Source organism: Rhodococcus sp. 06-462-5, from assembly GCF_002258315.1.
Classification (GTDB): Bacteria; Actinomycetota; Actinomycetes; order Mycobacteriales; family Mycobacteriaceae; genus Rhodococcoides.
Genome location: NZ_NOYD01000012.1, coordinates 57344 through 113156, shown reverse-complemented (window position 1 = coordinate 113156; position 55813 = coordinate 57344). Strand labels below are relative to the sequence as shown.

Below are 55813 nucleotides of genomic sequence, written 5' to 3'. Positions count from 1 at the left end.
CGCAGGGCAACGCGTCGAGGGCCGAGTTGGAAGCCGTGGCACTACCAGCGGGATCGGTTGTAGCGGAGCAGGGTTCGAGGGTTCTGCTGGTGGTTCCGGCTCGTGAGTCCGCTGCCGTTCGTCGCATGATCGTCACCCGGGCCACCGTCGGAATCTCCGAACCCGCGCGAGGGGCCGACGCTCTCGCGACGGCGTTCCGAGAGGCGCAACAGACTGCTGACGTGCTGACGACTCTCGGCAGAGACGGAGAAGTATCCTCGGCGCGCGGCCTGGGGATCTATCGAATTCTGCTTAGTCACATGGCCCGTGAGCACTTGGACGAACTCACCGAGGACAAGCTCGGGCCGTTGCTCGCCGAGCAGGACAAGCGCGGGGTCCCGCTGATGGAGACGTTGTCGACGTATCTGGCTCACGGTCGCCACCATTCGGCCACCGCGTCGAGCTTGGGGGTGCACGTCAACACGCTCTACCAACGGCTCGAAGCCATCGACCGGCTGATCGGTACGCAGTGGCGTGACCCCGACGACGCTCTCGATCTTCAGGTACTGATGCGCCTGCGCAGATCGGCCGATCTACTCGGTCTGTGAGCCACCGGCCGCGGGTTCGGTCTCGATCCCCGTCGCCTCGACCACGCTCGCCCACAGTGCATCTCGCACGCGAGGTGAATCTCCGCGCCACGAAGGGTAATGAGTCGGACGCGGGGCTCGGTCGTGCCAGAACGTGCCGGTACTGGTCAAGGCCTGGTCGGACGCGACGAGCCAGACGATCGTGTCGGCCCCGTCGTGTGCGTTGCGCAGAATCGGCTTCATCACCGAACCGAACAGGGGCATCGATCCGGTGACGCCGGGCGTCGCTGCCCAACCGGGGTGCATGCTGTGGACGACCGGATCGTCTTCGAGCGAAAAGCGTTCGGCCAGTTGCTCTGTCACCACCACCTGCATGCGCTTGGTGCGGGCGTATGCGGTCATGCCGGAGTACTTACCGTTCTCGTACTCGAAGTCCGAGTTCTGCAGCGGAACCGCATACATGCCGCCACTCGAGACGAAGACGACCCGCGATCCGGCGTCGAACAGCTCTCGCAGTCCCACCGTCAATGCGACCGGCCCGAGTACATGGGTGGCGAAAGCGGATTCGTGACCCTGCGCCGAGAGCTGCCGCTCGTCCGGCATGACCCCGGCGCAGTGCACCAATGCGTGCACCGACGTGAGTTCGGATGCCAGCGCCGCGATCAAGGCCGCCACGGAATCGAGATCGCTGATGTCGCACTCACGGACCACGAGGGAGGCGTCGGGCACCTCGGTTCGGATGGCGGCGGCGGCGGATTCCAGCCGGTCGGCAGACCTGCCGACCAGGTGCACCCGTGCTCCCAACCTGGCCAGTTCCTTCGCGGTGGCTGCGCCCAATCCGGACGACGCGCCGGTCACCACCATGTCGATGGGGGAGGGGAACGGCGTCGGGTCCGCGGCCCAGAATCGTCGACGCACCGTGGCACCGATGCGGGAGTATCCGGGAACGACTGCTCTGTCGAGGATCGTGTCCAGCGTGCGGGTCAGGAGTGACATGCCGCCGTGATACCCCGCGGTAACCGGATGTATGCGCGTCCCCACGCCGGGGTCGATGCCAGAATGAGCCCATGGTTCACCCCGCCGTCTCCGACGTCACCCGAGAGATCCTCGCCGAGCTTCCCGCCCACCGACGTGAGACATTCGAGTTGCGTCTCGAGCAGTGGTTTCCCGATCTGCACGATGCGGTCACGGCCGTCTACCCCGATCCCGACGCCGTGGCGGCCACCCTGGTGGAGATCGCTGCGCGCGCCTACGCGGCCCGCCCCGAGGATCTGCACCGGCTCGATCAGCGTCGTTTGCTCGAACCGGATTGGTTCCAGCAGCCGGACATGTTCGGCTACGCCTGCTACGTCGATCGGTACGGACAGACGCTGCGTGGGGTCGGCGAGCGGCTCGACCACCTGACCGACCTCGGTGTCACCTACCTGCATCTGATGCCGCTGCTGCAGCCGCGGCCCGGTGACAACGACGGCGGATACGCGGTGGTGGATTACCGTGCGGTTCGCGAGGATCTCGGCACCAACGAGGACCTGCGGGCGCTCGCGGAAACGCTGCGCGGACGCGGCATCAGTCTGGTGGTCGATCTGGTGCTCAATCACGTTGCGCGCGAGCACGAATGGGCAGAGAAGGCGCGCTCGGGTGATCCGACGTATCGAGACTACTTCCTGATCTATCCCGATCGCACCACCCCGGACTCGTACGAACGCACTCTCCCCGAGGTGTTTCCCGACTTCGCGCCCGGCAGCTTCACCTTCGACGACACACTCGGCGAGTGGGTGTGGACGACGTTCAACGAATGGCAGTGGGATCTTAACTGGGCCAATCCTGCTGTGCTGCAGGAGTTCGCGAGCATCGTGCTGCACCTGGCCAATCTCGGGGTCGAAGTGCTGCGCCTCGACGCGATTGCATTTCTGTGGAAGCGGCTGGGAACGAACTGCCAGAACCAACCCGAGGTGCATGCGGTCACACAGGCCCTGCGAGCCACCGCCCGACTGGCGGCTCCGGCCACGCTGTTCAAGGCCGAGGCGATCGTCGGACCCCGCGATCTGCTGCCGTACCTGGGTCAGGGGCGGCACACCGGACGGGTCTCGGACATTGCTTACCACAACTCGCTGATGGTGCAGGTGTGGTCGATGTTGGCAACGGGCAGTACATCATTGGCGCGGCATGCCCTTGCATCGTTGCCGCCCACGCCACCCAGCGGCACCTGGGTGACCTACGTTCGCTGCCACGACGACATCGGCTGGGCCATCGACGACGGCGACGCGTCGTCCCTCGGGCTGTCGGGCGCAGGTCATCGACACTTTCTGGCCGACTGGTACTCGGGCGAATTCGACGGCTCCTGGGCCGAAGGCCTGGTGTTCCAGTACAACCCGGACACCGGCGACCGCCGGATCAGCGGCACTGCAGCCGCGCTGACCGGACTCGGCCCGTCACGGCTCGATCCCGACGGCGCGTTCGGTCGAATCTTTTTGGCACACGCCATCATTGCCGGCTGGGGCGGAATTCCGGTCGTGTGGAGCGGCGACGAGCTCGGTTCCCAGGGAGACCCGAACTGGGCCGACGAACCAGCTCATGCCGAGGACAACAGATGGGTGCATCGGCCACGCGTGACCGATGCCGACCGCGCCCGCCGATTCCAGCCGGGGAGCGACGCGCAACGAGTGTTCGACGGTATCGCTCGGATCGCGAAGGTGCGCGCCGGACTACCGATGTTGCACGCCGAGGCACCGGTGGACGTGCAGAGCGAGTCGGACGACGGTCTGCTCGTGGTGCGCAGGCGGCATCCGAGCGGCACCCTCGTCGCCCTCTACAACGTCACCGCCGAACACCGCTCGTTCCCGCACGCGCAGCTGATCGAACTCGGAATTCCGGCCCCGGTGGAGGTTCTCTCGCAGCACGATCTGCAGGTCGACGGCACCGGCTCGGTGTGGTTGCCGCCGTACGCGGCGTGGTGGATCGTCGACAACCCACTGCGCTAGAAGAGGCGCAGCCGTGACCGGGCTGTTACCCTCCCCGAGACGGTCGGCTGGATACGAACAAGGGGACAATGTCTATGCTGCATGCTCGGATACGAAGTCTGGTGCTCGCTGTGGTGGCGGTCTTGGTCGCCACGATGGCAACGGTGCTGATGGGGACCGGTGTGGCGAAGGCCGACTCCGAGCTCGTTTACGTCTACTCGCCGTCGATGGACAAGAACATTCCGATCAAGGTGCTCAAAGCCGCCGGTGGGGGACCCGCGCCGACGCTCTATCTGCTCGACGGGCTGCGCGCACCCGAGGACAACAGCGGCTGGCTCATCGAGACCGACGTCGAGAGCTTCTTCGCCGACAAGCACGTCAATGTCGTCATCCCGTTCGGCGGCGGCGGCACCTTCTACTCCGACTGGCAGCGCGACGATCCCAAGCTCGGACGCGTGAAGTGGGAAACCTTCCTCACCCAGGAGCTGCCGCCGTTCATGGCGGATCGGTTCGGCAGCGACAACGTCAACAACGCGGTGGCCGGACTGTCGATGAGCGGAACCTCGGCGCTGAACCTGGCCGCGCACCACCCCGACTTCTACAAGGCGGTCGCGTCGTTCAGCGGCTACCCGACGGCCAGCAGTCCCGGATTCGCCCAGGGCATCGCCGTCGCTGTCGGCGAGATGGGCGGCAACGCGCGCAACATGTGGGGTACCTGGCCGTCCGCGGAGTGGATCCGCAACGACCCGTCCCTCAACGTCGGTGCTCTGCGCAACACGGCAGTCTTCGTCTCGTCGGGTAGTGGTTCGCCGGCCACGGACCCGGTGTTCAACCCGGCCAGCAGCAGCTTCGACCCCGTCAGGTTCGCGCAGATGGTGCCGCTCGAGACGGCTGCAGGCATGAGCAGCCGGGCATTCGTTCCGTTGTTGCAGGCCGCAGGCGGGCGACCCAACGTCAAGATCACCGGTACCGGTGTGCACTGGTGGAACCACTGGGAGCAGCACCTGCACGAGGCATGGTTCGAGACTATTGCCCCTGCTGTCGGCGGCTGACCGCTAGTCTGACCGCCATGACCCGACCGACCATCACCGTCGACTACACCGTCCTCGACTGCCCGGACCCGGCTGCGCTCGGCCGGTTCTACAGCACCATCCTCGGATGGGAGCCGGTTCGGGACGACGGGGACTGGGTGGTGGTGCACGGTCCGGGCGAACTGCGGCTCGCCTTTCAGAAGGCACCGGACTTCACCCCCATCGACTGGCCGAGCGAGGGCATCAAGATCCACCTCGATCTGGTGGTCGACGACATGGAACAGGCCAGGGATTTCGTCGTCGACGCCGGGGCCGAACTCATCGACCACGCGCAACCCTCGTTCTGGGTGTTCCGCGATCCGGCCGGGCACATCTTCTGCCTGTGCAAGAGAGACTGATTCCACAATGGCCGGAGAAACCGCACCCGTCCTGGTCGAACGCTCGGCCGTGGTTCGGGCCGACGCCGCAACCGTGCACGCTCTGATCGACGACTTTCACCAGTGGGTGAAATGGTCGCCCTACGAGGGAGTCGACCCCGATCTGAAGCGCACCTACACCGGTCCCGACGCCGGAGTCGGTGCCTCGTACTCGTGGTCGGGCAACCGCAAGGCCGGCGCGGGAACGATGACCATCACCGAGTCGATTCCCGAAGAAAGAATCGTGCTCGACCTCGCATTCACCAAGCCGTTCAAGAATCGGAACGTCACGGCATTCCTGCTCGAGCCTGTCGCCGACGGAACCCGAGTGACCTGGCGAATGTCGGGGAAGCAGAACAAGCTGTTCGCGCTGATCGGAAAAGTGTTCTCGATGGACAAGCTCGTCGGGCCGGATTTCGAGAAGGGGCTCAGGCAGCTCGCCGCTGTGGCAGAGAAGGCCTGAGCAGTTCCTCGCGGCGATCCGCTTGCCCGCCCAACCAGCGCGCGAGAACCTGACATCCTGTCGAGTCGTCCTCGTACGGCTCGCGCGCGTACGCGATGTGTCGCCCACCGCCGGGATTGGCCCATTCGAATCGGTGCCAGCGCAACGACTGCGGTAGATAACCGGCCACCTCGACGGCCGCGGTGCGGAGGCGTCGAACATCCTTCGCCCACTGCGACGGTCGAAGACGGGTTCGGGTCGCGTTCTGAAAGCTGTTGCTGCGCAGTAGAATCCACAGCTCGCGCAGCCAAATCTTCGGGGTCCGAAAGGACATCCACCGGGTGAGGTCCGCGATGTCACGAATCAGGCTGTCGTCGCTGGCGTTGCAGATCATGTCGGATTTCAGACCGATCCACTTGACCGGAATCGACTCGGGCACAGCCGGTCCCGTACCTGCGACGCCACGTCCGGTGCATCCGTCGATGGCGCCTACCGGCTGCTGAGGATCCGATATCAGACCAGCGGCAACGATGCGGCTGCCGTCGATCGTTCCGTTGTGCACCGAACCGAGAACCTCGCGTACGACGGTCGCGCCCTGGGAGTACCCGATCAGGGCGATCGGACCACTGGTGCCCTCGATGGCGCGGCGCAGGCGTCTGACGCCGATCTCTGCGCTGTGTCGAAAGCACAGTCCGCCGAATGCGACCGGACCGTACGACGCCGGATAGCCGACCCATCGGCCGGCGAAGCGGTCGTCGAGCTCGCCGACGACGCAGGCCAGCAGGCCCGTCACCCGCGTTCGGTGGTCGGACGGATGTGATTCTCCGGTACCTCCGACGGCGAGTACGGTGACCTTCTGCTGGCTCATGACTGTCAGTCTGGTGGGAGAACCTGAGCCCGACGCCCGACAAATGCTGAGAACTGTCTGGCAGTTCGGTTCCGGTCAGGCCAGAGCTTTGCGGACGTCGTCGAGGGCGTCGCGAAGGAGTGCCTCGTAGAGATCCGGGGAGGGTACGGCCGCACTGTTGGAGGTGATGCCGACGGTGACGGTATCGCCGATGCCGTGCACTCCGTGGGTCAGGCTCATGGCGGGGGACAGGGCCGGGAAACCTGCGGTGAATCGGACGGAGCCGCCGCCGAACGTGAGGTCTGCGGCACCGCGCGAGACGCTGGAGACGACGGTGTTCCCGGTGACGGACGGAGGGACTGCGGTCGGATCGAACTGCGCGACGCCCCATTCGGCCAGAAATGCAGGCACGTGTGCTTCGACGGCGTCCTGTGACGCGCGGGCGGCCTCCGACAGCGGATGGTTCGCGCGAGTCCGACGCGCGGCCAGATCGGCCGATACGAGTCGACTGCGAGTGCGGATGTCCGGTTCGTCGGTGAACAGTCCGACACCGACGTTGCCGAAATTGTTTCGTGCGTCGGCTCGGGCGTCCCTCGCCAGCGTGACCTCGGCGGCCAGATCCGGACCGTCGCCGAGAAGCCGTTGCAGTGCAACCGATACTGCGGTCAGCACGAAGGTGGTGATGGTGGTACCGGCGGACTGCAGGTCGGATTTCGGAAGCACGATGGTCCGTACCGACGTCCGGCCGGTGGGCGGCACGTCGAGGGCGGTCCGAGCGCGCGAGTGTGCGGGCGGGGGAATCGCACCCTCGTCGGTACCTCGTCCGAGGCTCAGCGCGTCGCGTCGGGCACGGACGCCGCCGCGAACCATCCGTGCCAGTCGCAGCGGGACGGTCGCAGCGGCAACGATCGTGGATGCGTGCGCGAACAATGCGGGAGGCTCCGTCCGGACCGACGCCGGTGGAAGTGGATGCGTGCCGAACAGGTCGCGGGCTGTGCGAGCAGCAAGTGTTCCGTCGGCCGCCGCGTGCGAAAGCTGGAGCACGGCAACGACAGCCGCGCCGCCGGGAGCGTCGGTGACGTTCGGATACAGGTGCAGGTGCCACACGGACACTCGGGGATCGACCTGACGGGTGAACGATGCAGCGATCGCGTCGAGGCACTCCGGCCAGGTGCTCGTCGTCCGGTGGACGGAGATCGCGTCGGAGCGCGGGCCCGCCTCGGTCCAGAGGGGATAGTCGAGTCCGAATGCGACGTCGGTGATGCGTCCGCGTAGAACCTCGATGCGGCCGCTGCGCTCGTGGAGTCGTGCCACCTCGGAGTCGAAGCCCTCGGATCCGCTGTCGAAGCAGTACAGCAGAAACTGGTCGCTCGGAATCTTCGATGCCATCCAGTACGCGCGTGCGTCGGCGGGGTGCAGGCGCGTCGATCCGGGGCGACTGTGGTCGGCTCGGGCGCGGGGCACACGATGAGCCTATGCGTCCCAATGCGAATCGGGAGTTTACGTACTGACCGGTCCCGTTCTGTGATCTGTCACCAGGACGGGCCGAGGACTTCTTCGGTTGCCTGGAGGTCTACCGGTGCCATCGGCGCTAGCCTGGTCCAATGCATCGACCAGCACTGTGGCCGCGACGCCGTGGCACCCCATGGCGGGTGTCGTGACGCCCAGAGTTGCCTCGGGTTATCGGGCGGGACTGCGTTCCTCGACCAACGCGGCCGCATCGGCCGACTTCGTCACCGACATCTCCTACACCGAGTACGGCTCTGCGGCCTGCACCCTCGGGGTGGCGGCGGACAACACCGTCTTCGTCGCGCCCGCGTTCACCGTCGACGGTGTCGGTGTACTGCGCTCGTCCGACTTCGGAAAGTCATGGCGCGCATCGGTTCCCGAGGGGGTGCAGCAGGGTCGGAATCGACCCTATCTGTACTTCGACGACGTCGACGAGCGACTGTTTCTGCACGCCGGCCGTTTCGACGCGGTGCCGCCCCACCCGCTGCGAACGGGCTTCACCCTCGGAGTCAGTGACGACCGGGGCGAAACCTGGCGCACCCGGAAAGTGGCATCGAAAGCGAGGATGGACGCCAAAGTATTTGCCGGACCAAGCAATTCACGGTCGGGGAGAGTTACGTACCTCTCCGCGCCCACGCCGTTCGCGGTACGGGTGCGGCCACTGATCAACGTCACCCGGCAGGTCATCTGGCGGTCCTTCGACGGCGGGGTGAAGTGGGAGGTGGCCGGTGGTTTCGACATCGATTCGAAGAACATCCCCGGATTGCCGAGTCGGGAGTACGTCGCGTTCGGCAAGGGCGTCGTCGGTCCGGACGGCACGGTCTACATCGGTGGGCGTTATGGTCGACGGTTCGCTGTTGCGGTCAGTCGCGACGAAGGCCTGACGTGGGACGTTCGGATGGTCCCGGGTTCGGCGCTGGCGAAGTACCACAATGCACTGCACTTTCTGCTGCTCGGTTCGCGATACCTGCTGCCGGAGTCGATGGCCGTCGACGACGACGGAAACGTGTACGCGGTGTGGCCGGACCGCGACGGGTTGCTGCATGCCGCCTGGTCCTCGGACGGTGCGGTGAGTTGGTCGAGGCCGGTGGTTGTGTCTGCACCAGGGGTGCGCGACGCCCGCTTCGGCGCGATCACCGCCACCGGGTCCGGACGGGTGGGTATCGCCTACTACGGCCGTGAGAAGGGTCGTGCGTTCCACGGCTTCATCGCGCAGTGCCGCGACTTCCGCACCGGCGGACCGGTGTTCGTCGGCGGTAAGTACAACGAGCCGGATGCACCGCTGTTTCCGTACGGGTTCTGCGGTGTCGTACCGGGTTTCGGTTCGAGACGCTCACTCAACGAGATAGTTCGTGTGCATTTCGCCCCCAACGGTGACCTCGTGACCGGGGCTGCGATGCAGATGCGGGGGAGGAACAGGCAACGGCCGTGGGCGGCGCGCTCGGAACACACCGAGATGCAGGCCGTCCTGGGGCGGCTGGGCCGAATCGTCAGAGCGTAGCAGCCGAAAGGCCCTGCAGCAGTGCGCTGCAGGGCCTTTCGTGATCGTGGGTAACCTCTAGGCGACGTTGATCATGCCGACAGTGGGGAAGAAGAAACAGCTCTTGTCCGAACCGTCGAGGGCCTTGTGGTTCACGGTGCCGAACACCGCGGCGAGCACGGTTCCCGATCCGGTTTCGACGGGTACGGCGCGGGCACCGGCGGCAGGCAATGAGTCGATCGCTCCGATGACGAACGGCCGGACGATGTCCTTCGCGGCGTCGGGCACGCCGGAGTTGGCGAGGATCGAGTCGGCGAGAGTGGTTGCCAAGCCGCCGAAGTCGGCGAATCCGCCCTGCAGGGTGTTGACGTTGAACCAGGCGACCTGCATCCCGGTCTTGTCTGCGGAATCGTTCACGATTCCGGCCGGGACGAACGCGAACATGGTTTCGCCCTTGTCGACGGCATTGAGCTCGGGGATCTGTATGGACGGCAGGAACGGCAAGGTGGGGATGGCCGGCGCGGTCAGCCGAGGCCACGGTCCGGCCGCTCCGCCTGCGACACCCGGAACGATGCCGAGGGGCGAGCCCGCCGCAGCGGCGCAGTTGATCGCTGCCGTGGGGTAGAAGAACGGCGTGATGCCGAAGTCGGTGAGGGCCTTGTTGGCCGCGTTCAGTGCGGCGAACGGATCGACGCTCGCGTCCTCGGCGACCGGGGTACGTGAGTCGGCGATCGCGGTCGCGGCGTCGAGTGAGGCACCACCCTGTCCCTGCAGTGCGGCGATCGCCTGCGCCAGTGGATCGGCCGGTGCCGGATCCGCTGCGGCAGTGGCGGGGACAGCGAGCAATGCCGCGCAGGAGAGCGCGAGCGCGCCCGCCAAACGGCTGAGGCGACGAGACATGTGTGACTCCTGTGACTGATGTGGCTTATGTTGCGTGTGCGCTGATACCACCACACATCATCTGGGCGTCACAAGCTCAGCCGGAATCCGTTGTCCAATCGAGACGGTCCGAGCGAGTCGGTTCGCGGACAGCTCAGCCCACGTCGATGCCGAAGTCGCGCACGATTCCCTCCAGGCCCGAGGCGTAGCCCTGGCCGATGGCGCGGAACTTCCATTCGGCCCCGCGGCGGTACAGCTCGCCGAACACCATTGCGGTTTCGGTGGAGGCGTCTTCGCTGAGGTCGAAGCGGGCGAGTTCGCGACCGTCGGACTTGTCCACCACGCGGATGAAGGCGTTGACGACCTGGCCGAAGTTCTGGCCCAGGGCATCGGCGTTGTGAATGGACACCGGGAAGACGATGGAGTCGACTTCCGGGGTCAGGGCTGCCAGGTCGACATCGATGCTCTCGTCGTCGCCTTCGCCTTCGCCGGTCCGGTTGTCGCCGGTGTGCTCGATGGCACCGTCGGGGGAGCGCAGGTTGTTGTAGAAGACGAAGTAGCTGTCGCTCAGTGCCTTCTTCGTGGTGCGAAGTCCGATGGCGCTGGCGTCGAGATCGAAGTCACCGCCGGTGGTGGCGCGGACATCCCAACCGAGTCCCACGCTGACCACGGTCAGGTTCGGTGCTTCTTTGGTCAGCGAGACATTTCCACCCTTGGCGAGCGATACGCCCATGTCCATCCACTCCTCAGCGCATTCGTGCGTGCATCGTCCTCCCCACCATATTCATGTTCGTGACGTCGATGCTCGAGGTGCTCGTGTGAAGCCGGAGGGATACGTGGTGGTGTGAGCAGTGGGGCTGGCGATGCCGGTGTGATTGTGGTGGGATACGACAAACGACGGAAAATAGCAGTGGTTGTGCGATTACTCGGGTAGGCGCGCCGCAGCGATCGAACGACGATGGAGATTTCTGTGCAGGTTTCGCGACGTGAGTTGTTCAAGTACGCCGCCGCGGGGTCCGCGGCCGCCGTCGGATTGGTTGCGTTGGGAACGGCGACCGCGCACGCCGACGCCGGACTCGGCACCCTCGTCGACTACTCGGGTGGGGTGCCGTCGGCGGCGGCCATCAAGGCGGCCGGTCACCTCGGGGCCGTTCGGTACGTCTCCGATCGGCGACCGGATGCGAACTGGATGATCGGCAAGCCGATGCGCAAGTCCGAGGCCGACTCGCTGACGTCCGCAGGGCTGGAAGTGGTCTCGAACTATCAGTTCGGCAAGGGTGCCACGTCCGATTGGCGTGGCGGGTACGCGGCGGGTGTCGAGCATGCAGAGCGGGGACTCGAACTCCACCTCGCCGCCGGTGGTCCGACGGACCGCCCGATCTACGCGTCGATCGACGACAACCCCACCGCCGTGGAGTTCGCAACTCTGATCGCGCCGTACATCCTGGGCTGGCAATCGGTGATCGGAGCCGAGAACACGGGGATCTACGCCAACTCACCGACCATCGAATTGGCCTCGGTCGCCGGACTCGGCCAGTGGTATTGGCAGCACAATTGGGGAACCCCCAAGGGCTTCGTTCACCCCGACGCACACATTCATCAGATCCGAATCGACAAGGATTTCGTGGGCGGCGTCAAGGTCGACATCAACAACATTCTGAAAGCCGACTACGGGCAGTGGTCGAAATCCGAGGCGAACATTCTCTGAAATAACATCGATGTAATTCATTCCGACAATTCTCGAATTCAACGCATAGATGTTTTCGGAATTCGCCTGAATCGACAGTTTCGCCCCCGGCTTGCGAGGAAGCCGGGGGCGAAACTGTCGGTAGAGCAGATACGAGCTACGGAACGTAGACCGTGCCGATGGTGGGCAGGAAGGTGCAGCTGCGCGGAGCTGCGGCCGGATCTTCCTTCGACTGCGTGGTGATCGAACCGGAGATCACCGAAAGGACGCGTCCGGGGCCGGTGTCGGCGATCGCGGACAGCGTTGCCGGACCGTCGGTGTTGATCATGGCCGCGCCGGTCAGGTCCTGCGTTCCCGAGCGACGGTTGTCGATGTTGAGCCACGTCACCGTCAGGGGAGCTGCCTGCTGCGCAGCGACGGGCGCAGTGCCGAGGGCGGTGAAGACGAAGCCGGCCTGTCCTGCACCGGGTCCGGGAGGCGGCAGGGTGGCCGGTCCCGGTACGGCGAGGGCTGTTCCGACGGAATCGGCGGTGTCGGAAATGCAGCCCTTGCCGAGCGTCGGGTACAGGAACTGGGCGATGACGGGTCCATCGGCCGGCAGTTCGGGTCCGCCGCCGCCGGAGCCGTCCAGGAAGGTGATGACCCGTTCGAGCAGTGCCTTGACCTGGTCCGGGAGCTGCGCGGTTTCCAGCAGGGTGCGGGCCTGACCGAGCAGGTCCGCCGCCGGAGCAGCTCCCACGTCGGCAGGTCCGGCTGCGGCACCGAGAATGGCCGGTGCGAACGAGGCGAGTGCTTCGACGTCGGCCAGGTTCGGCAACGGCTCACCGGGGGCGGGGAGGAACTGAGCGATCAGAGCAGCGGGATCGGCCGGTGCTGCGGGCAGATCTGCCGGTGCCATCGGCACCAACGGCTGTGCGGATGCGCTGGTCGGCACGACTAGTGCGGCGGCTGCGGCTACGGCAAAGGCTGTAACTACGCGACGCGTTCCGCGGGTACGAAGCACGGTGATATTCCCCATTCTGATCATGACGCGGGCCCACGGCGACAGCCGGTGCTCGAGGGGTCACTCTATGTAGCGCAATCCCCGATGTACAGCTGTTGTCGGTCGAGCCCTCCCCCGTCGCATCTTTGCCAGGGCAGTCTATTGGTCACACGCTGCGAATTCTCCGCAGACGCACACGATAACCTGTTACTGAAGTTATCAGTGTGAAAGGTGATGCAAATGTTACTCCGGTGCGCAGGCGGTTGGGGCGCGTGAGCGGAGCCCTATAAGCTCGACGACCGATACACCGCATCGATACCGAACGGAACCGCACGCACAGTGAACCGACTTGTTCGGCTGGCCCCCGTTCTGCTCGCAGTCTCGGTGATCAGCCGATTCGTCTGGGCTTTCGCCACGCCCAACGGAATGAACCTCGTGGACCTACACGTCTACGTCGACGGCTCGGCGGCACTGCTCGGCGGCAATCTGTACGACTACACGTATTCGGTACAGACCCCCGACTTCCCACTCCCGTTCACGTACCCGCCGTTCGCCGCGCTCGTGTTCTTCCCGCTGCACTATCTGCCGTTCACGGTGGTCGGCGTCCTGTGGCAGGCCGCGACCATGATCGCGCTGTTCGCCGTGGTGAGGCTGGCGCTGTCGATGGTGCTCGGCGACGAGCGCGCCGCCGAGCCGCGCTGGGTACGCATCGCAATGCTGTGGACCGCGCTGGGACTGTGGTCCGAACCCGTGCGGACGACGCTGGACTACGGCCAGGTCAACGTGTTTCTGGTGCTGGTGGCAATTCTCGCGGTGCGCAGCAGCAGGTGGTGGGTGGCAGGCGGACTGGTCGGCCTCGCCGCCGGAATCAAGCTGACCCCGGCCATCACCGGTCTGTACTTCCTGGCCACCCGGCGATGGAAGGCCGCAGTGTTCTCGGCAGTGGCCTTCGCCCTCACCGTCGCGGTCAGCTACGCGGCGCTCGGACAGCAGGCGGCCACGTACTTCACCACGTTGCTCGGCGATGCCGACCGCATCGGACCCGTCGGCTCGGTCTGGAATCAGTCTCTGCGTGGTGCGCTCAGCCGGATCGCGGGGGAGGACGTCGGGCAGGGGCCGCTGTGGATCGTCGCCGCCGTCTTCGCGACAGGGCTGGCGATCGCGGCATGGCGTGCGATCGGACGCGAAGACCATCTGGGCACGCTGGTGATCGTGCAACTTCTCGGCCTGCTGATCTCACCGATCTCGTGGTCGCATCACTGGATCTGGGTCATCCCGATGGTGATCTGGCTGGTACACGGCCCGCTGCGCGACGTAGCCGGGGCGAAGATCGTCGCAGGATACTGGTTGGTGACGGTTACGGTGGGGGTGCCGTGGCTGCTCAGCTTCTTCCAGGAATCGATCTGGACCATCCCCCGTCCCGGACTCGAAGCGTGGGCCGGTGCCGTGGACGTTGTCGGAGCAGCGTTGTTCCTCGGCTGGGTGGTCTATGCCGGGCGAGTCAGGAAGGCGCGGTCAGTGCATCGATCCGACGTGCCAGATCCACATCCTTCTGTGTGAGCCCGCCGGCACTGTGCGTCGAGAGGGTGAACGTGAGCGTCCGCCATCTGATGTCGATGTCGGGGTGATGGTCCGCTTCCTCCGCGGCCTCGGCCACGCGGTTCACCGCCTCGATGGCAGCCGGAAACGACGCCAGTTCGACGGTGCGAGTCAGAGATTTCCCGACCACGGTCCATTCGGCGAGCCGGGCGTCCTCGATGTCGCGATCGGTCAGCAGTTCGGTCATAGAAAGATGGTGGCATGTCCGGTACCCCCACCGCTGTGGTTGTCGCAGCCGCGTTGACGCACGACGGCAGGCTGCTGCTGGCGCAACGAACCCGTCCACCCGAACTGGCGGGTCTCTGGGAACTGCCCGGCGGCAAGGTCGAGCCGGGGGAGTCCGAGGACGCCGCGCTGGTGCGTGAGCTGCGCGAGGAACTGGGAGTCGAGTGCTCGATCGGAGCGGCGCTCACCGGAGATGTCGACCTTGCCGGTGGCCTGGTGATGCGTGCCTACCGGGCTTCGCTCGTCTCGGGAATGCCTGCAGCGCTGGAACATTCGGCCCTGCGCTGGGTGGATGCCGAGACGCTGGTGACGATGGATCTGGTCGACGCGGATCGGCTCTGGCTGCCCGAACTGCTGGAAATCCTGCTCACTTCGCCCGAGCGGTCTTGAGGCCCTTCTTCAGGTCCTTCTTGGTTGCGCCTGCCGATTCGAGTTTCTTCATTCGCATGATTACCACGGGACATTTGATGCACCGAACCTTCTTGCGGCAGCATTTTTTCTTGGGCTTCATCCCCGAGACATCTACTGCCTTTATCTTGCCCATGAGCACCAAGACTAATGGGTGGCGCAGGTCACAGACCTGAGGGTGGCGCGGGGTACCGTCGGACTACGGGTAAACTCGATCAGTCGCGAGAACCTCGCGGTGCAGCGCGCTTCTCTAGCGACATAAGCCCGCTAGCGAACAAGAGCCCGCATTCGACTCCAGGAGAATTTTTCGCGTGAGCGCCCCAAGCAGTGCAGACAACATCGACAGCACCACCACTTTTCGCAACGTAGCCATCGTTGCACACGTCGACCATGGCAAGACCACCCTGGTCGACGCCATGCTCCGGCAGTCAGGCGCGTTCGAGGAACGTGCCGAAGCGATCGACCGCGTCATGGACTCGGGTGACCTCGAAAAAGAAAAAGGCATCACGATCCTGGCCAAGAACACGGCCGTTCACAAGCGCAATGCCGACGGCACGATCACCGTCATCAACGTGATCGACACCCCCGGCCACGCCGACTTCGGCGGCGAGGTCGAGCGCGGCCTGTCCATGGTCGACGGCGTCGTCCTTCTCGTCGACGCTTCCGAGGGCCCGCTTCCGCAGACCCGCTTCGTCCTGCGCAAGGCGCTCGCCGCCTCGCTCCCGGTGATCCTGGTCGTGAACAAGACCGACCGTCCCGACGCGCGCATCGAAGAGGTCGTCTCGGAGAGCCACGATCTGCTCCTCGACCTCGCATCCGACCTCGACGACGAAGCGTCCGAGGCAGCCGAGCTCGCACTCGATCTTCCCGTTCTCTACGCCTCCGGCCGTGAGGGCAAGGCGTCGCGGGTTCAGCCCGAGAACGGCAACGCGCCCGACGCCGAGAACCTCGACGAGCTGTTCGAGGTGCTGCTCAACTACGTCCCCGCGCCCAAGGGCAACGTCGACGCACCGCTGCAGGCCCACGTCACCAACCTCGACGCGTCGGCCTTCCTCGGCCGCCTCGCCCTGGTGCGTATCCACAACGGCCAGCTCTCCAAGGGCCAGACCGTGAGCTGGATGCGCGAGGTCGACGGCGAGCCCGTCGTCCAGAAGGCCAAGATCACCGAGCTGCTCAACACCATCGGCGTCGAGCGCGTTCCCGGCGAGCGCGGCGTCGCAGGCGACATCGTCGCCGTCGCGGGCTTCCCGGACATCATGATCGGCGACACCCTCGCCGATCTGGAGAACCCGGTCGCACTGCCCCGCATCACCGTCGACCAGCCGGCCATCTCGGTCACCATCGGCACCAACACGAGCCCGCTCGTCGGACGCGTCAGCGGCCACAAGCTCACCTCGCGCATGGTCAAGAGCCGTCTGGACCAGGAGCTCATCGGTAACGTCTCGCTCAAGGTCCTCGACATCGGTCGCCCCGATGCCTGGGAGGTCCAGGGTCGTGGCGAGCTGGCGCTGGCCATCCTCGTCGAGCAGATGCGTCGCGAAGGCTTCGAGCTCACCGTCGGCAAGCCACAGGTGGTCACCAAGCAGGTCGACGGCAAGCTGCACGAGCCCTTCGAAGAGCTCACCGTCGACACACCGGAGGAGTACCTCGGTGCGGTCACTCAGCTGCTCGCAGCGCGCAAGGGCAAGATGGTGCAGATGACGAACCACGGCGCAGGCTGGGTTCGCATGGAGTTCATCGTTCCCTCGCGTGGCCTGATCGGTTTCCGCACCGATTTCCTCACCGAAACCCGCGGCACCGGTATCGCCAACGCCGTCTTCCACGGTTACGCACCGTGGGCCGGCGAGATCCGCGCCCGCCACACCGGCTCGCTCGTCTCGGACCGTAACGGCACCGTCACTCCGTTCGCGATGATCCAGCTGGCCGACCGCGGCACGTTCTTCGTCGAGCCGGGTGCAGACACCTACGAGGGCATGGTCGTGGGCATCAACCCGCGTCAGGAAGACCTCGACATCAACGTCACCCGAGAGAAGAAGCTGACCAACATGCGTCAGTCCTCCGCAGACGTCATGGAGACCCTGGCCAAGCCCAAGAAGCTCGACCTGGAAATGGCCATGGAGTTCTGTGCAGGCGACGAGTGCGTCGAGGTGACCCCCGAGGTCGTCCGCGTCCGCAAGGTGCACCTCGATTCCAACGAGCGCGCCCGCGAGCGTTCGCGCAGCAAGACTCGCGACAAGGCTGCTCTGTAAGACTCACTTCGTGCGGCAGAAGCGACGTGTCACCCTCGTGGGGCGCGTCGCTTCTGTCGCAGAAGGTAGCCGACTACGAAGGAGATCCTCGTTGCGCAAGGTGCTGATGCCGACGGTTCTGGTTTCTGCCATCGCTCTGGTACTCACCGCGTGCACTGCGGATCCGCCGCCCCCGATCGAGAGTGTCGAGACTCCGGTCAGTACGACGATGGTGCCGGCCGAGACCGGTGATCCGGTCGTCGTCGCCATCGACGACGTCGGTATCGGCTTCAATCCACATCTTCTGGCGGATCAGTCGCCCGCGACGGCCGCGGTGAGTTCACTGGTTCTGCCCAGCCCGTTCCGCCCGGTCCGGAACCCCGATACCGGGGCGACCACGTGGGAGCCGGACCTGTCGTTGCTGCTCTCGGCCGAGGTGACGTCGCAATCGCCGTTCACCATCCGCTATCAGCTGCGCAACGAGGCCCAGTGGTCCGACAGCGCACCGATCGCCGCCGAGGATTTCCGCTACCTGTGGCAGCAGATGACCAACCAGCCCGGTGTCGTCGATCCGGCGGGGTACGCCCTGATCAGCGACGTCGCGTCCTCGGGCGGTGGCAAGACGGTCGACGTGACGCTCTCGTCGCCGTATCCGGCCTGGCAGCGACTGTTCGCCGATCTGGTGCCCTCGCACCTCCTCAAGGACTCACCCGGCGGTTTCCAGGGAGGCCTGACGGACAACGTGCCGGTCTCCGGTTCGCGGTTCAACATCAAGACCGTCGACCGGGGTCGGGACGAGATTCTGCTCGAACGCAACGACCGATTCTGGGGCGAGCCCGCATCACCGGACCAGATCCTCATCCGCCGCGGGGGAACCTCGGCGCAGCTGGCCGATTCGCTGCGGTCCAGTGACGCTCAGATCGCCCAGGTTCGCGGGGGCTCGGCTCTGCGGGCTCAGCTCTCCGCAATTCCCGGAGTGCGAACCGACACCGTCAGGCAGTCACGTGTGCTGTCGATGACGGTCAACGGTCGAGCGCCGAACATGTCCGATTCTGTTGTGCGGCAGGGGATATTCGGTCTGCTCGATCCGAACCTGCTGGCCACGGTCGGAGCGGGCGGCGGCGCGACGGATCGCCGGGCGGCAGCGCAGCTGTCCTCGCCGTCCGACCCCGGCTACTCCGCGACCGCGCCCGCCCCCATCGGCAGAACTGCAGCCCTCGATCTGCTCGAGCGGGCCGGATTCGTGCCGACACCCGACGCCGTGGTGACCTCCACACCGAACCCCAGCGCACCGACCGCCGCCGCTCCGACGACAAGTCCCGCGCCGACCACCACGGGTGCTCCGGGATCGAGTGTGACCCGTCTTGCGGACGCGACCGGCACGGCGTTGCGGTTCGTGATCGGTGCCGTCGAGAACGACGACATCGCGCTCGCGGTCGCCGGGACCGCCGCCGACGAACTCGTCGGCGCGGGCATCGATGCCACCGTCACCCCACTGCCTGCCGACGAGCTGTATTCGACGGCGTTGACCGACGGGACCGTCGATGCGGTCGTGGGATGGACCAGCGCCGGGGTCGACCCCGCCACGGTCCTCGCCTCGCGGTTCGGCTGCGTCGATGCACCGGCCGACGGCAGTGGCGACGGCGTCCAGGTGCCGCGCAACCTGTCCGGGCTGTGCGTTCCGGAACTGCAACCGACGATCGACAGGGCACTGGTGAGCGGCCTCGAGCCCGCCGTGGCCACGAACGAGGTCGAGCCCGAACTGTGGTCGCTGGCGTCGACGCTGCCGATCATGCAGGACTCGTCCGTGGTGGCCGCCGTTCCCGGCATCACCGGCGTCTCGCTGACCGGCCCGGTGGAGGTCGGGATCTTCGCCGACGCGTCGCAGTGGATGCGGACGCCCCGATGACCGACAAGTCGACGATGACGGAGCCTCTCATGACCGAGCCTTCCATGACGGAGCCGCAGCGTTTGCTCCTGGTACACGCACACCCCGACGACGAAACGATCACCACCGGCGGCACCATCGCTCACTATGTTCGAGCCGGGGCAGACGTCACGGTGCTCACCTGCTCACTCGGTGAGGAGGGGGAAGTGATCGGCGAGACGTGGGCCGATCTGGTCGTCGACCGTGCCGATCAGCTCGGTGGCTATCGAATTCTGGAATTGCATCGCGCTCTCGCGGCACTGGGGTGCAACCCGCCTCGGTTCCTCGGGGGAGCCGGTCGTTGGCGAGATTCGGGAATGGCCGGGACGTCGGCTGCCCGCAAGCCGCGCGCGTTCGTCAATGCCGATCGCGCCGAGGCCCTCGGAGCGCTCGTCGCGGTGATGCGTGAGCTCCGGCCGCAGGTGGTCGTCGGGTACGACCCCGAGGGCGGATACGGCCACCCCGATCATCAGCAGGTGCACTCGCTGGTGACCGAGGCCGTGGAGGTCTGCGGAACGGATTCGTTCCCCGGGGTCGGATCGCCCTGGGAGGTGTCGAAGTTCTACTGGACCGTCACCGGACACGATCAGTTGCAGGCGGGACTTGCGGCGATCGAGGAAATTCCCCCGCACTGGCGAATGCCGGAGGACGGCGAGCTGCCGAGCGTTCCCGAGACCACCATCACCACCAGCGTCGACATCCGCGGCGTGCTCGATGCCAAGAGGGATGCGCTCCGGGCCCACGCGACTCAGGTGACCGTCGCGCCGTCCGGCAGCGAGTACGCACTGTCCAACGACATCGCCCAGCCGATCCTGCTCGACGAGCAGTACGTGCTCGTCCGCGGTGAACTCGACCCCGATGAGACGGGTAGGGAGAACGACCTGTTCGCCGGCGTACTAGGCTGTGCTTCGAATCACTGATACCACCACAGCAGGGGCGGAACACACATGTACAACTGGGTAGTACAGGACGCCATCGTCGCGTTCGTCGATTCTCTCAAGCCGCAGTTCGGCGCGCAGGCAGATCTGTACCAGTACGTATTGGGACAGATCGCCATGGGTGCGAGCAACTTGCTGACCTCGCTGGGATACCCGCCGGTTTCCTGAGTGCCGATTCCCGGTTTTTCGAATGCGATGCACTGAAACAACCAGGGTCAAGGCAGTATTGGGCGCATGATCTCGAAGGCCGCATCCAATACTGTCGCCCTGGTGTCCTGGGCGACCGTCGCAGTACTGGTGTTCGACGGCTTCCTGTCCGGAATTCTCTCGGTCTTCTTCCTTCCGACCTACCTCGGGTCGGTGCAGTTCCCCATCAGCGCTGTGCTCGGCGGGATCGCGAACGTCGCGCTGATTCTGGCCGCACGCAAGGTCGCAGATCGGCCGATCTGGGTGGCGTCGCCCCTGATCGGCTGGTTCGCTGCAGTGGTGCTGTGCATGCTCGGCGGCCCGGGAGGCGACGTTCTCCTACTCGCCGACTGGCGCACCATGCTGCTCATCGTGGCCGGCGCAGGCCCCGCCGGAGTGCTGCTGTTCATGTTCCGGATGAAGGCGATCACAGCAAGCGTGCATGCCGACCCGCATCCCGCAGCACATCCTCGATCATCGTCGGAGTCAACAGTCCGGTGAAGGTGTTTCGCTGGCTCACGTGATAGCTGGCGAACACGGTGATCGAGCCCAGATCGAGCCGAGCCCCATGTCCGAATTTCGGTGCAGGCCTGGGTATCTCCCACCCGTTCGCGGCCAGTGTCGGCAGCAGAGACTGCCAGCCGAAGGCACCGAGGACTAGCACCGACCGCAACGTCGGACGCAGCAACCGTAATTCGTCGTCGAGCCAGGGTCTGCAGGTATCCCGCTCGGTGGGAGTCGGCTTGTTCTGCGGGGGAGCGCAGTGAACCGGAGCGGCGATGCGAACCCCGTTGAGCGTCAATCCGTCTCCGATGTGGGTGGCGGTGGGTTGGCTGGCCAGACCGACCGCATGCATCGCGCGATAGAGGACGTCCCCGCTGCGATCGCCGGTGAACATCCGCCCGGTGCGGTTCGCACCGTGCGCGGCCGGTGCCAGCCCGACGATCAGCATCGCCGCATCGGCGGGTCCGAAGCTGGGAACTGCTCTGCCCCAATATGTTTCGTCGGCAAATGCGGCCCGCTTCTCGGCAGCGACCTGCTCGCGCCACTGCACCAGGCGCGGGCAGGCGCGGCATTCGGCCACCGCGATGTCGAGTTGCTCGATGCTCTGCGGCCGCGTCATGTCAGGTCCGGTGCAGCCAGACGTCCCCGGCTCCCGGGGTGACGGCGTCGATCATCGCCCACGCGTTCTCGATGGGGATGTCGATCACCTCGTAATGTCCGACGCCTGCGGGAGTCGCAGCGACGATGGTGGCCACCCCGGCGCGACGCTGGAAGAAGGTCTGCCGCACGGTCCAACCGATGATGCCTGCGGCTTCGAGGCTGTGTCGAGTCCTGTCGAGCGAACCGTGCTGGGTGATGAGCCAACCGGGCAGCACTGCATGGCCGAGACCGCGGAAGCGATCGTGTGCGAGTCCGAAGGCGGCAACGAACAACACTCCGACCGCGATCCACGCCAGTATCGGGATCGGTGCGCCGACATACTGTGCGATGCCCAGCGCTGCACCGAGAACGGCAACGGGCAGAACAGCGCGCGTGTAGCGGCGTCGACGAGCTGCGGGTCCGTGCTGCAGCAGAGGCCGGTCCGAACTTCCGTGTAGACCGGCCTCGCCGAGCACGGTGGTCATCATCCGCAGCGCCTCGGCGCGTGGGGCCTGGGGGAGCAGCAGAGACGATTCCTTCTTCTCGGCGCTGACGCCGGTCATGATGGCGTCCAGCCTTGCTCCACCGGCCGCACGAAGCAGCAGCGGTTCGGACAGCGAGGTACCGCGCAGCCGCTTGCGATCGAGTGTCGACTGACGGGTGCGCAGCAATCCATGGCTGACGTGCATGGTGCGTCCCTGGTCCGTCACCGTCAGGTTGGCGTAGGCCAGCAGGTAGCGGACGCACGCGAAGATGCTCGATACGACGAGCAGCGCCATCAGCGCCACGACGACGAACACCGCGATTCCCAATCGCTCGGCGGAGTCGATGCTGTTGGAGACCACCGACGACTCGGCCAGTGTCTGCCCGAGTCCGTACTGGAACAGCACGCCGACGGCCGCGGCGATGGTGACGATGCCGGTGATGGAGAACGGTGCGAATCGCACCCACGAGAGCTGCCAGTGCGCAATCTCCACGTCGGGATCCGCTGCTGCGGTCGGTGTTCCGTCGGTCGCGGGGATCTGCCCCGAGACTCGCTGCAGCAGATCTCCACGAAGTGCCGGTACCAGCGAGGTGTCGAGGGCGTTGAGCTCGAAGGCCTCGCCCTTGCCTGCCTGTTGCCCGGTGCCGATGCGCAGGATGGACAGGCCGAGTACGCGGTGCAGCACGTTCGCTTCCACGTCGACCGACCGAATTCTGTTGCGCGGAATGGAGAGCACCTTCTTCTGGAGTACCCCGCTGCGCAGTTGCACGTGCACCGGACCGATCCGGTAGCTGGTGGTGAACCACCGCAGAATCGCGAACACCACGACGACAGCAAGAAGGCCGAGACTCCAGAAGTGGTTACCGCTCTGACTGCCGACGAAGAACGAGATCAGCAGCACCGGCAGGATCTTGATGCCCTCGTTCACCGGATGTACCAACAGCATTCGCTTGTGCAGGCGCAGCCACGGCTGATCCTCCTCGACGGCGAGCAGTTCCGCCTGATCGGTCATGTCGCGTCTCCGACGGTGCGGCCGGCGATGTCGGTGAGCCGAGCAACCGTCTTGTCCGCGACATCCTGATCCAGTGCCGTGATTCTGACCGCGCCCGCGGACGACGCCGTCGTGACGGTGACGGTGGCCAACCCCAACAGACGGTCGAGCGGTCCGCGCTCGGTGTCGACGGTCTGTACCCGCGAGATCGGTGCGATGCGTCGCTCCTGGCTCAACCAGCCGGTGCGGGTGTAGACCGCGGTGTCGCTGATCTCCCAACGATGCACGCGGTATCGCCACTGCGGCACGACCGCGACGTGCAGGGTCGTGAGGACGATCGAGGCGACGAGGACGGCGACATGCGGCCAGGTGGTCCAGCTCGAGTCGACGACGGCCCAGACGATCTGGGCGACGAAGATCGGCAGCCACAGCAGACCGGCACTCAGAGCCCAGAGCAGACGTGCTCGCGGAGACGGTTGCCACTGCGGATCGGCCATCGTTGTCACGGCTACAAACCTAGGGGTGTCGTTCGGTAACCACCACCCCGGAGCCTGCGGAACGACCCGGCTGGTCGGGAATGGAGCCCGCGGAGCGACCCGAATAGGGGGGAGTGGAGCCCGCGGAACGACCCGGATAGGGGAGGGGTGGGTGGCACGTGCGTACCAACAAGCGCATGATCGACTGGTGACTTCGCTGCCTGACACCGCTCCAGCCGCTTCTGCCATGCGCCGCGTTCTGCGTCGCGCCCGGGACGGAGTCTCGTTGAACGTCGACGAGGCGACTGTTCTGCTGCATGCGCGTGGGGACGATCTGGTGGATCTGATGGCGTCGGCTGCGCGGGTTCGTGATGCGGGTCTGGAGTCGGCCGGTCGGCCGAAGACGGTCTCGTATTCGCGAAAGGTGTTCGTACCCATCACGCGGTTGTGCCGCGACAAGTGCCACTACTGCACGTTCGTCACCGTCCCGGGCAAGCTCAATGCCGCCGGGCACGGGATGTTCATGGATCCCGACGAGATCATCGACGTCGCTCGCAAGGGTGCCGCGCTCGGATGCAAGGAGGCGCTGTTCACGCTCGGCGACCGACCGGAGGAGCGGTGGCCCGAGGCCAAGGCGTGGCTCGACTCCCGCGGCTACGATTCGACCTTGGATTACGTGCGCGCCATGTCGATCAGGGTGCTCGAGGAGACCGGCTTGCTCCCGCACCTGAATCCAGGAGTGATGTCGTGGCAGGAGCTGTCGCGGCTCAAGCCGGTCGCACCGTCGATGGGCATGATGCTCGAGACCACCTCGCGTCGGTTGTTCGAGGAGAAGGGGCAGGCGCATTACGGCAGCCCCGACAAGGATCCCGAGGTTCGGCTGCGGACGTTGACCGACGCGGGTCGTCTGAACATCCCGTTCACGACCGGAATTCTGGTGGGAATCGGCGAGACCCTGCGTGATCGCGCCGAGTCGATAATGGCAATTCGTAAGGTGCACAAGTCTTTCGGGCACGTTCAGGAAATCATCGTGCAGAATTTCCTGGCCAAGTCCGATACCGCGATGCGGTCCGTTCCCGACGCGGGGCTCGAAGAATTTCTGGCGACCATCGCGGTGACGCGCATGGTGGTCGGCCCGTCGATGCGGATCCAGGCTCCGCCGAATCTCGTCGAGCCGGAGGAGACGGCAGCGCTGCTCGGCGCAGGCGTCGACGATTGGGGTGGGGTCTCTCCGCTGACCCCCGATCACGTCAACCCGGAACGGCCGTGGCCGAACCTCGACACCCTTGCCGAGTTGTCCGACAAGGCGGGCTACCGCTTGGTGGAACGTGTTGCAGCGCAACCGCAGTACGTGCTCGCCGGTGCTCCGTGGATAGATCCGCGAATCTCGGCGCATGTGCGGGCGCTCGCCGATCCCGAGACCGGCATGGCGCGCGAGAACGTCAACCCGACGGGTCTGCCGTGGCAGGAACCGGACGAGGAGTGGGAGTCCTCGGGCCGCGTCGACCTGAACACCGAGATCGACACTCAGGGACGCAACACCGAGACGCGTTCGGATCTGGCGAATGCGTTCGGCGACTGGGACTCCATTCGCGAGCAGGTGCGCGATCTCGCCGGACTCGAGCGGGTGGACCGAGACTTGGTGTCCGCGTTGACGGCAGCGGAGAAGGACCCGGCCGGGCTGACCGACGAGCAGTACCTCGCGCTCGCGACGGCCGAGGGCGCGGGCATGGACGCCGTCGCGGCTCTCGCGGACGACCTGCGCAAGCAGGTCAACGGAGACACCGTCACCTACGTGGTGAACCGGAACATCAACTTCACCAACATCTGCTACACCGGGTGCCGCTTCTGTGCGTTCGCGCAGCGCAAGGGCGACGCCGATGCGTTCACCCTGTCCACCACCGAGGTCGCCGATCGCGCGTGGGAAGCACACGTCGTCGGTGCCACCGAGGTCTGCATGCAGGGTGGAATCGACCCCGAACTGCCGGTGACGGGCTACGCGGACCTGGTGCGTGCGGTGAAGGCCAAGGTGCCGTCGATGCACGTGCACGCCTTCTCGCCGATGGAGATCGTCAACGGGGCCTCCCGCGGCGGTCAGTCGATTCGCGAGTGGCTCACCGAACTCCGGGCCGCCGGGCTGGACTCGATCCCCGGCACCGCCGCCGAGATTCTCGACGACGAGGTCCGCTGGGTGCTCACCAAGGGCAAGCTGCCCGCCGCCGAGTGGATCGAAGTGATCACCACCGCGCACGAGGTGGGCCTGCGGTCGAGCTCGACGATGATGTACGGGCACGTCGACAATCCGTCGCACTGGGTCGGTCACCTGAACGTGCTCAAGAAGATCCAGGACAAGACCGGAGGTTTCACCGAGTTCGTGCCGCTGCCGTTCGTGCATCAGTCCTCGCCGTTGTATCTGGCCGGCGCATCGCGACCCGGGCCGACCAACCGCGACAACCGCGCGGTGCACGCCCTGGCTCGCATCATGCTGCACGGCCGAATCGACAACATTCAGACATCGTGGGTGAAATTGGGAATCACGGGTACACAGGCGATGCTGAACGGAGGCGCGAACGATCTGGGAGGGACCCTGATGGAGGAGACGATCTCGCGTATGGCGGGTTCGCAGAACGGTTCGGAGAAGACCGTCGCGGAACTGCACGAGATCGCCGACGGCATCGGACGCCCGGTTCGTCAGCGCACCACCACATACGACCCGGCTCCGGCCGTATCGGTTGCCGGCCTGATCTGACCCTCGGGTCCCACTTTCGAAATGGAGCTTGTCTGACATGGACGACCGTCGAGTCGCCGCGGTTCTGAGCAGTGCCGTCGCCATCATTCATCCCGTGCTCGACATCCTTGCGACACGGGACCCGATCGGCCTCAAGGGACGGACGTTCCGTGAGTCCTCTGCGGATGATTCGAAGCTCGACAACGTCATCGATTTCCTTGCGAAAGCCTTCGACACCACCGACTTCCCGGGTACCGCAGGCTGGGAGGAGCTCGACAGCGACGCTCGCTCGCAGTGGTGGGTCAATCGCATCGGCGCGCTCAACACCGTGGCCGTGGCGTTTCCCGGGGTGTTCGGCATCCTGGTCAACCGGCTGCCGATCCAGGATCTGCTCGGGTTCGCCAACCAGGCGATGGTGCTCGTCGCCGTGGCGCGCGAATCGGGTGTGACCGACCGCGAGACGCACGTGGCGTTGCTCGGGTCGGTGCTGTGCAAGCGTGATCTGACGGCGCTCGCCGACAGTGCTCCCGCGAAGAAGGAAGAGTCACCCAAGTCGGGTCCGTTCGCACTGCTGCGCGGAATGTGGCAGATCGCGAACGTGCTGCGCGACGTCGCCGGTGAATTGGAGAAGCGTCCGCACCCCCGCGGCTTCTACCGTGTACTCGGTGCCATCCCACTCGTCGGCGGTGTCGCCGGCTATCTCGGTGAGCGCGGCGCTCTCTCGCGTGCCGCGAAACAGGGGCGTCAGTGGCTCGCGGCCCACAAGAAGGCATCGGCCCTCGGTGCCGACTCGCCCGCGAAGCAGCTGCGTCGATAGCCGAGCGGGGCAGGTGAGGCGACCCTGAGTCGGTCGGCCTCGAGTTCGGACGGCGATACTAGGATGCTCAGGGCGCGTGAGCGCCCACGATCGATACAGGAGGGGAGAGCAGCAGTGACCTACTCGATTGCAGAACCGTGCGTAGATGTACTGGACAAAGCGTGCATCGAAGAGTGCCCGGTGGATTGCATCTACGAGGGTAACCGAATGCTGTACATCCACCCCGACGAATGCGTCGACTGCGGAGCCTGCGAGCCCGTCTGCCCCGTCGAGGCAATTTTCTACGAGGACGACGTGCCCGAGCAGTGGAGCGCTTACGTCGGTGCCAACGTCGACTTCTTCGACGACCTGGGATCTCCCGGTGGCGCGGCGAAGCTCGGCAAGACCGATTACGACCCACCGTTCATCAAGGCACTGCCTCCCATGGGCGAGAACTGACGACCTTGGTGCGCACAGCGGTGGCAGCGGGGCTGCCCGACTTTCCGTGGGACTCGCTGACCGCCGCCAAGGAGAAGGCCTCGGCTCATCCGGACGGCATCGTCAATCTGTCGGTCGGAACACCGGTGGATCCGGTCGCGGAGGTGATCCGCGCGGCGCTGAATTCTGTTGCGGACGAGCCCGGATACCCGACCACCGTCGGCACTCTCGCGCTGCGGGAGGCCGCGGTCGCCGCTCTCGAGCGTCGGTACTCGATCACCGGAATCTCGACCGACGCCGTTCTGCCTGCCATCGGCACCAAGGAAATGATCGCGTGGCTGCCGACGCTGCTGGGCCTGGGAGCAGACGATCTGGTCGTCATCCCCGAATTGGCATATCCCACATACGAAGTGGGCGCGCTGCTCGCACGGTCTCGGACGATCCGGGCCGACGGCCTGAATCGGCTCGGGCCCGAGCGGGCATCGCTGATCTTCGTCAACTCACCGTCCAACCCGACGGGCAAGGTGCTCGGCGTCGAGCACCTGCGCAAAGTCGTCGAGTGGGCCCGTGAACGTGACGCGATCGTCGTCTCCGACGAGTGCTATCTCGGTCTGACCTGGGACGCCGAGGCCGTGTCGGTTCTCGATTCTCGCGTGTGCGACGGAGATCACACCAATCTTCTTGCCGTGCACTCACTCTCGAAGACCTCGAACTTGGCCAGCTACCGCGCCGGCTTCGTCACCGGTGACGCCTCCCTCGTCGCCGAGTTGCTCGAGGTGCGCAAGCACGCAGGCATGATGGTGCCGTTGCCGATCCAGGCCGCCATGACCGCCGCACTGGCCGACGACGAGCACGAGAACATCCAACGCGAGCGATACCGCGCCCGTCGAACGATTCTCAAATCCGCCGTCGAGGCAGCGGGATTCACCGTCGACCACTCCGAGGCCGGGCTCTACCTCTGGGCCACGCGGGGTGAGCCGTGCCGCGACACCGTCGACTGGCTCGCCGAACGCGGCATCCTCGCCGCACCGGGAGAGTTCTACGGTCCCGACGGTGCACACCACGTGCGGATCGCACTGACGGCCACGGACGAACGCATCGAGGCTGCGGCCGCTCGCCTGCGCGGGTAGAGCGTGGTGCGCTGAGCGTCCACTATTTCCCACGGCTGACGGGATCCCTCCTGCCGACGTGAATTGTGGACAGAGAAGTCAGTTGGCTTCGGCCCCGCTGACGCCGCTGGAGGGTGTGAGCTCGAGAGGGTGTGCGCTCGAGAGGGTGTGAGCTCGAGGTGCGCTGAGTGTCCACTATTTCCCACGGCGAACGGGATCCCGCCTGCCGACGTGAATTGTGGACACTCACGTCAGTTGGCTCGGGCTTGCATGTCGACCATCATTCCGCTTTCCTAACAAGTCGTGGGATGTCCACCGTGATCGGGCCGACCACGTCCGCGTTGGCGGGGTCGGTGAATACATCCGGTGTCGTCGGTCGAACCACGCCGATGGCGGTCGCGTCCGACAGGTCGACAGTTGTCGTGGAGCCGTCGACGTCGATGCGCCGCAGGGTGTTCGTTCCGTCGACCCACCACTGCGTGCCGTCGGCTCCGGTTGCTCGATCGGCGCGACTGGCTTGTACGTCCGCGGGGCCATCTATCGGCTCGATGCGCCGTTCCGTCTCGTTCAATACCCGCAGTCGGGGCGTATCGGGATGGGTGCGGATGGTCCTGTGTCGACGGTCGTCCCGCAAGAAAGACCGACTCGAACCCACGAGGTACAGCCGCCCATCGTGGACTGTGCTGATTCCGCCGCCCTCGGTGGACAACCGGTCGATACTCAGAACGCCGTTCGGGTCCAGGATGCACCGGTGGATGTCGTGCTCGGAGGTGATCCAGCAGCCGCCATCGATTGCGTGGATGCGTCGCGTCCATCGGTCGGTCGGGGGCTCGATCGTCAGTGGCAGCACGTATTTGGTGATGGTTGGTGATCCGGCGGTATCGACGCGCAGTAGGACCGGGTCCGACGAGTGCATCACCCAGACGGTGTCGCCGTCGGTCGCCACGGCTCCGGCGACGAACCGCGTCGGCAGGATCAGTGCGTCGTCGAGATCGAGCTCGACCAAAATGCCCGATGCCAGGTGATCACCTGTTTTCGTGGCCTGGGTCGGCCACCAATCGATCGAGATCGGCACTCTGTCCAGCTCGGTGAGACGATCGGTGCCGTCGACACCGGTCCAGCCGTTTTCGGTTGGTCGGACTTGCTTGTGTACCAGATGCATTCGGGTAATACGTCCGCGGACATGAGGCGGATCGTCGATGCCCCTGTCGTCGAGGCAGGCGCTGAACACTCCGGTCAGTGTGACCGGACCGTTGGTGGATTCGTCCGCCGACCATCGGCTACTCCAGCCGTCGCCGTAGACGAGATGAAGCCACCGCAACCGACCGTCGCGATACTCGACGGGGGCCCTCCCGAATGCGGGTCTTGCGATGGCCGTGAGGCTGTCGTCGCAGACCGAGGGCGCGTCCGATGTGTGGTGTTCGACGACGACGTCTGCGACGTCGCCGACTGATGCGCGGGGAAACGATCCGTCTTGGATCACCCAAGCGGCAACGAAAACACGAATGGTGCGGGGGTTCGACACTGTCATGAAATTCCCGACGCAATAGGGGATTCCGCACGACGAGGCGTTGCGGGCGTCGGGTCACCGTGCTGTGGACACTACCTGCCGTGACGAGGTATCGGAAGCATCCGTCCCAGGGGACGAACCAACCGCCGCGCCAAATCTCGGCTGGGCGCAGACCACCTGTTCGCCCGCGATCCGGTCCGTAGTTGATCGACAATTTTCGATGATGAATTCAGCCGGTCGCACTCGAAGACGATTTCTGTCTCGGAGGCGACACTGCGCCGCGAAAGACGGTCCGTTGTTCGCAGTCTCACCGCACGGAGGCGAGCGTCGCTAGAGTTCGGGTATGGCTCTCGATCCCCCTCACGGACAGTCCATTCTGGTCCGCACAGACTTCAGTGATGATGATGCCTGGCACGCGCTCGTGCGCGACGCGCAAGCCATCCATCGTCACCCCGGCGGGTACGATATGCAGGCGGTACTCACTCCAGTCGACGACCGCCGATTCGAAAATCGGACCATAGAGGAACTGCTCGTCTTAGACGTCGACAGTCACTACTTGTTCGTTGCGGACTCGATGACCATCCAGAATCCGCAACATCCAATCCTCGTGTTGGACATGGTCGACGACGAAGAATCCGACGACGAGGACGATGAAGACGTCGACGATGAGGATATGGCCGAAAGGGTGCGAAGTTTCCGCGTGACTCCGGAAAGCTTGCCTTCCGTGGAGAACAATCTGTCCATCGCCAACTTGGACTTTGCCGATTTCGCGGACCACCTCGACTCCGATGGGGTCTACCGCGGATAAGGTTCCCAGTCGATCGAGCCCTGCAATACTGACTTGAACGGCTCGCATCGTGGGTGTTCTCATGTACCCATGACTCTCAGCCTGCTGCTCAGCTTCGCCGGTGTGTGTTTTCTGCTGGCGATTCTGCCCGGGCCCGATTCGTTTCTGGTGCTCCGCTACAGCATCGGCGGCCTCAAGCCAGGCATCGCCGCGGCGATGGGCGTCGCGATCGGCGGACTGTTCTGGGCCGTGCTGGTAGCCGTCGGGCTGGCGGCGATCGTCGAGCAGTCCGCGACGGCGTATCGCGTCGTCAAGATCCTCGGCGGGCTGTACCTGTTGTATCTGGGAGTGAAGGCCTTCCGGGCGAGACACAAGAACAAGGTGGCAGGCGAACCGCTCGTGCCCGTCGCCGCGTCCGCGTGGTCGGCGTTCGGTGCCGGAGTTCTCTCCTGCGCGCTCAATCCCAAGGTCGGATTGTTCTACCTCGCTGTGGTGCCGCAGTTCCTCACCGTTGTCACGTTCGCCGGGGCCATGACGCTCGGTCTGGTCGAAGTCGTCGTTGCCGCACTGGTGATGGGAGTGTTCTCGGTCGTCGCCTCCCGCGCGGTCGCGCTATTGCGCAGGCCCGCGGTGACCGACTGGATCGACCGCATCAGCGCTGGAATCCTGGTTGCCCTCGGTATCGGAACGGTCGCGTCCTCGGCCTAGTCGATAACAGCAAGTAGGGGAAGTGGCAGCATCACGTTTCACGACTGACGGGTACTGGGGCGCGGCCTAGATCTCGCAAACGCGCGCGCACTTGCCATTCGCGCGCAGAATCGTGACTCGAAACCGCTCGCGTTCAGCAAACGCGCGCGCGTTCGCGAGGACCAGAGGTGCGCGGCGGGGCAACGAAGAGGGACGTCGGTGCGCGGGACCGCCCGAGAGCAGACGGGTCAGGATCCGGCAAACGCGCGCGCACTTGCCATACGCGCGCAGAATCGTGACGCGAAACCGCTCGCGTTCAGCAAACGCGCGCGCGTTCGCGAGGACTGAGGGGCCGCGTGGATCACGGCTCGAGATCCGGCTCGCCCACGTCCCAGCCGCCGCGTCGGATGCGCAGGATGTAGACCAGTTCGTTGCTGCCAAACGCTTCGACGGTGGTGAACCGCTTCGGCTCGGTGTTGACCTCGGGATTGCGTGCGTGCGCTTCCTCGTAAAGCTGAGTGGCTCGAAGATCGGCCAATTCCACTCGGGTCCAGAAGTCGTCGGACTGCACCGAGTAGACCAGCCTCGGCGCGCCGTCGGTGACGTGTGCGACGTCGATGTCGTCATCGTCGGAATCGTCGTCCTCGAGGTCCAGGTCGAGGTCGTCGTCGGAATCGGTGTCCTGCTCGGCGTCGGTTCCGATCAGATAGACGCCCGCCTGCAGGTCACCGGCGGCGACCGTCATGTACTCGGCGTAGTCGCCGGTGTCGATTCCGTCCACGTCCATGTATGTACGGTAGCCATGTGCTGCTTCGTTCACTGAACCCACTCGCCGTTGCGCGAGGAGACGACATTCCCGACGCCATCACGATCGACGGAGTCTCGCTTTCCCGTGCCAATATCCTGGGCGCGGCGACGTCCGTGGCCGAGCGCATCTCGCGAGCCGACCGCCTCGCGATCTACGCGACGCCGTCGGTGAAGACGGTGCTCGCTGTCGTGGGCGCACTCATCGCCGGCGTCACCGTGGTGCCCGTTCCGCCCGACGCCGGGGTGGCCGAACGTGAGCACATCCTACGCGACTCGGGCGCGCAGGCGTGGCTCGGTGAAGCGCCGCCGGATACCTCCGGGCTCGAGGTCCTGCCGGTGCGTCAACATGCACGGTCGTGGCACAGCTACCCGGAACCACAGCCGTCCTCGGTCGCGTTCGTGCTCTACACCTCCGGTACCACCGGCCCGCCGAAAGGCGTCCTGATCTCACGCAGTGCCATCGCGGCCGGGCTCGACGCGTTGGCGCAGGCCTGGGCGTGGACGTCGAAAGATACTGTGGTGCAGGGGCTTCCGTTGTTCCACGTGCACGGACTCATCCTCGGTGTCCTGGGCCCGCTGCGAGTGGGCAGCCCGCTGATCCACACCGGTAAGCCGACGCCGGAGCTCTACGCAGCCGCGCGCGGATCCCTGTATTTCGGGGTGCCGACCGTATGGTCGCGCATCGCCGCGGACGAGGCCTCGGCCCGCGCCCTGTCCGGTGCCCGACTGCTGGTTTCCGGCAGTGCCCCACTCCCGGTCCCGGTGTTCGAGAAGCTCCGTGAACTCACCGGCCAGGCCCCGATCGAGCGATACGGCATGAGTGAAACCCTCATCACCATCAGCACCCGCGCCGACGGTGAGCGTCGAGCAGGCTCGGTGGGACTGCCGGTCGCGGGCGTCGAGACGCGGCTGCGAGGTGAGAAGGGCGAAATCCTGCCGCACGACGGCGAATCCATCGGAGCGTTGCAGATCCGCTGCCCCATGCTGTTCGACGGCTACCTGAACAACCCCGAGGCGACAGCGAAAACCTTCACCGAGGACGGGTGGTTCGACACCGGAGACGTCGCTCTCATCGAGCCGGACGGCTTCCATCGAATCGTGGGACGAGCCTCGACCGATCTGATCAAGTCCGGCGGGTATCGCGTCGGCGCAGGTGAGATCGAGACGGTGTTGCTGGGGCATCCGAGCGTCGACGAGGTGGCCGTCGTCGGTGTGCCCGACGACGATTTGGGCCAGCGCATCGTGGCGTTCGTCGTCGGTACCGATGTGCAGGATCGGGTGCTCATCGATCTGGTGGCCACCGAGCTGTCGATTCACAAGCGGCCCCGCGAGATTCGAGTTGTCGACTCCCTCCCTCGCAACGCGATGGGGAAGGTTCAGAAGAAGTTGCTCGGCTGACTCTCTCTTGACGCCATAGGTTAGGCATGCCTACTGTTCTGGGTCATGACCGCACCTGCGCACGCATTCGTTATCGGGGCAACCCAGTTCGAGACAAGCACGATCGAGGCGGCGACGCGTCGTGAGTTCCTCATCGGCGGCGTCGCCCTCGCGGCCTTGCTGGCCGGATGCGGTACCGGTGAGGACCAGGCCTCGGGCGACGAGACGGCAGGGGACGGTTATCCACGCACGATCGTCGACGATGCCGGTGAGTCCGTCGTGATCGATCGTCGGCCCCAGCGGGTGGCGTGTGTGGCCAACCTGTGGGATCTGGACACGGTGCTCGCGCTCGGTGTCGTCCCGGTGCAGTTCGGGGTGCGTGAGGGTTTCGCCGAGATGATCGGCTCGCCGGACAGGTCGTGGGAGTGGCACGAGAACGCCCTCACCGAACTCGGCGGGTCGAGTGAGCGGATCTCCCTCGGCGAGTCGATCGACACCGAGCGCATCGCTGCTGCCGAACCGGATCTCATCATCGGAGACGACGGGGTGGCCGACTCTCGTTCCCAGCTCGAATCGCTTGCCCCGGTGGTCCAGATCGCGTATTTCGATTGGCGACGCAACCTGCAGATGATCGGCGACGCACTCGATCGGCGAGATCGCGCCGACGAACTCATCGTGGAGACCGAGGCGAGGATGTCTGCCGCGCTCGAAGGCCTCGACGTTGCCGGTGCGACGGTCGGTCTGATCGCCGCGTACGACACGTCGACGTTCTACGGACTCGGACACGAGTCGATCCCCGCCGTGGATCTGTTCCGGCGAGCCGGATTCACGACGGTTGCCGCTCTGTCCGACGGCGCGACCGCCGCCGCCCCCCGCCCCGAGTTCTCCGCTGAGAACGCCGACGTTCTCGCCGATGCCGACGTGCTCGTCGTCTTCGACTTCGGCTCGGCCGGGATCGTCGATACCGGACTGTTCACCTCGTTGCCGAGCGTCGCAGCCGGCCGGGTGGTGGTGCTCGAGCAAGGTGAAGTGGCTCAGGGCTTCTCGACGTTGAGCCCGCTCAATCTCGACATCTGCATCGATGTGGTCCGCCGCGCAGCCGAACTGCTCTGATGAACGCCGTCGTCAGCGAGAGTGCGAGGCGGCGGTTAAATTCGAGAGATGACCACTCTCGATGGTGCGCGCATTCTCGTATTCGGTGCCAGTGGCGGTCTCGGCGGTCCGATCGTCGAGCAGCTCGCGAAGGCCGGTGCTCGGCTGACCGTGAGCGGCCGGAACATCGAGTCGGACCATCACACGGTGAATGCCGATCTGACGCTCCCTGATTCGGCTCGCTCGGTGGTCGCGGAGGCCGTGGAACATCACGGCGGACTGGACGGGATCGTCATCGCCGCAGGTGTCGTGGCGTTCGGACCGGTCACCGACGTGGACGACGACACCGTCGACGAACTACTGCTGCTCAACTATCTCGCACCGCTGCGGGTACTTCGAGAAGCGCTGACCACCCTGGACCAGGGCGGGTTCGTGCTCAACATCAGCGCCGTCGTGGCCGACAAGCCCATGCCGAACATGGGTGCCTACTCGGCGAGCAAGGCCGCGGTGACTGCACTGCTGAAAAGCGTTCGTACAGAGGCGCGTAAGTCGAAGATCAGAATCGTGGACGTGCGTCCGCCGCACACCGAGACGGGTCTTGCGACGCGGCCGATCGCCGGGCAGGCACCGAAACTACCGCAGGGTCTGACGCCGGACGCGGTGGCGGCACGGATCGTCGCGGCGATCACCGACGACGAGACCGATGTCGGCGCGGATCAGTTCTCGTAAGCTATTGTCGGCATCGTGACCGAGACACACGTGACCGACGCAGCCAGAAGGCTCGTACGTCGTCGCACCATCGACTTCGGTCTCGTCTGCACTTCTTCCTGTTCGTAACTGTCGATCGAACCCATCCCCGACGAGCATTTCGCGCCCCTCGGGTAGTTCCGGCAACCCTCGAAACGAACAGGATCCCTCATGACCACATCTGTGTCCCACCTCGGCGGCGTCATCGCTGCCACCGACGATGCCGTGCAGGCCGACGCGAAGAACGCTCAGGCCGTCTTCCGGGCCTCGGTCACCGCGCACGATGCCGTCGCCAGCACCGTCACCCTGGGCAAGTACACCGTCGAGGTCGACGAACCGCCTGCCCTCGGCGGTGAGAACAAGGCCGCCAACCCGGTCGAGTACTACCTGGCGTCGCTGCTGTCCTGCCAGGTGGTCACGTACCGCGTCTGGGCGGAGAAACTCGGCATCGTCGTCGACGACATCAAGGCCAAGGCCGAAGGTGACCTCGACGTTCGCGGATTCTTCGGCTTCGACGACGACGTTCGTCCCGGGTTCGGCGAGGTGCGCGTCGTCGTGACCGTCACCGGTCCCGAGTCGCGGGAGCGGTACGAGGAGCTGCAGCAGGCCGTCGACGATCACTGCCCCGTGCTGGATCTGACGCGCAATCCCACCCCGATCCACACCGTTCTCGAAACGGCCTGACGTCATGAGCGAACGGACATTCGGCCTGCGTACCAGAGCAATTCACGCCGGAGCGCGACCTGATCCATCCACCGGTTCGCGTGCGGTGCCGATCTATCAGACGGCGAGCTACGTGTTCGAGAATTCTGCGGACGCAGGCGATCTGTTCGCTCTGCAGAAATACGGCAACGTCTACAGCCGCATCGGAAACCCCACCGTCGCCGCCTTCGAGGAGCGCATCGCGAGCCTCGAAGGCGGCATCGGGGCGGTTGCGTTCGCCAGTGGGTTGGCGGCCGAGTTCGCAGTGTTCGCTGCGCTTGCCGGTAGCGGCGATCACATCGTTGCCGCGGCCGGGCTCTACGGCGGCACGGTGACCCAGCTCGATGTGACGCTGCGCCGCTTCGGCGTCGAGACCACGTTCGTTCCCGGCACCGATCCGGCGGATTACTCAGCAGCGGTGACGGATTCGACCAAGCTGATCTACGCCGAGATCATCGGCAATCCGTCGGGTGAGATCGCCGACCTCGAGGGTCTCGCCGCCGTCGCGCACGAACACGGAATTCCGTTGGTGATCGACGCGACGATGGCGACGCCCTGGCTGAGTCGGCCCATCGAATTCGGTGCCGACATCGTGATCCACTCGGCCACCAAGTTCCTTGGCGGTCACGGATCGACGCTCGGGGGAGTGGTGGTCGAATCCGGGCGATTCGATTGGGGCTCGGGCAAATTCCCGCAGATGACGGAACCGGTGGCCTCGTACGGCGGGCTGTCGTGGTGGGGGAATTTCGGCGAGTACGGCTTTCTGACGAAGCTGCGCAGCGAACAGTTGCGCGACATCGGCGGCGCGTTGGCTCCGCAATCGGCATTCACGTTGATCCAGGGGGTCGAGACGCTGCCGCAACGCATGGACGCGCACGTCGCCAATGCGCGAGTCATGGCGGAATGGCTCGAACGCGATTCACGTGTCGACTACGTGAGATGGGCAGGCCTGGAGGGTCATCCGCATCACGACCGGTCTCGGAAGTATCTGCCTGCCGGCCCGGGGGCAGTATTCGCCTTCGGAATCGACGGTGGCCGCGAGGCCGGGCAGACGTTCGTCGAGAGCGTTCAGGTCGCCAGCCACGTCGCCAATATCGGTGACGTGCGGACGCTGGTGATCCACCCGGGCAGCACCACCCACCGACAACTGAGCGACGAGCAACTCCGCGGCGCAGGTGTCGGTCCCGAGCTGATTCGCATCAGCGTCGGACTCGAAGACGTCGAGGACATTCTGTGGGACCTCGATCAGGCCCTGACACTGGCAACAGGAAAGGCGCGGTCATGAGCGAACGCACCTGGCAGGGCCCGTCCGCCCAAGCGCGTCAGCGCATTCTGCGGGAGACCAAGACGGTCGCGATCGTCGGAGCGTCGAAGAATCCCTCGCGGGCAAGCTACTTCGTCAACCGGTACCTGTCGTCGACGAGCAACTACGAGATATTCCTCGTCAATCCGACGGTTTCCGACATCGAGGGCACACCCGTGTACCCGACGCTCGCCGATCTACCGAAGCCGCCGGACCTGGTGGACGTGTTCCGCAAGTACGACGACTTGCCCGAGGTCCTGTCCGAAACGATTGCAGTACAGGCGAAGACGATCTGGCTGCAGCTCGGGCTGTGGCACGAGCAAGTGGCTCGCGACGGGGAGGCCGCGGGATTGAACGTCGTCATGGATCGGTGCCTCAAGATCGAGCACGCCCGATTCCATGGAGGACTGCATCTGGCCGGATTCGATACGGGAGTGATCGATTCGCGTCGTACCCGCGGTTGACCGGTCTCAGGCTTTCAGCAGGCGACCGCTGATCTTCGCGGCCAACGATCGTGGGGCCAAACGCACACCGTCCGCGCTGATCTTGTTGGACAGGCCCGAGACGACGCTCGCGGGGGTACGGCGAGAATCCAACGCGCGCATGGCCGTCGAGACCACTTGCTCGGAGGTCTGGAAGTTGCCCACCGCGGCGTCTTTCGACCCCACGACGTCGAAGAACTCGGTACGGGTGGGGCCGGGGGAGAGCGCGAGAATCTTCAGCGACGAGGTGCGGTGCTCGAAGGCCAAGGCTTCGGTGAAGTTGAGGACGAAGGCCTTCGTGGCACCGTAGACGGCCATGTTGGGGGTGGGTTGGTACGCAGCGGTACTCGCGATGTTGATCAGCGCGCCGGTGAGGTTCGGCAGAAACGCATGCGTCAGGTCAACCAGCGCGCTCACGTTCAGCGCAATCTCGGCGGCGATGCGCTCGGGATCTTCGTCGGCGAACTTCCCGTGAGTTCCGAAACCTGCGTTGTTGACGAGCGTGGTGGGGATGATTCCCTTGTCCGCCAATGTGGTTCGAAGTGTCTCGCCGACGCCGGGAACCCCCAGATCCATCGCGACAACGGTTGCGGTGACGCCGTGGTCGGCTTCGATACGTCGTGCCAGGGTGTCCAGTCGATCGGCACGCCGAGCCACCAGGACGACGTTCTCGCCGCGTGCGGCGAAGCGGGTGGCGAATTCCTCGCCGAGGCCCGAGCTTGCTCCGGTGATCAGTGCTGTGGAAGTCATGTCGGCCAATGTAGGCAGTGTCAGCATTGTTGTCAACGACAACATCGCCTAGGGTGAACCCATGGCAACGCAGCGATACCACCACGGTGACCTGCGCGCGGTACTGCTCGACGAGGCCGAACGAAGCATCGCGCACGGCGGAGTCGACGCGTTGTCACTTCGACAGCTGGCCAGAGATGTCGGTGTCAGTCACGGTGCCCCCGCGCGCCACTTCCGCGACAAGCAGGCGCTGTTGGATGCGCTGGCGCTGCACGGTTTCGAGGAACTGAACCGCCGGATGGTCGCAGCGGCAACGGGACCCGGTGAGCTGATGGCTCGGTTTCGCGCCGTCGCCCGCGCCTACCTCGGATTCGCCGTCGAACACCCGGAATTGCTGGACGTCATGTACAGCACGAAGCATCATCCCGACGCCAGCGAGAAGCTGAAAAGCGTTGCGCACGAAAGTATGACCGCCACCGAGGCATTGCTCAGCGAAGCCATCGCGGCCGGTGTGATCACCGAGGCTCCACCCGAGATCCTCGCGCGCGTTGCCTTCGCGAGCGTCCATGGACTCGCGATGCTGGCCACCGGCGACCTGCTCGACGGCGTCTCGACCGAGGGTCTGCTCGACGCGACCGTCGACACGCTGCTGCGTGGGTTCACCTGATGGGGTCGTTCCGCAGGCTCCACTGATGATCGGGTCGTTCCGCAGGCTCCACTCCTGTGGCTAAATTGAACGGCATGACCGAATACGACCTGCAACGCTTCGTCGACGCCCAGGACCCCGTCTGGACTGCGGTGACGAACGAACTGAAGGCGGGACGAAAGCAGACACACTGGATGTGGTTCGTGTTCCCGCAATTGGCGGGGCTGGGGCGTAGTGCGACCGCTCAGCACTTCGGCATCGCCGATCTGATGGAGGCCGAGCTGTACCTGTCGCACGAAGTGCTGGGCCCTCGCCTGAAGAAGGCGGCAAGGCTGGTGGTTGCTGTCGAGGGGCGGACGGTCGACGAGATCTTCGGTTATCCCGACAACCTGAAGTTGCATTCGTCCATGACGCTTTTCGCCGAAGCTACCGAGGGTCCGTCCGTATTCGGCGAAGTGTTGCAGAAGTATTTCACCGGTGAATTCGATGGCCCGACACTCGACTTGCTCGACGAGCGATACCGCTAGCATCGCACCCATGACCACTCCACTCGCCGGATCCATTGCCTTCGTCCACGCCAGCTGGCACCTGGACATCGTCGATCGCGCGCGAGTGGGATTCGCCGCCGAACTGAAGAAGCTCGGGCAAGCCGAGACGCCCATCGACGTGTTCGAGGTACCCGGGGCCTTCGAGATCCCACTGCACGCACAGCGGCTCGCCAAGACGGGTAAGTACGCCGCGATCGTCGCCGCTGCACTGGTGGTGGACGGCGGAATCTACCGACACGATTTCGTCGAAACGGCTGTCATCGACGGCCTGATGCGAGTGCAGCTGGACACCGACGTGCCGGTGTTCTCCGTGGTGCTGACGCCACACCACTTCCATGAACACGCCGACCACAACGCCTTCTTCACCGCTCACCTCGAAACCAAAGGCGCAGAAGCCGCGCGGGCTGTGGTGAAAACCCTGGCGTCATTGGGGACCATCGGCTGACGGCGGGGGTGCGGGTGGGGAAGGTCCTCCACCGCCAGGGCATGCCCGTATCCGAGTTCGTCTCCGATACCACACCCCACCGACAGGTTTGGAAGAGCGAATAGTCAAGCAGGACAATAGTTTTCGATTGAACTATGGTTGCCAGTCGAACGCGCGTTCGATACACTTGCTCCCATGACCACGGAGATCTGGCAACTGAGCGAGAGTGAACTCCTCGCCGACGCCGCCGCGGTCTCCCACCAGATCCAGCTCCTCGAAGCCCGGCGGATCGCTCTCGTCGCAGAGATCGACACCCGCGTCTCACGCGAGAAGCTCGGCTTCCCCGGACCCGCCGGCTGGCTGACCTCCACCACCCTGCTGTCCCCCAGCAAAGCCACCAAGATCGTCGCCCTCGCACGCGGGTTGAAGAACTTCCCCGACATCGCCGACGCCGTCAACACCGGCGTGATGACCGTCGACCATGCAGCCCTGATCCTCACCTTCGCCGAAACACCCCCGAAGAACCTCCCGCAAGCTGGGCAGGACATCGCCCGTAAAGCCATGATCAAGGCTGCGACCGGACCCCAAGCGCGTACCGGCCGCATCCGCGAAGCGATCACCAAGCTCAACGACAGATTCGGCGGCAACAAACCACCTCCAGAGGACACCGACCGCAACGAACTCTTCGCCTCCAAGACGTTGAACGGGCGGTTGGTGCTGAAAGGAGACTTCGATGCGATCACCGGAGAAAAGCTCCTCACCGCACTCTCGCCGCTGACCGAACCCCGCCCCGCCGCCGACGGCACCCAAGACGATCGCAGCCCCGCCAAGCGCAGAGCCGACGCCTTCGGACACATCCTCGACCAATACCTTGCCTCGAGTGATCGACCCATCGAAGGCGGTGAACGCCCGCACCTGAACCTGCACATCAGCCTGCGCGATCTCACCGACCTCCGCGACAGTGCCGACGCAGACGACATCACCGACGACATCGCCGACGACGAGAACACCCGCGCTGCAGACGAATCCGATGACGACGGCCACCCTGCCACGGATCGCGGCGCATACAGGGACCTATTCGGCGACGGCACCACCGTCGGCTGGCTGCCCTGGATGGGACCACTCTCCCGCAACACTTCCCGGCAACTCGCCTGCGACTGTGTCCTCACTGCCATCGTGATGGACGAGAACGGCAACCCGATCAACCTCGCCCGCACCGCACGCACCGTCACCGCCAAACAACGCAAAGCTCTCATCGCCCGCGATCACGGTTGTGCGTTCCCTGGCTGCGGAAAACCTGCCGCCTGGACCGAAGGACATCACATCTGGCACTGGGGAGACGGCGGCCCCACCGACATGAACAACCTCGTCCTACTCTGCGGATTCCACCACCGACTCCTCCACCACTCCGACTGGGAAGTCTTCATCGGCGTCGACAACCACCCGTGGTTCGTGCCACCGGCAACCGTCGACCCCTACCGACAACCCAGACCATCCCACGCCCGAGCAGGCCCCCACATCGCCTGAGGCAATAACCACACCAGCCCCGCACCGAGAACACGGTGCGGGGCTGGAAGAGATTGTTCGACAGGCTGATTCGAGTGAAGTGGACTCTCAGTCGTTGGCGTGCAGTGCCGCGTTCAGTTCGACGCCGGTGCCCTTCCACGGCACCACCTCGACAGCACCCGACAGTGAGTTGCGACGGAACAGCAGGTTGGACTTGCCGGACAGTGTTGCCGCCTTCACCACGGTTCCATCCGGGCCACTGACCTTCGTGCCTGCGGTGATGTAGAGCCCGGCCTCGACGACGCAGTCGTCACCGAGTGAAATACCGAGCCCGGAGTTCGCGCCCAGCAGGCAGCTCTTTCCGACGGAGATGACGTTCTTGCCGCCGCCGGAGAGCGTGCCCATGATCGACGCGCCGCCGCCAACGTCGGAACCGTCACCGACGACGACGCCCGCGGAGATGCGACCTTCGACCATCGAGTTGCCGAGCGTGCCGGCGTTGAAGTTGACGAAGCCCTCGTGCATGACCGTCGTTCCGCTGGCCAGGTGCGCGCCGAGACGGACGCGGTCGGCGTCGGCGATACGAACACCGGTGGGAATGATGTAGTCGACCAGGCGCGGGAACTTGTCGACTCCGTACACGGTCACCGGACCGCGGGCACGCAGCTTCGCGCGCACCGTCTCGAAACCGTCCACCGCTGCGGGCCCGAAGTTGGTCCACACCACATTGGAGAGCAGACCGAACACTCCGTCGAGGTTCTGCCCGTGCGGCTGAACCAACCGGTGCGAGAGCAGATGCAGTCGCAGGTACGCGTCGTGGGCGTCGATCGGGGCGTCGTCGAGCGAGGCGATGCTGGTGCGCACTGCGACTACCTCGACGCCGCGCGCCTCGTCCGGTCCGACGAGTGCGGCCAGCTCTTCGGGGACGTCCGAACCCTCGAGCCGGACGGTGCCGGTCTCGAAGCCCGACCCGAGCTCCGGGCTCGGAAACCAGGTGTCGAGAACAACGCCCGACGTCGTGATGTTGGCAATACCTACTGCTGATGCTCCCTGTGCGCTCACGGCTCGAAGAATACGCGGTGGACTCGGCGGGCGGGTTGGCCCGTCATCGCGGGAACGTCGACTGTTCCCGGGCTCCGTTCCCGACGCGGCGTCGGTTCGTTATCGGTTCGTCTGCCGACCGTGATCGCATCGGGATGCCGGCGGACGCATCGGCGGCGGGGGAGCTGACAGAGTTTCCCGGTGACCACACGTACCGTCTCCCGCAGCCGTGGAGTGACCTCGGTGATGGCGGACGGCGTGTCCTTCACCGGGTTGGTGACAACCCTGGCGACGACGATCGTGCTCGGAGTCGCGCTGGGTTTGGTTGTCACAGGCGCGTGGTAGACATCGTCGTCGGCTGACAGGGGGTCGCCGAGGCTGGGGGAGTGTCATGGGTTCGAGCAAGTCTGCGCGTGTGCGTTCGGTCGTCACAGCGATTGCTGCCGCGCTGGTGGTGGCCGGCGGCGTCGTCGTCGGGTCCGGCACCGCAGTCGCAGATCCCTACTGCGCCGGAGCAGGCGGTCCGTCGGCAGAGGTCGCACGGATCCCGGGTGCGGCTCTGGAAGGCCTGGCCGTCGACGCGTCGGGTCGGGCCTACGTCACCGACATCGTCTCCGGCCGCGTGTATCGCATCGACGCGCCGGGGCAGGCCGCGTACCCCATCGCGACGGTCCCCAGCGGCGGCGGTGGAGCCCTGGCCTGGATGCCCGACGGCACCCTGCTGGTCGGCTACGGAGCCGACCCTCGCGTCTTCGTCGGAGACATCGTCAAGGCCGCCGGGATCGTTCGGCTCGACGTCGACACTCTCACCGTCACCCCGTTCGCGACCGGTCTGAGCGCAGCCAACGGACTTGCCGTCGCTTCCGACGGAACGGTGTACGCCACCAACGACTTCGGCTCGCTCATCGGCCGAATCGGCCCCGACGGTTCGGTCGATCCGGCATGGGCGAGCTTCCCCAGTGCCAACGGCGCAGTTCTCGACGCCGCTGATCGGTACCTGTACGTCTCGCGCACCTTCGTGAACCCGGGTGTCAGCCGGATCCCGATCGCCGACCCCTCGGCACCGGAAAGCGTGCTCGACCTGACGGGACTCGATTCGTTCGCAGCCCCGGACGGACTGACCCTCGACGATGCCGGGCGTCCGGTGGTGCCGCTCAACGCAGGCGGCTCCGTCGTCCGCATCGATGCGCCGGGGGCGACGTGTGTCATCGGCACCGGAACTCGGCTGACCAGCGTCGTCGCCTACGGTCGCTCCGACCAGGGCTTCTCCCGCGGAAAATTGTTCGGGGCAGGCTTCGACGGCGTGGTCCGCGAGATTCCGGGATCCACGGCCTAGAGTTTTCTCCCGTGACGCTCGAACTGCATGCCGACCCGATAGACCTCACCGCGGCCCTGGTGGACATCCCCAGTGTCAGCGAGGACGAATCGCGCATCGCAGACGAGGTGGAGCAGGCGCTCCGCGAGCAGACCACGGGCTTCGAGATCATCCGCAGCGGCAACGCCGTGCTCGCCCGAACCAACCGCGGGCTCGCGTCGAGGGTCATGCTCGCCGGGCATCTCGACACGGTTCCCATCGCAGACAACGTGCCGTCGAGGCGCGAGCACGACAGCGCCGAGGGCGACATTCTGCACGGGTGCGGAACAGTCGACATGAAGTCGGGTGACGCAGTGTTCCTGCATCTCGCCGCGACGATCGACAATCCTGCGCACGATCTGACTCTGGTGTTCTACGACTGCGAGGAGATCGCGGCCGCCCGCAACGGACTGGGCCGCATAGAACGAGAACTTCCCGAATGGCTCGCCGCCGACGTCGCGATCCTCGGTGAACCGTCCGGCGGGTTCATCGAGGCCGGTTGCCAAGGGACACTGCGGGTTCGGCTGACGGCGTCGGGAACACGGGCTCACAGTGCCCGGTCCTGGTTGGGCGACAATGCAATTCACAAATTCGGGGCGGTTCTGAACCGGCTCGCGGCGTATCGGGCACGCACCGTCGACATCGACGGCTGCGTGTATCGGGAAGGGCTGCAAGCTGTCCGGATCTCCGGTGGGGTCGCAGGCAACGTCGTTCCCGACGCGGCCGAACTCGACGTCAACTTCCGCTTCGCGCCCGATCGCAACGTCGACGACGCCGTCGAACACGTTCGTGAGGTGGTCGAGGGACTGGATCTCGGCTTCGAGGTCACCGACTCGTCGCCCGGAGCGCTTCCCGGGTTGAACCGACCGGCGGCGGCCGCGCTCATCGAGGCCGCGGGTGGACAGTTCCGGGCCAAGTACGGCTGGACGGACGTCTCCCGGTTCTCGGCGCTCGGGATCCCGGCGGTCAACTACGGACCCGGCGACCCCAATCTCGCCCACAAGCGCGACGAACGCGTCCCCGTCGAGCAGATCACCCACGTCACACAGGTTCTCCGGAGCTACCTCACTGCCGGATAGCCTGAACGCCATGAACAGCGACCAGGGCCCAGGTAGTTCCGAGGAACGCGGCAGTTTCGAGGAACACAGCAGTTCCGAAGAACACAGCAGCGAGAAGCCGGCCAAGCACAAGGGATCCGTCGTACTTCGGCGTGGCCGGAACACCGAGACCTCCACCTCGGATCAGCGCCTGCTCGACGAGCGAGGACCGGGGAACTGGATTCACTCCGATACTTGGCGAGTACTGCGTATCCAGAGCGAATTCGTCGAGGGATTCGGCGCACTCGCCGAGGTCCCCAAGGCCGTGACGGTGTTCGGTTCGGCGCGCACCCCCGTCGACCATCCCGAGTACGCCCGAGCCCGGCAGCTCGGAGCCGCTCTCGCGCAGGAGGGCTTCGCCGTCATCACCGGTGGCGGGCCGGGCGCGATGGAAGGGGCCAACCGAGGTGCGAGCGAGGCCGACGGGTACTCGATCGGGCTCGGGATCGAGCTGCCGTTCGAGCAGGGCCTCAACGAATGGGTCGATCTGGGCGTCAACTTCCGCTACTTCTTCGTGCGCAAGACCATGTTCGTGAAGTACTCCCAGGCGTTCGTGTGCCTTCCCGGCGGCTTCGGTACTCTCGACGAACTCTTCGAGGCGCTGACCTTGGTGCAGACGGCCAAGGTCACCAGGTTCCCGATCGTGTTGCTGGGCAAGGACTTCTGGTCGGGACTGCTCGATTGGATCAAGACGACTCTCGTGAAAGAAGGCAAGGTGTCCGAGAAGGACCTCGAACTGATCCACTGCACCGACAGCGTCGACGAGGCTGTCCGGATCGTCCGCGAGGCCCAGCAGTGAGCGATCGCGGCACGACCGAACGCGCGATCAGTGTCTGCGTCTACTGCGCGTCGGGTCCCGTCGACGCCTCCTTCATCGACCTGGCCGCCGAGGTCGGTACGGAGATCGGCCGACGAGGCTGGCAGCTCGTCTCGGGCGGCGGCAACGTGTCGATGATGGGTGCCGTTGCCGCGGCAACGCGAGCTGCGGGCGGCAACACGGTCGGCGTGATTCCGAAAGCGCTCGTGCACCGCGAGGTCGCCGATGTCGACGCCGACGAGCTGATCGTCACCGACACCATGCGTGAGCGGAAGAAGATCATGGAGGACCGCGCCGACGCTTTCATCACCTTGCCGGGTGGGATCGGGACGTTGGAGGAGCTGTTCGAGACCTGGACCGCGGGCTACCTGGGTATGCACAGCAAGCCGATGGTGATGCTCGACCCATTCGGACATTTCGACGGCATGATGCAGTGGATAGACGGTTTGCGAGAGACCGGATTCGTGCAACAACGCGCCCTGGATGCCCTGGTCAGAACGACGACCGTCGATGATGCTCTGAATGCCTGCGCAACGTTGTGACAGGTCACCAAGCGTGGCCACGAAGCGAGATGCTCAAAGTTGTTACTCTCAAGTAGGGTAAGAAATCTCACATCGTCTTCAAAGGGGAGTACATGGCTGTCGATGCCCGTCAGAAAATTGGAGTGACCGACCTCGCGGTCGCGTTGCCGAAAATGGTGACGGAGGTGCCCAGTCTCCTCAAGGGCCTGGCGGGATTCACCCGCAAACCCGACCACAAGGCGTCGATCGGTCAGGTCTTCCAGGATGCCGCCGCGAAGAACAGCGACCGTCCGTTCGTGCGGTTCGAGGGTGAGTCGATCACCTACCGGGACGCGAACGAGCTCGTCAACCAGTACGCCGTGGTGTTCGCAGACCACGGAGTGAAGCGCGGCGACGTCGTCGGCATCCTCAGCAAGAACCGGCCGGAGGCGCTGTTCGCCGCGCTCGCTGCCGTCAAGCTCGGTGCCACCGCGGGAATGCTGAACTACAACCAGCGCGGTGACGTGCTCGAACACAGCCTCGGCATTCTCGAGGCAAGGGTCCTCGTGCTGGACGAGAACGCGCAGGAAGCCCTGGATTCGCTCGACGGAGAACCCAAGGTCGGAGTAGTACTGCCGCTGAAGAAGTTGGCCGAGCTCGCGGCGACGGCGTCGACGGCCAACCCGAAGGTCACCGCTGAGATCCAGGCCAAGGAGAAGGCGTTCTACATCTTCACCTCGGGCACCACCGGTATGCCGAAGGCCAGCCTGATGAGCCACTTCCGTTGGCTCAAGTCGATGTCCGGTCTGGGCAACATGGGTGTGCGGCTTCGCAGTAACGACGTCATCTACTGCTGCCTGCCGCTCTACCACAACAACGCGCTGACGGTGACTCTGTCCTCGGTGCTCGCAGGCGGCGCGACCATGGCCATCGGCAAGCAGTTCTCGGTGAGCAATTTCTGGGACGACATTCGCGTCAACAAGGCCACCGCGTTCACCTACATCGGCGAGCTGTGCCGCTACCTGCTGACCCAGCCGGAGAAGCCCTCCGACCGCGACAACTCGGTCAAGCTGATCGTCGGCAACGGACTGCGCCCGGAGATCTGGGAAGAGTTCACCCAGCGATTCGGCATCTCCCGCGTCGCCGAGTTCTACGGCGCCAGCGAATGCAACATCGCGTTCATCAACGCCCTGAACATGAAGAAGACCGCCGGTATCTGCCCGCTCCCGTACGCCGTCGTCCAGTACGACGAGGAATCCGGCAAGGCCAAGCGCGGTCAGGACGGCAAGCTCCGCAAGGTCGGAAACGGCGAGGTCGGACTGCTGCTGTCCAAGGTGACCGACCGGGCACCGTTCGACGGCTACTCCGACGACAAGGCCACCGAGAAGAAGTTGGTGCGCGACGGTTTCAAGGACGGCGACTCGTGGTTCGACACCGGCGATCTGGTTCGTAAGCAGGGCTTCATGCACGTCGCGTTCGTCGACCGCCTCGGTGACACCTTCCGTTGGAAGGGCGAGAACGTGGCCACCACCCAGGTCGAGGGTGCGCTCGGTGGGCATCCCTCGATCGACGGTGCCGTCGTGTACGGCGTCGACATCGAGGGAACCGACGGCAAGGCAGGCATGGCTGCGGTGACGCTGCGCGAGGGCGAGACGTTCGACGGCAAGTCCACGGCCGAGCACCTGTACGACAAGCTCCCGACGTACGCGGTGCCGCTCTTCGTCCGAGTCGTCGACAGCCTCGAGCAGACGTCGACGTTCAAGAGCCAGAAGGTGGCCCTGCGCAAGCTCGGCTACGAGGAAGACGGCAACAGCGACCTGTACGTGCTGCGCGGCAAGTCCGGTGGCTACGAGAAGGCGTACGACGGCTACGTCGCCGAGGTCGCCGCAGGCAAGGCTCCCAAGGGCTGAGCACCCGAAAGATGCGCTCGTGCCACTATTGATTTCATGAGCACCCTCTGCGGCAAACCGGTCGCCGACGATCGCGCATTGGTCATGGCCATCGTCAATCGCACCCCCGATTCGTTCTACGACGGGGGTGCGAATTTCAGCGACGACGCCGCGATGGCGTCGGTGCACCGGGCTGTCGCAGAGGGTGCCGACATGATCGACATCGGTGGTGTGAAGGCCGGCCCCGGCGACATCGTCGATGCCGAGGAGGAGATCCGCCGGGTGGTCCCGTTCGTCGAGGCCATCCGGGACGCGTATCCGGAGCTGCTGATCAGTGTCGACACCTGGCGCAGCGAGGTCGCCCGACTGGCCTGTGGCGTCGGAGCGGATCTGATCAACGACACGTGGGCCGGTGCCGACCCCGAGCTGGTGCGCGTTGCTGCCGCCGAAGGAGTCGGTATCGTCTGCTCGCACACCGGCGGTGCGGTGCCCCGTACTCGCCCGCATCGGGTTCGGTACGCCGATGTGGTGGCCGACGTGATCACCGAAGTCACCGCCGCCGCGGAGAACGCCGTCGCGGAGGGGGTGAAAAAAGATTCGATTCTCATCGATCCGACGCATGATTTCGGGAAAAACACCTATCACGGGCTCGAGTTGTTGCGTCGCGTGGACGATCTTGTAAACACCGGGTGGCCTGTGCTCATGGCGCTGAGCAACAAGGACTTCGTAGGCGAGACTCTAGGGGTAGAGCTCGCCGACCGGTTGGAGGGAACATTGGCAGCGACAGCATTGGCCGCAGCAGGCGGAGCCCGAATGTTCCGGGTGCACGAAGTTGCGTCGACCAGAAGAGTCGTCGACATGGTGGCAGCGATCCAGGGACTGAGAACCCCGGCGCGGACGGTCAGGGGTCTGGCATGACACTCGCAGATCGAACGGACGTCACCAGGGCGTGGTCCGAGACCAACAGCTGGGACGCCCCGGAGTGGACCATCGCCGAACTCGAGGCCGCCAAAGCGGGCCGAACGGTGTCGGTGGTACTCCCCGCACTCAACGAGGAACAGACGGTCGCCGCTGTCATCGACACGATCCATCCGTTGCTCGGTGGCCTCGTGGACGAGCTGATCGTGCTGGACTCCGGTTCGACCGACGAGACGGCCGTCCGCGCGACAGCGGCCGGTGCACGTGTCATCAGCCGAGAAGAAGCGGTCCCCGGGGTGGACCCGGTCCCGGGTAAGGGTGAGGTGCTGTGGCGATCGGTCGCCGCGTCGACCGGCGATCTCATCGCGTTCGTCGACTCCGACCTGATCAACCCCGATCCGGCGTTCGTGCCCAAGTTGCTCGGCCCACTGCTGATGGGCGACGGCATCCACCTCGTCAAGGGCTACTACCGCCGTCCGTTGCGGACCAGTGGAACCGAGGACGCCAACGGTGGTGGACGCGTCACCGAGCTGGTGGCAAGGCCGCTGCTCGCTGCCCTGCGGCCGGAGCTGACCGGGGTCATTCAGCCCCTCGGCGGCGAGTACGCCGGTACGCGTGAGCTGCTGTCCGCGGTGCCGTTCGCACCCGGCTACGGAGTGGAGATCGGGCTGCTGCTCGATACCTACGACAGGCTCGGGCTGCGGGCGATCGGCCAGGTCAATCTGGGTGTGCGCAAGCACCGCAACCGCCCGCTGGTCGAACTCGGGGCCATGAGCAGACAGATCGTCGGGACGATGCTCAATCGGTGCGGGATGGTCGATTCCGGTGCAGGTCTGATGCAGTTCCGGGTCGACGGTGACTCGTTCGAGCCGTTCTCGACCGAGGTGTCGTTGCTGGACCGACCGGCGATGAACTCGCTGAAATAGCGTGTCGGGCGGTCGTGACAAGATCGTGGCATGTTGACGCTGCTGATCTACGTCGTCGTGATTGCTGTCGTCGGCGCTGCATTGTTCTTCGTGGCGTCAGCGGTGTTCGGTCGCGGTGAGGAACTGGGCCCGCTGCCCGAGGGAACCACCGCGACCGTGCTGCCGGCGGAGGGCGTCACCGGTGCCGACGTGCACGCGCTGAAATTTCAGCAGAGCCTGCGCGGCTACAAGCCCAGCGAGGTCGACTGGGCGTTGGAGCGACTCGGCGGCGAGATCGACATGCTCCGTTCTCGGCTGTCCGCAGCGCAGCAGGCACAGGAGACAGTTGCTCCGGGCCCGGCCGACCCGGACGAGCGATGAGCGCTGTCGCCGGACCGGACGGCCGACTGCGCTGCCCCTGGGGTGCCACCGACGACGACCTGTACCGGGACTATCACGACACCGAGTGGGGGCAGCCGCTCCACGGCCGCCACGAGCTGTACGAGCGTTTGTGTCTCGAAGCGTTCCAGTCTGGGCTGTCATGGATCACGATCCTGCGCAAACGCGACAGCTTCCGCAGGGCATTCGCCGGATTCGATCCGGAGCTGGTGGCCCGGTTCGGCGACGCCGATGTCGAACGGTTGATGAACGACGCGTCCATCGTGCGCAATCGGCTCAAGATCGACGCTGCGGTGAGCAACGCGCGTGCCATCGTCGATTTCGACGACACCGACCTCGACACCCTGCTCTGGTCGTTCGCTCCGAAACCCAGGCCGGCGCGCCTGACCGAGTTCTCCGCAGTGCCTGCCTCGACTCCGGAGTCCACCGCTCTGGCCAAGGAGCTCAAGCGGCGGGGCCTGCGGTTCGTCGGTCCGACAACTGCCTACGCCTTGATGCAGGCCACCGGAATGGTCGACGATCACCTGTCGGGGTGCTGGGTGCAGGTCGTCAATACCGACTCCGGTTCCCGGTATCGACGGCGATAGGGAAGAATAGGGGACAACACCCGTCGCCCCGCGACGAAATTGTCTTTTTGGCCTAGGCGCCGAGCTGGTGGGCGCAGATCTGGAGGGAGCAGAGGATGGCGGCGATGAAGCCCCGGACCGGGGACGGTCCCCTCGAAGCAACCAAAGAGGGACGAGGAATCGTCATGCGCGTCCCGCTCGAGGGGGGCGGCCGATTGGTCGTCGAATTGACCCCCGACGAGGCCGCGGCACTCGGTGACGAATTGAAGGGTGTCACCGGCTGACCGTTCTGTCGATCGATCATCGCTCAGCCCCGCTCGCCGTGACGGCAAGCGGGGCTTTGTGTTGTGTTCACGACTGTGCCGTCCGGCAGAGTCGTGACGGAGGAGGTATCCGATGCTGACCGACGTCGTGGACGTGCTGCTGTGTCCGCAATGCCGAGTACGCCAGGTCGACTCGGGGCTCGGTGTCGGCGACACGGATCGGGCGCTGTGGTGCGATCGAGGGCACTCGTTCGATGTCGCTCGGCAGGGCTACGTCAGTCTGCTGACCGGTGACGGCGGCAAGTTCACCGGCGACTCGGCCGAGATGATCGCCGCGCGCGACGCGTTCCTGGGGGAGGGGCACTTCGCCCCGATCGCCGCAGCGGTGTCGGCGGGGGTCCCGGTGGACAGCGAGGTGGTGCTCGACGTCGGGGTCGGAACCGGTCACTACCTCGCGGCTGTTCTCGACGACCACCCCGAGGCCCGGGGGATAGGCGTCGACGTGTCGAAGTTCGCGGCCAGGCGCGCTGCCCGGTCCCATCCGCGGCTGGGGTCGGTGGTCGCGGACATCTGGAGCGGACTTCCGGTGCGGTCGGGTGCCCTGTCCGCAGTGACGTGCGTGTTCGCTCCGCGCAACGCCGGTGAACTGAATCGGGTTCTCGTCGACGACGGCGTGTTGGTGGTCGTCACGCCCACGACGCGGCATCAGCGTGAGCTGCGGGGGCCGCTGGGACTCATCGGCGTCGACGAGGACAAGCCCCGCCGCCTGAGCGAGTCATTGTCCGGTCTGTTCGAACCGGTGACGGAATCTGCGCTGGAATACTCGATGATGCTCTCGCACAACGACATCGAGGCTCTGATCGGCATGGGGCCGTCGGCACGTCACGGTGACCCCGGGGCGAGGTCCGAGGCGCTGACGCAGCTACCGGACACCACCGAGGTCACCGCGTCGGTGACGGTGTCGACCTACCGCAAGACGAATCGCTGAGTCGTCCCGATCAGCGGCGGCGGGCCAGAGCGTCGTTGTAGACGGCGAGGGTCTGCTTCGCGATCGACGCCCAGGAGAACTCGGCGACGGCCCGCTCGCGGCCCGCCTTGCCCATCGCTGCCGCGAGCGCGGGATCGAGGGCGACCTCGTTGACGGTCTCGGCCAGGTTCCGCTCGAAGGCATCGGGTTCGTACGAGTTGTAGTGCACCAGGCGTCCGGTGCGGCCCTCGTCGACGACCTCGGGAATGCCGCCGACATCCGATGCCACCACGGCGGTTTCGCAGGCCATCGCCTCGAGGTTGACGATGCCGAGTGGCTCGTACACCGAGGGGCAGACGAAGACGGCTGCTGCGGTGAGTATCTCGCGAATCTTGTCGGTGGGCAGCATGTCCTTGACCCAGAACACGCCGCTGCGCTGCTCGGCGAGCTGGGCCACGGCCCGCTCGGTTTCCGCAGCGATCTCCGGAGTATCGGGTGCGCCTGCACACAGGACGAGCTGAATCGACGGATCGAAGTGGTGGGCCGCAGCGATCAGGTGGCCCACACCCTTCTGCCGGGTGATGCGGCCGACGAACGCGACGATCGGCTTGTTTCGATCGACGCCGATCTCGTCCAGAGTTGCGGTGCCGTGGTCGGCGAACCACCGCTGCGTGTCGATTCCGTTGCGCACCACATGAACCCGGCTCGGATCGAGCCGCGGATAGGCGTCGAGCACGTCTTTGGCCATGCCCTCGCTGACGGCGATGACCGCGTCGGCGTATTCCACGGCATTGCGCTCCGACCACGACGAGATGCGGTAGCCGCCGCCGAGTTGCTCGGCCTTCCACGGCCGACGCGGTTCGAGCGAGTGTGCGGTGAGGATGTGCGGAACGTCGTACAACTCGGCCGCGAGATGACCCGCGAGGCCGGTGTACCAGGTGTGCGAATGCACCACGTCCGCGTCGGCGGCGGCGTTGGCCATCCGCAGCTCCGCCGACAGCGTCGTCAACGCGGCGTTCGCTCCGGCGAGTGCGGGATCGGGGTCGTGTACCTGCGCGGTGTCGCGCGGCGCGCCCATGCAGTGGATGTCCACGTCGCACAGCGATTTCAGCTGCGCCGTCAACTCCGTGACATGAACACCTGCGCCACCGTAGATCTCCGGGGGATATTCCTTGGTCATCATTGCTACGCGCACGTGAACGAACCTACATTCCCCAGCAGTTGTGCGTGTACTGCTAGCAAGGTTCTCTCGGTGCGGATAGGTTGAGTGGGTGAGGACACAACCGCACGTACTAGGGATTGTGCTTGCCGGCGGTGAGGGTAAGCGCCTTTACCCGATGACCGCGGACCGAGCCAAGCCAGCCGTGCCCTTCGGGGGCGCCTACCGACTCATCGACTTCGTACTGAGCAATCTCGTCAACGCCGGTTACCTCCGGCTCTGCGTGCTCACCCAGTACAAGTCCCATTCACTGGACCGCCACATCTCGCAGACGTGGCGACTGTCCGGGTTCGCCGGGGAGTACATCACTCCGGTTCCCGCGCAGCAGCGTCTCGGGCCCCGGTGGTACACCGGCAGTGCCGACGCCATCTTCCAGTCGCTGAACCTGGTGTACGACGAGGACCCCGAGTACATCGTGGTCTTCGGAGCCGACCACGTGTACCGCATGGATCCGGAGCAGATGGTGCAGCAGCACATCGACTCCGGTGCAGGCGTCACCGTCGCCGGAATCCGGGTTCCACGCAGCGAGGCATTCGCGTTCGGCTGCATCGACTCCGACGAGAGCGGCAAGATCACCCAGTTTCTCGAGAAGCCGGCTCAACCGCCCGGCACCCCCGACGACCCCGACGTCACCTACGCCTCCATGGGCAACTACGTCTTCACCACCAAGGTGCTCGTCGACGCCATCAAGGCCGACTCCGAGAACGTCGACTCCGACCACGACATGGGCGGCGACATCATTCCGGCACTCGTCGAAGCGGGCGTCGCCTCGGTGTACGACTTCAACGACAACGTCGTTCCCGGTGCCACCGAACGCGACCGCGGTTACTGGCGAGACGTGGGCACCATCGACGCGTTCTACGACGCCCACATGGACCTCGTGTCGGTGCACCCCATCTTCAACCTCTACAACCGTCGCTGGCCCATCCGTGGATCGGCCGAGAACCTGCCGCCCGCCAAGTTCGTCCAGGGCGGTCTGGCTCAGGAGTCGGTCGTCGGTGCCGGCTGCATCCTGTCCGCGGCGACCGTCCGCAACTCGGTGCTCAGTTCCAACGTCATGATCGACAGTGGCGCGACCGTCGAGGGCAGCGTCCTGATGCCCGGCGTCCGGATCGGCAAGGGTGCCGTCGTGCGGCACGCGATCCTGGACAAGAACGTCGTCGTCGGTGACGGCGAGATCATCGGTGTCGATCACGAACGCGATCGCGAACGCTTCAACGTCAGCGCCGGGGGAGTCGTCTCCGTCGGCAAGGGCGTCTGGATCTAGTGCGCTGCGCGCAGTGGTGCGGTTAGGTGCCCTCTGTGGCTCCTGACCGCACCACTGCCGTAGGCACCTACGCCCTCGACGCGCAGATCAACCCGTCGCCCAGAGGTAGCAGCACCGTCGTCAGACGCTCGTCCTCGGCGATGGCCCGGGCGGCGGATCGAACGGCCACTGCGGTCGCGTCACGCTGAGTCGGGTCGGCCACTCGTCCACCCAGTAATGCGTTGTGCAGCACCAGAACTCCGCCGGGTCGCAGGAGTCGAACACTCTCGGCGACGAAGTGCGGGTGGTCGGCCGGACTGGCATCGATGAACACCAAGTCGTAGGTGTCGTCGGCCAATCGGGGCAGCACGTCGAGCGCCCACCCGTTGATCAGCCGGGTACGCGAGGGTGCAATTCCCCCCGCGCGGAAGGCTTCTCGTGCCGCACGCTGGTGCTCCGGCTCGGTGTCGATGGTGGTCAGAACACCGTCCGCGCGCATCCCGTCGAGCAGCCACAGACCGCTGATCCCTGCGCCGGTACCGATTTCGACGACCGTCTTCGCGCCGAGCATCTGGGTGAAGATGGACAGAATCGCTCCGACCGACGGCGGTACCGGGGCGGCACCCAGATCGACGGCTCGCTCTCTGGCTGCGATCAGAACCTCGTCCTCCTGAGCGGAGTCTTCGGCGTAGGCGAGCATCTTCTCGGCGTTGGTCGGCACGCCCCGAGGCTATCGTGCCCAGGGCACATTCTCACGCACACATTCTCAGGTGCGCCTCAGCTGTTTCATACCGGACCCACACGCGGGTC

General features: G+C 65.4%; 59 protein-coding genes (1 of these 59 only partly in view). 43 read left to right on the top strand and 16 right to left on the bottom strand.

Annotated elements, in window-relative coordinates; genetic code table 11:
- Positions 1–587, top strand: partial view of a GAF domain-containing protein gene (locus CH251_RS06385; protein ID WP_094612543.1) — the 3' end only. It extends 1162 nt beyond the left edge of the window; 587 of the gene's 1749 nt are visible here — the last part of the coding sequence; the start codon falls outside the window, past its left edge; its stop codon occupies positions 585–587.
- Here the strand turns inward: CH251_RS06385 and CH251_RS06380 are convergent.
- Entirely contained in the window at positions 573–1562 is a 990-nt protein-coding gene (locus CH251_RS06380) for an SDR family NAD(P)-dependent oxidoreductase (protein ID WP_094612393.1), read from the bottom strand. The genes CH251_RS06385 and CH251_RS06380 overlap by 15 nt on opposite strands.
- Before the next feature lie 71 nt (positions 1563–1633).
- Here CH251_RS06380 and CH251_RS06375 point away from each other — a divergent pair, with 71 nt between their 5' ends.
- The 4 genes from CH251_RS06375 (at position 1634) to CH251_RS06360 (ending at position 5436) form a co-directional block, all read left to right on the top strand.
- Entirely contained in the window at positions 1634–3547 is a 1914-nt protein-coding gene (locus tag CH251_RS06375) for an alpha-amylase family protein (RefSeq protein WP_094612392.1), read from the top strand.
- 74 nt (positions 3548–3621) lie between these two features.
- The gene (locus CH251_RS06370; RefSeq protein WP_032394221.1) at positions 3622–4578 is read left to right on the top strand and encodes an alpha/beta hydrolase family protein; all 957 of its coding nucleotides are present in this window, start codon (positions 3622–3624) and stop codon (positions 4576–4578) included.
- A 17-nt stretch (positions 4579–4595) separates the two neighbouring features.
- The gene (locus tag CH251_RS06365) at positions 4596–4955 is read left to right on the top strand and encodes a VOC family protein (RefSeq protein WP_094612391.1); all 360 of its coding nucleotides are present in this window, start codon (positions 4596–4598) and stop codon (positions 4953–4955) included.
- Between the two features lie 7 nt (positions 4956–4962).
- Complete coding sequence (locus CH251_RS06360; RefSeq protein WP_094612390.1) at positions 4963–5436, top strand: SRPBCC family protein; 474 nt, start codon at positions 4963–4965, stop codon at positions 5434–5436.
- Here CH251_RS06360 and CH251_RS06355 read toward each other — a convergent pair.
- Positions 5402–6283 (bottom strand): PE-PPE domain-containing protein, encoded by an 882-nt coding sequence (locus CH251_RS06355; protein WP_094612389.1) that lies wholly within the window; start codon positions 6281–6283, stop codon positions 5402–5404. The genes CH251_RS06360 and CH251_RS06355 overlap by 35 nt on opposite strands.
- A gap of 75 nt (positions 6284–6358) precedes the next feature.
- Positions 6359–7726 carry a WS/DGAT domain-containing protein gene (locus tag CH251_RS06350; RefSeq protein ID WP_256978866.1) on the bottom strand — a complete coding sequence of 456 codons (1368 nt, stop codon included), beginning with the start codon at positions 7724–7726 and terminating at the stop codon, positions 6359–6361.
- A 115-nt stretch (positions 7727–7841) separates the two neighbouring features.
- Here CH251_RS06350 and CH251_RS06345 point away from each other — a divergent pair, with 115 nt between their 5' ends.
- Positions 7842–9272: a sialidase family protein gene (locus CH251_RS06345; RefSeq protein WP_143537888.1), complete on the top strand. Its 1431-nt coding sequence runs from the start codon at positions 7842–7844 to the stop codon at positions 9270–9272.
- A 57-nt stretch (positions 9273–9329) separates the two neighbouring features.
- Here CH251_RS06345 and CH251_RS06340 read toward each other — a convergent pair whose 3' ends face one another.
- The gene (locus CH251_RS06340) at positions 9330–10151 is read right to left on the bottom strand and encodes a hypothetical protein (protein WP_094612386.1); all 822 of its coding nucleotides are present in this window, start codon (positions 10149–10151) and stop codon (positions 9330–9332) included.
- A gap of 133 nt (positions 10152–10284) precedes the next feature.
- Positions 10285–10863, bottom strand: coding sequence for a TerD family protein (locus CH251_RS06335; protein ID WP_094612542.1), 579 nt, complete (start codon positions 10861–10863; stop codon positions 10285–10287).
- A 225-nt stretch (positions 10864–11088) separates the two neighbouring features.
- On the opposite strand from CH251_RS06335, the gene CH251_RS06330 reads away from it, so the two are divergent.
- Positions 11089–11838: a DUF1906 domain-containing protein gene (locus CH251_RS06330; protein ID WP_094612385.1), complete on the top strand. Its 750-nt coding sequence runs from the start codon at positions 11089–11091 to the stop codon at positions 11836–11838.
- Positions 11839–11974: 136 nt separating this feature from the next.
- On the opposite strand, the gene CH251_RS06325 is transcribed toward CH251_RS06330, so the two are convergent.
- The gene (locus CH251_RS06325; RefSeq protein WP_094612541.1) at positions 11975–12835 is read right to left on the bottom strand and encodes a hypothetical protein; all 861 of its coding nucleotides are present in this window, start codon (positions 12833–12835) and stop codon (positions 11975–11977) included.
- A gap of 303 nt (positions 12836–13138) precedes the next feature.
- Here CH251_RS06325 and CH251_RS06320 point away from each other — a divergent pair, with 303 nt between their 5' ends.
- Positions 13139–14359 (top strand): mannosyltransferase, encoded by a 1221-nt coding sequence (locus tag CH251_RS06320; protein ID WP_094612384.1) that lies wholly within the window; start codon positions 13139–13141, stop codon positions 14357–14359.
- On the opposite strand, the gene CH251_RS06315 is transcribed toward CH251_RS06320, so the two are convergent.
- Positions 14301–14585 carry a 4a-hydroxytetrahydrobiopterin dehydratase gene (locus CH251_RS06315; protein WP_094612383.1) on the bottom strand — a complete coding sequence of 95 codons (285 nt, stop codon included), beginning with the start codon at positions 14583–14585 and terminating at the stop codon, positions 14301–14303. The two genes, CH251_RS06320 and CH251_RS06315, sit on opposite strands and share 59 nt — an antisense overlap.
- Before the next feature lie 14 nt (positions 14586–14599).
- Between CH251_RS06315 and CH251_RS06310 the strand changes: the two genes are divergently transcribed.
- From CH251_RS06310 to CH251_RS06285, 6 genes are all read left to right on the top strand, one after another.
- Positions 14600–15013: a (deoxy)nucleoside triphosphate pyrophosphohydrolase gene (locus CH251_RS06310; protein WP_094612382.1), complete on the top strand. Its 414-nt coding sequence runs from the start codon at positions 14600–14602 to the stop codon at positions 15011–15013.
- Positions 15014–15342: 329 nt separating this feature from the next.
- The gene (gene typA / locus CH251_RS06300; RefSeq protein ID WP_094612380.1) at positions 15343–17280 is read left to right on the top strand and encodes a translational GTPase TypA; all 1938 of its coding nucleotides are present in this window, start codon (positions 15343–15345) and stop codon (positions 17278–17280) included.
- A gap of 106 nt (positions 17281–17386) precedes the next feature.
- Positions 17387–19168 carry an ABC transporter family substrate-binding protein gene (locus CH251_RS06295; protein ID WP_094612540.1) on the top strand — a complete coding sequence of 594 codons (1782 nt, stop codon included), beginning with the start codon at positions 17387–17389 and terminating at the stop codon, positions 19166–19168.
- 29 nt (positions 19169–19197) lie between these two features.
- Positions 19198–20106: an N-acetyl-1-D-myo-inositol-2-amino-2-deoxy-alpha-D-glucopyranoside deacetylase gene (mshB, locus tag CH251_RS06290; RefSeq protein WP_373454923.1), complete on the top strand. Its 909-nt coding sequence runs from the start codon at positions 19198–19200 to the stop codon at positions 20104–20106.
- A gap of 27 nt (positions 20107–20133) precedes the next feature.
- Positions 20134–20292: a hypothetical protein gene (locus tag CH251_RS27410; RefSeq protein ID WP_008714214.1), complete on the top strand. Its 159-nt coding sequence runs from the start codon at positions 20134–20136 to the stop codon at positions 20290–20292.
- Positions 20293–20358: 66 nt separating this feature from the next.
- A complete protein-coding gene (locus CH251_RS06285) occupies positions 20359–20811 on the top strand; it encodes a hypothetical protein (RefSeq protein ID WP_094612379.1) in 453 nt (150 codons plus the stop codon).
- On the opposite strand, the gene CH251_RS06280 is transcribed toward CH251_RS06285, so the two are convergent.
- The 3 genes from CH251_RS06280 to CH251_RS06270 are packed head-to-tail and all read right to left on the bottom strand — an operon-like array spanning position 20738 to position 23425.
- Positions 20738–21433 carry a uracil-DNA glycosylase gene (locus tag CH251_RS06280; protein ID WP_094612378.1) on the bottom strand — a complete coding sequence of 232 codons (696 nt, stop codon included), beginning with the start codon at positions 21431–21433 and terminating at the stop codon, positions 20738–20740. The genes CH251_RS06285 and CH251_RS06280 overlap by 74 nt on opposite strands.
- A 1-nt stretch (position 21434) precedes the next feature.
- A complete protein-coding gene (locus CH251_RS06275) occupies positions 21435–22949 on the bottom strand; it encodes a PH domain-containing protein (RefSeq protein WP_094612377.1) in 1515 nt (504 codons plus the stop codon).
- Complete coding sequence (locus CH251_RS06270; protein ID WP_094612376.1) at positions 22946–23425, bottom strand: PH domain-containing protein; 480 nt, start codon at positions 23423–23425, stop codon at positions 22946–22948. Before CH251_RS06270 ends, CH251_RS06275 begins: the two co-directional genes overlap by 4 nt.
- Before the next feature lie 187 nt (positions 23426–23612).
- Between CH251_RS06270 and CH251_RS06265 the strand changes: the two genes are divergently transcribed.
- From CH251_RS06265 to dapC, 4 genes are all read left to right on the top strand, one after another.
- Entirely contained in the window at positions 23613–26153 is a 2541-nt protein-coding gene (locus CH251_RS06265; RefSeq protein WP_256978865.1) for a bifunctional FO biosynthesis protein CofGH, read from the top strand.
- 37 nt (positions 26154–26190) lie between these two features.
- Entirely contained in the window at positions 26191–26949 is a 759-nt protein-coding gene (locus CH251_RS06260; RefSeq protein ID WP_094612375.1) for a hypothetical protein, read from the top strand.
- Positions 26950–27063: 114 nt separating this feature from the next.
- A complete protein-coding gene (gene fdxA, locus CH251_RS06255; protein WP_008714223.1) occupies positions 27064–27387 on the top strand; it encodes a ferredoxin in 324 nt (107 codons plus the stop codon).
- 5 nt (positions 27388–27392) lie between these two features.
- Positions 27393–28496, top strand: a complete 1104-nt coding sequence (dapC, locus tag CH251_RS06250; protein WP_094612374.1) for a succinyldiaminopimelate transaminase — start codon at positions 27393–27395, stop codon at positions 28494–28496.
- A 259-nt stretch (positions 28497–28755) separates the two neighbouring features.
- On the opposite strand, the gene CH251_RS06245 is transcribed toward dapC, so the two are convergent.
- Positions 28756–30006: a hypothetical protein gene (locus tag CH251_RS06245; protein ID WP_094612373.1), complete on the bottom strand. Its 1251-nt coding sequence runs from the start codon at positions 30004–30006 to the stop codon at positions 28756–28758.
- Positions 30007–30328: 322 nt separating this feature from the next.
- On the opposite strand from CH251_RS06245, the gene CH251_RS06240 reads away from it, so the two are divergent.
- A complete protein-coding gene (locus CH251_RS06240) occupies positions 30329–30793 on the top strand; it encodes a hypothetical protein (RefSeq protein ID WP_094612372.1) in 465 nt (154 codons plus the stop codon).
- 69 nt (positions 30794–30862) lie between these two features.
- The gene (locus tag CH251_RS06235) at positions 30863–31480 is read left to right on the top strand and encodes a LysE family translocator (protein WP_094612371.1); all 618 of its coding nucleotides are present in this window, start codon (positions 30863–30865) and stop codon (positions 31478–31480) included.
- A gap of 340 nt (positions 31481–31820) precedes the next feature.
- Here the strand turns inward: CH251_RS06235 and CH251_RS06230 are convergent, their stop codons facing one another.
- Entirely contained in the window at positions 31821–32246 is a 426-nt protein-coding gene (locus tag CH251_RS06230) for a hypothetical protein (protein ID WP_094612370.1), read from the bottom strand.
- A gap of 2 nt (positions 32247–32248) precedes the next feature.
- Between CH251_RS06230 and CH251_RS06225 the strand changes: the two genes are divergently transcribed.
- The 6 genes from CH251_RS06225 to CH251_RS06200 all read left to right on the top strand — a co-directional run bounded on the left by CH251_RS06225 (position 32249) and on the right by CH251_RS06200 (position 37951).
- Positions 32249–33664 carry an acyl-CoA synthetase gene (locus tag CH251_RS06225; protein ID WP_094612369.1) on the top strand — a complete coding sequence of 472 codons (1416 nt, stop codon included), beginning with the start codon at positions 32249–32251 and terminating at the stop codon, positions 33662–33664.
- 45 nt (positions 33665–33709) lie between these two features.
- Entirely contained in the window at positions 33710–34756 is a 1047-nt protein-coding gene (locus CH251_RS06220; RefSeq protein ID WP_094612368.1) for an ABC transporter substrate-binding protein, read from the top strand.
- Positions 34757–34804: 48 nt separating this feature from the next.
- Positions 34805–35464 carry an SDR family oxidoreductase gene (locus CH251_RS06215; RefSeq protein ID WP_094612367.1) on the top strand — a complete coding sequence of 220 codons (660 nt, stop codon included), beginning with the start codon at positions 34805–34807 and terminating at the stop codon, positions 35462–35464.
- A 189-nt stretch (positions 35465–35653) separates the two neighbouring features.
- Positions 35654–36166 (top strand): OsmC family protein, encoded by a 513-nt coding sequence (locus CH251_RS06210; RefSeq protein ID WP_094612366.1) that lies wholly within the window; start codon positions 35654–35656, stop codon positions 36164–36166.
- Between the two features lie 4 nt (positions 36167–36170).
- Positions 36171–37469 carry an O-acetylhomoserine aminocarboxypropyltransferase/cysteine synthase family protein gene (locus tag CH251_RS06205; protein WP_094612365.1) on the top strand — a complete coding sequence of 433 codons (1299 nt, stop codon included), beginning with the start codon at positions 36171–36173 and terminating at the stop codon, positions 37467–37469.
- Complete coding sequence (locus CH251_RS06200; RefSeq protein ID WP_094612364.1) at positions 37466–37951, top strand: CoA-binding protein; 486 nt, start codon at positions 37466–37468, stop codon at positions 37949–37951. The genes CH251_RS06205 and CH251_RS06200 overlap by 4 nt, the downstream gene beginning before the upstream one ends.
- Positions 37952–37957: 6 nt before the next feature.
- Here the strand turns inward: CH251_RS06200 and CH251_RS06195 are convergent, their stop codons facing one another.
- Positions 37958–38719, bottom strand: coding sequence for an SDR family oxidoreductase (locus CH251_RS06195; protein ID WP_256978864.1), 762 nt, complete (start codon positions 38717–38719; stop codon positions 37958–37960).
- 61 nt (positions 38720–38780) lie between these two features.
- Here CH251_RS06195 and CH251_RS06190 point away from each other — a divergent pair, with 61 nt between their 5' ends.
- The 4 genes from CH251_RS06190 to CH251_RS06175 all read left to right on the top strand — a co-directional run bounded on the left by CH251_RS06190 (position 38781) and on the right by CH251_RS06175 (position 41843).
- Entirely contained in the window at positions 38781–39365 is a 585-nt protein-coding gene (locus tag CH251_RS06190) for a TetR/AcrR family transcriptional regulator (protein WP_094612362.1), read from the top strand.
- 74 nt (positions 39366–39439) lie between these two features.
- Positions 39440–39871, top strand: coding sequence for a DUF1810 domain-containing protein (locus tag CH251_RS06185; RefSeq protein WP_094612361.1), 432 nt, complete (start codon positions 39440–39442; stop codon positions 39869–39871).
- 10 nt (positions 39872–39881) lie between these two features.
- Positions 39882–40337: a 6,7-dimethyl-8-ribityllumazine synthase gene (locus CH251_RS06180; RefSeq protein WP_094612360.1), complete on the top strand. Its 456-nt coding sequence runs from the start codon at positions 39882–39884 to the stop codon at positions 40335–40337.
- 174 nt (positions 40338–40511) lie between these two features.
- Complete coding sequence (locus tag CH251_RS06175; RefSeq protein WP_094612359.1) at positions 40512–41843, top strand: HNH endonuclease signature motif containing protein; 1332 nt, start codon at positions 40512–40514, stop codon at positions 41841–41843.
- Between the two features lie 87 nt (positions 41844–41930).
- On the opposite strand, the gene dapD is transcribed toward CH251_RS06175, so the two are convergent.
- Positions 41931–42884, bottom strand: coding sequence for a 2,3,4,5-tetrahydropyridine-2,6-dicarboxylate N-succinyltransferase (dapD, locus tag CH251_RS06170; protein WP_094612358.1), 954 nt, complete (start codon positions 42882–42884; stop codon positions 41931–41933).
- Positions 42885–43064: 180 nt separating this feature from the next.
- Between dapD and CH251_RS27405 the strand changes: the two genes are divergently transcribed.
- The 12 genes from CH251_RS27405 (at position 43065) to CH251_RS06115 (ending at position 52559) form a co-directional block, all read left to right on the top strand.
- Positions 43065–43208, top strand: a complete 144-nt coding sequence (locus CH251_RS27405) for a hypothetical protein (RefSeq protein ID WP_179273543.1) — start codon at positions 43065–43067, stop codon at positions 43206–43208.
- A gap of 46 nt (positions 43209–43254) precedes the next feature.
- A complete protein-coding gene (locus CH251_RS06165; RefSeq protein WP_094612357.1) occupies positions 43255–44199 on the top strand; it encodes an SMP-30/gluconolactonase/LRE family protein in 945 nt (314 codons plus the stop codon).
- 11 nt (positions 44200–44210) lie between these two features.
- Complete coding sequence (dapE, locus tag CH251_RS06160) at positions 44211–45296, top strand: succinyl-diaminopimelate desuccinylase (RefSeq protein ID WP_094612356.1); 1086 nt, start codon at positions 44211–44213, stop codon at positions 45294–45296.
- 10 nt (positions 45297–45306) lie between these two features.
- Positions 45307–46113: a TIGR00730 family Rossman fold protein gene (locus CH251_RS06155; RefSeq protein ID WP_094612355.1), complete on the top strand. Its 807-nt coding sequence runs from the start codon at positions 45307–45309 to the stop codon at positions 46111–46113.
- The gene (locus tag CH251_RS06150) at positions 46110–46673 is read left to right on the top strand and encodes a TIGR00730 family Rossman fold protein (protein ID WP_179273542.1); all 564 of its coding nucleotides are present in this window, start codon (positions 46110–46112) and stop codon (positions 46671–46673) included. The genes CH251_RS06155 and CH251_RS06150 overlap by 4 nt, the downstream gene beginning before the upstream one ends.
- Positions 46674–46765: 92 nt before the next feature.
- Positions 46766–48541: a long-chain-acyl-CoA synthetase gene (locus CH251_RS06145; protein ID WP_094612354.1), complete on the top strand. Its 1776-nt coding sequence runs from the start codon at positions 46766–46768 to the stop codon at positions 48539–48541.
- Positions 48542–48577: 36 nt separating this feature from the next.
- Positions 48578–49438 carry a dihydropteroate synthase gene (gene folP / locus CH251_RS06140; RefSeq protein ID WP_032394089.1) on the top strand — a complete coding sequence of 287 codons (861 nt, stop codon included), beginning with the start codon at positions 48578–48580 and terminating at the stop codon, positions 49436–49438.
- Positions 49435–50364 carry a glucosyl-3-phosphoglycerate synthase gene (locus tag CH251_RS06135; RefSeq protein WP_094612353.1) on the top strand — a complete coding sequence of 310 codons (930 nt, stop codon included), beginning with the start codon at positions 49435–49437 and terminating at the stop codon, positions 50362–50364. The genes folP and CH251_RS06135 overlap by 4 nt, the downstream gene beginning before the upstream one ends.
- A gap of 30 nt (positions 50365–50394) precedes the next feature.
- Entirely contained in the window at positions 50395–50724 is a 330-nt protein-coding gene (locus tag CH251_RS06130) for a DivIVA domain-containing protein (RefSeq protein ID WP_094612352.1), read from the top strand.
- A complete protein-coding gene (locus tag CH251_RS06125; RefSeq protein WP_094612351.1) occupies positions 50721–51329 on the top strand; it encodes a DNA-3-methyladenine glycosylase I in 609 nt (202 codons plus the stop codon). Before CH251_RS06130 ends, CH251_RS06125 begins: the two co-directional genes overlap by 4 nt.
- A gap of 95 nt (positions 51330–51424) precedes the next feature.
- A complete protein-coding gene (locus tag CH251_RS06120; RefSeq protein WP_008714277.1) occupies positions 51425–51592 on the top strand; it encodes a DUF3117 domain-containing protein in 168 nt (55 codons plus the stop codon).
- A 112-nt stretch (positions 51593–51704) separates the two neighbouring features.
- On the top strand, positions 51705–52559 hold the full coding sequence (locus CH251_RS06115) for a methyltransferase domain-containing protein (RefSeq protein WP_094612350.1): 855 nt from the start codon (positions 51705–51707) through the stop codon (positions 52557–52559).
- Positions 52560–52569: 10 nt separating this feature from the next.
- On the opposite strand, the gene glgA is transcribed toward CH251_RS06115, so the two are convergent.
- Entirely contained in the window at positions 52570–53733 is a 1164-nt protein-coding gene (gene glgA / locus CH251_RS06110) for a glycogen synthase (protein ID WP_094612349.1), read from the bottom strand.
- A gap of 76 nt (positions 53734–53809) precedes the next feature.
- Here glgA and glgC point away from each other — a divergent pair, with 76 nt between their 5' ends.
- The gene (glgC, locus tag CH251_RS06105; protein ID WP_094612348.1) at positions 53810–55024 is read left to right on the top strand and encodes a glucose-1-phosphate adenylyltransferase; all 1215 of its coding nucleotides are present in this window, start codon (positions 53810–53812) and stop codon (positions 55022–55024) included.
- Positions 55025–55091: 67 nt separating this feature from the next.
- Here glgC and CH251_RS06100 read toward each other — a convergent pair whose 3' ends face one another.
- Entirely contained in the window at positions 55092–55703 is a 612-nt protein-coding gene (locus CH251_RS06100; protein ID WP_032365496.1) for an O-methyltransferase, read from the bottom strand.
- Positions 55704–55813: the final 110 nt, after the last annotated feature.

Coding starts and splice junctions, on each gene's coding strand:
- CH251_RS06380 (WP_094612393.1), bottom strand. CDS start 1,562: ATGTCACTCCTGACCCGCACGCTGGACACGATCCTCGACAGAGCAGTC.
- CH251_RS06375 (WP_094612392.1), top strand. CDS start 1,634: ATGGTTCACCCCGCCGTCTCCGACGTCACCCGAGAGATCCTCGCCGAG.
- CH251_RS06370 (WP_032394221.1), top strand. CDS start 3,622: ATGCTGCATGCTCGGATACGAAGTCTGGTGCTCGCTGTGGTGGCGGTC.
- CH251_RS06365 (WP_094612391.1), top strand. CDS start 4,596: ATGACCCGACCGACCATCACCGTCGACTACACCGTCCTCGACTGCCCG.
- CH251_RS06360 (WP_094612390.1), top strand. CDS start 4,963: ATGGCCGGAGAAACCGCACCCGTCCTGGTCGAACGCTCGGCCGTGGTT.
- CH251_RS06355 (WP_094612389.1), bottom strand. CDS start 6,283: ATGAGCCAGCAGAAGGTCACCGTACTCGCCGTCGGAGGTACCGGAGAA.
- CH251_RS06340 (WP_094612386.1), bottom strand. CDS start 10,151: ATGTCTCGTCGCCTCAGCCGTTTGGCGGGCGCGCTCGCGCTCTCCTGC.
- CH251_RS06335 (WP_094612542.1), bottom strand. CDS start 10,863: ATGGGCGTATCGCTCGCCAAGGGTGGAAATGTCTCGCTGACCAAAGAA.
- CH251_RS06330 (WP_094612385.1), top strand. CDS start 11,089: ATGGAGATTTCTGTGCAGGTTTCGCGACGTGAGTTGTTCAAGTACGCC.
- CH251_RS06325 (WP_094612541.1), bottom strand. CDS start 12,835: ATGGGGAATATCACCGTGCTTCGTACCCGCGGAACGCGTCGCGTAGTT.
- CH251_RS06315 (WP_094612383.1), bottom strand. CDS start 14,585: ATGACCGAACTGCTGACCGATCGCGACATCGAGGACGCCCGGCTCGCC.
- CH251_RS06310 (WP_094612382.1), top strand. CDS start 14,600: ATGTCCGGTACCCCCACCGCTGTGGTTGTCGCAGCCGCGTTGACGCAC.
- CH251_RS06295 (WP_094612540.1), top strand. CDS start 17,387: ATGCCGACGGTTCTGGTTTCTGCCATCGCTCTGGTACTCACCGCGTGC.
- mshB (WP_373454923.1), top strand. CDS start 19,198: ATGACCGAGCCTTCCATGACGGAGCCGCAGCGTTTGCTCCTGGTACAC.
- CH251_RS27410 (WP_008714214.1), top strand. CDS start 20,134: ATGTACAACTGGGTAGTACAGGACGCCATCGTCGCGTTCGTCGATTCT.
- CH251_RS06285 (WP_094612379.1), top strand. CDS start 20,359: ATGATCTCGAAGGCCGCATCCAATACTGTCGCCCTGGTGTCCTGGGCG.
- CH251_RS06280 (WP_094612378.1), bottom strand. CDS start 21,433: ATGACGCGGCCGCAGAGCATCGAGCAACTCGACATCGCGGTGGCCGAA.
- CH251_RS06275 (WP_094612377.1), bottom strand. CDS start 22,949: ATGACCGATCAGGCGGAACTGCTCGCCGTCGAGGAGGATCAGCCGTGG.
- CH251_RS06270 (WP_094612376.1), bottom strand. CDS start 23,425: ATGGCCGATCCGCAGTGGCAACCGTCTCCGCGAGCACGTCTGCTCTGG.
- CH251_RS06260 (WP_094612375.1), top strand. CDS start 26,191: ATGGACGACCGTCGAGTCGCCGCGGTTCTGAGCAGTGCCGTCGCCATC.
- CH251_RS06245 (WP_094612373.1), bottom strand. CDS start 30,006: ATGACAGTGTCGAACCCCCGCACCATTCGTGTTTTCGTTGCCGCTTGG.
- CH251_RS06240 (WP_094612372.1), top strand. CDS start 30,329: ATGGCTCTCGATCCCCCTCACGGACAGTCCATTCTGGTCCGCACAGAC.
- CH251_RS06235 (WP_094612371.1), top strand. CDS start 30,863: ATGACTCTCAGCCTGCTGCTCAGCTTCGCCGGTGTGTGTTTTCTGCTG.
- CH251_RS06230 (WP_094612370.1), bottom strand. CDS start 32,246: ATGGACGTGGACGGAATCGACACCGGCGACTACGCCGAGTACATGACG.
- CH251_RS06225 (WP_094612369.1), top strand. CDS start 32,249: ATGTACGGTAGCCATGTGCTGCTTCGTTCACTGAACCCACTCGCCGTT.
- CH251_RS06220 (WP_094612368.1), top strand. CDS start 33,710: ATGACCGCACCTGCGCACGCATTCGTTATCGGGGCAACCCAGTTCGAG.
- CH251_RS06215 (WP_094612367.1), top strand. CDS start 34,805: ATGACCACTCTCGATGGTGCGCGCATTCTCGTATTCGGTGCCAGTGGC.
- CH251_RS06210 (WP_094612366.1), top strand. CDS start 35,654: ATGACCACATCTGTGTCCCACCTCGGCGGCGTCATCGCTGCCACCGAC.
- CH251_RS06205 (WP_094612365.1), top strand. CDS start 36,171: ATGAGCGAACGGACATTCGGCCTGCGTACCAGAGCAATTCACGCCGGA.
- CH251_RS06200 (WP_094612364.1), top strand. CDS start 37,466: ATGAGCGAACGCACCTGGCAGGGCCCGTCCGCCCAAGCGCGTCAGCGC.
- CH251_RS06195 (WP_256978864.1), bottom strand. CDS start 38,719: ATGACTTCCACAGCACTGATCACCGGAGCAAGCTCGGGCCTCGGCGAG.
- CH251_RS06190 (WP_094612362.1), top strand. CDS start 38,781: ATGGCAACGCAGCGATACCACCACGGTGACCTGCGCGCGGTACTGCTC.
- CH251_RS06185 (WP_094612361.1), top strand. CDS start 39,440: ATGACCGAATACGACCTGCAACGCTTCGTCGACGCCCAGGACCCCGTC.
- CH251_RS06180 (WP_094612360.1), top strand. CDS start 39,882: ATGACCACTCCACTCGCCGGATCCATTGCCTTCGTCCACGCCAGCTGG.
- CH251_RS06175 (WP_094612359.1), top strand. CDS start 40,512: ATGACCACGGAGATCTGGCAACTGAGCGAGAGTGAACTCCTCGCCGAC.
- CH251_RS06165 (WP_094612357.1), top strand. CDS start 43,255: ATGGGTTCGAGCAAGTCTGCGCGTGTGCGTTCGGTCGTCACAGCGATT.
- CH251_RS06155 (WP_094612355.1), top strand. CDS start 45,307: ATGAACAGCGACCAGGGCCCAGGTAGTTCCGAGGAACGCGGCAGTTTC.
- CH251_RS06145 (WP_094612354.1), top strand. CDS start 46,766: ATGGCTGTCGATGCCCGTCAGAAAATTGGAGTGACCGACCTCGCGGTC.
- folP (WP_032394089.1), top strand. CDS start 48,578: ATGAGCACCCTCTGCGGCAAACCGGTCGCCGACGATCGCGCATTGGTC.
- CH251_RS06135 (WP_094612353.1), top strand. CDS start 49,435: ATGACACTCGCAGATCGAACGGACGTCACCAGGGCGTGGTCCGAGACC.
- CH251_RS06130 (WP_094612352.1), top strand. CDS start 50,395: ATGTTGACGCTGCTGATCTACGTCGTCGTGATTGCTGTCGTCGGCGCT.
- CH251_RS06125 (WP_094612351.1), top strand. CDS start 50,721: ATGAGCGCTGTCGCCGGACCGGACGGCCGACTGCGCTGCCCCTGGGGT.
- CH251_RS06120 (WP_008714277.1), top strand. CDS start 51,425: ATGGCGGCGATGAAGCCCCGGACCGGGGACGGTCCCCTCGAAGCAACC.
- CH251_RS06115 (WP_094612350.1), top strand. CDS start 51,705: ATGCTGACCGACGTCGTGGACGTGCTGCTGTGTCCGCAATGCCGAGTA.
- CH251_RS06100 (WP_032365496.1), bottom strand. CDS start 55,703: ATGCTCGCCTACGCCGAAGACTCCGCTCAGGAGGACGAGGTTCTGATC.